Genomic DNA, 56,998 nt, shown 5'->3' on the forward strand with positions numbered 1-56,998 from the left:
ACGAAGGAGAAGTGCGACGACGGCAACACCGTGGACGGCGACGGGTGCAGCGCGGACTGTCTGTCCAATGAGCTGTGCGGCAACGGCGTCATGGACACGGCCGTGGGCGAGAAGTGCGACGACGGCAACAACGCCAGCGGCGACGGCTGCAGCGCGGACTGCCTGTCCACCGAGGTCTGCGGCAACAAGTACACCGACCCCACCAAGGAGGAGCGCTGCGACGACGGCAACACCGTCAGCGGCGACGGGTGCAGCGCGGACTGCCTCTCCCTGGAGAGCTGCGGCAACCGCTACGTGGACACCGCCAAGGGTGAGAAGTGCGACGACGGCAACAACGTCAACGGCGACGGGTGCAGCTCCGACTGCAAGTCCGACGAGTCGTGCGGCAACAACGTCGTCGACACCATCAAGGGTGAAATCTGCGACGACGGCAACAACGTCAGCGAGGACGGCTGCAGCGCGGACTGCCGCTCCGCGGAAGGCTGCGGCAACGGCGTCCGCGACGGTGAGGAGCAGTGCGACGACAAGGGCGAGTCCGCGACCTGCAACAGCACCTGCACCGTGCGCGTCTGCGGCGACGGCATCATCAACCGGACCGCGGGCGAGCAGTGCGACGACAAGGGCGAGTCCGCCTACTGCAACGCCAACTGCACGCTGCGCAAGTGTGGCGACGGCGTGGTGAACACGTCGGCGGGCGAGCAGTGCGACAATCCCGGCCCCGCCAACAGCCCCACCTGCGACCTGGACTGCACCATCGCCTTCTGCGGCGACGGCTTCGCCAACATCACGAGCAACGAGCTGTGCGACACGGCGGGCAACTCCCGCACCTGCAACGCGGACTGCACGCCCGCGGCCTGTGGCGACCGGATCCTCAACACCGCGGCGAACGAACTGTGTGACGACGGCCCGAACTCGGCCTTCTGTGACAACGACTGCACCCCCACCGCCTGCGGCGACGGCCTCACCAACACGGCGGCGAAGGAGCAGTGTGACGACGGCAACACGCTCGACGACGACGACTGCCTGGGCACCTGCAAGCCGAACGTCTGCGGCGACAACGTGGTCAACGTCAACGGGCCGGAGCGCCCGGAGGCCTGTGACGACGGCAACACGAAGACGGAGACCGTGTGCGCCTACGGTACCGCCACCTGCCAGGCGTGCCGCGGCGACTGCCAGTTGCCGCTCGAGCTGAAGGGCAACGTCTGCGGCGACAAGGTGAAGGACGCCACGAACGAGGCCTGTGACGACGGCAACACCGACACGGAGGAGGCCTGCCCCTACGGCACCGCCAACTGCTCCGTGTGCCGCTTCGACTGCAAGGAGAGCCTGCCGCGCAAGGGCAACACCTGCGGCGACGGCGTGAGGGACCTGGACAACGAAGTCTGCGACGACGGCAACACCACCTCGGAGAGCACCTGCCCCTACGGCGAGGCGAGCTGTCAGCGGTGCAGCAACGACTGCAAGCGGGTCCTCACGCTCGAAGGCAACATCTGCGGGGACAACGTGCAGGACCTCAGCACCGCGAACGAGGTCTGTGACGACGGCAACACCGAGACGGAGGACGCCTGCCCGTACGGCACCCGCAACTGCAACGTGTGCCGCTTCGACTGCAAGGCGAAGGTGTCGCGCACGGGCAACGTTTGCGGCGACAACGTAAAGGACTCCAACAACGCGAACGAGGTCTGCGACGACGGCAACACCACCTCGGAGACCGCCTGCCCCTACGGCACGGCGAGCTGCGAGAAGTGCAGCGACACCTGCAAGGCGGTCCTCACGCTCGACGGCAACGTCTGCGGCGACGGCGTGAAGGACTCCAACAACGCGAACGAGGTCTGCGACGACGGCAACACCCTGGTCTGCGGCTCCTGCAGCGCCAACTGCAAGGCGAAGACGCTCCAGGTGGCGACCGGCACCATCACGGCTTCCAGCAGCACGGACATGAAGGACGGCGAGACGTTCACCATCAGCGACGGCATCAACGAGCCGGTCAAGTTCGAGATCGACCGCAACGGCGTTCTCAGCAACAGCGCCAACCAGCGGGTCATCGTGGAGAACAACACACCCGCGGCGCAGATCGCCCTGCTCATCACGGACGCCATCAACTCCGTGCCGGAGCCGTTCGAAATCGAGGCCACCGTCGCCCCCAACTCCGTCACCGTGAACCTCACCCACAAGCTCCAGGGCTCCATCGGCAACCAGGCGATGACCGAGCGCATCACCAACAACACCTTCAAGGTGAACGGGATGAGCGGCGGCAGCGGCTACGACTGCACCGAGGGCACGAAGTGCGTGGGCAACGAGGACTGCGCCCGCGACCTGGTCTGTGGGGCCAACAAGACCTGCGTCCCGGCGCCTTGACGCGCCGGGTCATGTCCAGCGTTGTACGGGGGCGCGCGGAGGGGCGCGGGTGGGGGGACGTGCGGTTGACTTGACCGCCGTGGGGGTGGTGAACCGTTCGGGCCCCGGGCAGTCGCGGGCCCGGTGGCCTTGCAGCGGTCGTGAACCTCGCTTGCCGCGTCTGGAGCCACATCCATGATGACCCCTCCCCGTCGTCACCGCCGGAGCCCCTGGCTCACGCGGTGGCATCCTCTCGTCGCCGCGGGCTTCGCCTCGGCGCTGGTCTCCTGCGCCGCCTCCGAAACGCCTGACACAGCCCCCGTTCCTTCCGCGCCCGCCGTGGAGGACACCGCGCAGCGCGAGCAGGAGCTGCTCACCTGGACGCTGGGCGCGAAGTACGACGCCACGCAGGCCAACATCCACTTCAACGTGTACTCGTCGCGCGCCACGCGCATCGAGCTGTGGATCTACAAGACGGCCCAGGGCGCGGCGCCCGCCGTGACGTACGTGATGACGAAGAACGCGACGACCAACGTCTGGTCGAAGACCGCCTCCGTCTCCACGCTGAAGAACAGCTACGGCGTCACCGGCACCGTCTATTACGGCTACCGCGCGTGGGGCCCCAACTGGACGTACGTCTCCACCTGGAACACGTCGACCAACAGCGCGCACGGCTTCGTCGCGGACGTGGACTCGGCGGGCAACCGCTTCAACCCGAACAAGCTGCTGTGGGACCCGTACGCGCTGGAGCTGTCGCACGACCCGGTGAACCCCGCCAACGCGGACGCCACGGTGTTCGCGTCCGGCCCGCTGCACCGCTACAAGGACTCAGGCCCGTTCGCGCCCAAGGGCATCGTGCTGGCGCCGGACACCACGGCCACCGGCACCAAGCCCACGCGCGCCTTCAAGGACGACATCGTCTATGAGGTGCACCTGCGCGGCCTGACGAAGCAGGACACCGGCTCCGGGCTGGATGCCGCCTGTCTGGGCACCTACAAGACGGCGGGACAGAAGGCCGCGCAGCTGGCGGCGCTGGGCGTGACGGCGGTGGAGTTCCTGCCGCTGCATGAGACGGACAACGGCAACAACGACAAGGTGGCGAGCACGGCCGGCGACAACTACTGGGGTTACATGAACCTCAGCTACTTCGCGCCGGACCGCCGCTACGCGTGCGACCAGACGCCGGGCGGCCCCACGCGCGAGTTCAAGGCCATGGTGAAGGCCTTCCACGACGCCGGCATCAAGGTGCTGGTGGACGTGGTCTACAACCACACCGGCGAGGGCGGCGCGTGGATCAGCGGCGACCCCAGCACGTACAACGTCATGTCGTACCGGGGCCTGGACAACCCCACGTACTACAGCCTCACGAAGGACATGAAGTTCAACTGGGACAACACGGGCGTGGGCGGCAACTTCAACACGTTCAACCCCACGGCCCGCAACGTCATCCTGCATTCGCTGTCGTACTGGAAGGACACGCTGGGCGTGGACGGCTTCCGGTTCGACCTGGCGTCCGTGCTGGGCAACATCTACGAGCACGAGACGGCCACGCACTCGGGCTTCGAGTACAACCGCGACAACCCGAACACGGCGCTCAACCAAATCACCACGCAGCTGGATCCGCGTCCGGAGGCGGGCGGCGCGGGCACGGACTTCATCGCGGAGCCGTGGGCCATTGGCGGCAACTCCTACCAGGTGGGCAACTTCCCGGCGAAGTGGCGCGAGTGGAACGGCGCGTTCCGCGACACCCTCCGCAAGGACCAGAACCAGATGGGCGTGGAGAACATCACGCCGGGGCAGCTGGCCACGCGCTTCGCGGGCTCGTCGGACCTGTACTTCGATGACGGCCGCAAGCCGGCCGCGTCCGTGAACTTCATGGTGGCCCACGACGGCCTCACCCTGAAGGACCTGTACTCGTGCAACAGCAAGAACAACAGCCAGCCGTGGCCCTACGGCCCGTCCGACGGCGGCGAGGACAACAACCACAGCTGGGACCAGGGCGGCAGCGCGGTGCTCCAGCGGCAGGCGGCGCGCAACGGCCTGGCGTTCCTGATGCTCAGCGCGGGCGTGCCGATGATTACCGGCGGTGACGAGTTCCTGCGCACGCAGTACTGCAACAACAACGTGTACAACCTGGACTCGAACAAGAACTGGCTGGACTACGCGTGGAGCGCGGACCAGTCCAACTTCCGCCTGTTCGCCAAGAACCTCATCGCGTTCCGCAAGGCGCACCCCGCCCTGCGCCCGGCCGCCTTCTACAGCGCGGTGGACAACAACGGGAACGTGATGGAGCAGCACCGCTGGTTCAAGCCGGACGGCTTCGTTCCGGACGCGACGTACTTCAACAGCTCGGGCAACCACGCGCTGGCCTACCGCATCGACGCGTCGGAGTTCTCCGGTGAGACGGTGAGCGCCATCTACGTCGCGTACAACGGCTGGTCCGCCGCGGTGAACTTCTCGCTGCCCTGGCCGGGCAACGGGAAGCAGTGGTACCGCGTGACGGACACCTGCTCGTGGATCGAGAGCCGGGGCGCGGATCAGGTGCTGCTCAACCCGGGCGCCGCGGACCTGATTGGCGGCGAGGCCGCGACCTACGGCCTGTGCGGCCGGGGCGTGCTGGTGCTGGTGGCCAAGTAGCGTGAAGACGGTGGAGGACCCGGTGCGCTCTCACGGCCACCGGGTCCTTCGCTCCGGTATAACGCCGGGCATGGCCCAGGACGACAGCGCGGTGGTGAAGCGGCTCCAGCAGGAGGACTCCTTCGAGAACGAGACCTTCGAGGGACTGGACCTCCAGCGCGTCGACCTGGGTGACAAGGAGTTCTACCGGTGCACCTTCCTGAACTGTGAGTTGCAGGAGAGCCGGTGGAAGGAGGCGCTGCTGGAGGTGTGCGTGTTCCAGGGCTGCAACCTGACGCGCGCGAACTTCAACGCCATCCGGCTGCGGGACGTGCGCTTCGAGGGCTCGAAGCTGATGGGCATTGACTGGACGGGCGTGGCGGCGAACCCGGAGGTGAACTTCGAGGAGTGCGCCATGCCCTACAGCTCGTTCGTGGGGCTGGGCCTGCGCCAGACGTCCTTCGTGCGCTGCGTGGCGCGCGAGGCGAACTTCTTCGACATGGACCTGACGGACGCGGACTTCACCGGCGCGGACCTCACCGGCAGCAACTTCCGCGGCTGCACGCTCACCCGGACGGACTTCTCCGGCGCCACGGGCCTGGTGCTGGACCCGGCGCGGAACAAGCTGAAGGAGACGCGCATCCCGCAGGACACGGCGATGTCCGTGGTGCATGAGCTGGGCATGCGCGTGGAGGGCTACCACGCGAAGACGGCGGGGCGTGGCGCTGCGAAGAAGGCAGGAGCGAAGCGGTGAGGGACGGCACGCCGTTCGACATGGTCGCCGTCGTGCGGATCGGCGTGATGGTGGAGATGGGGCTCGTCGGGCTGAAGCAGCTCATCGCCTGGGCGGACGCATGGGTGATGAAGCTGGACGACTCACCCCTCTGGCTGCTGGAGCTGTGCACGGCACCGGACGCCGACACGGCGCTGGGGTTGATCCGCAACATCCCGATGCTTCCGTCTCCAGCCACTCCCGAGGAAGACCGCGCGGCGGATGCGGACCACCTGGCGAGCCTGTTCCTCCGCTACCGCAACGGGTCGCTCTCCTGGGGAGACTTCCTCTTTCAGGGAGGCCAGTACCTGGATCGCGCGGGCGGCCCCTGGCCGTGTGAGACGTTCTTCATGCAGCTGAACCTGCTGGAGCGCATGGGGTTTCCGGAAGACTTGATGCAGTCCCAGCGCGAGGACATCGAGCGCGAGCTCCGGGAAGCGCTGGAGCGGATGGAAGCCGCGCACCGGCGCTTCGAAGCCGAAGCGCGCGGGGACTAATCCACGACCACGCGTCTTCGTGGGGCGACGTTCCAGAGGGCTGGCAGGTCCGCGTCGCAGAAGGTGCAGACGAACCACTGTTCCTTCACCAGGTTGAGCTCGCCGCATCGGGTGCACCGCCTGAAGGTGATGGCGGAGGTGAAGCCCGGAGGACCGCGAAGGCCGGCCCTGGTCAATGCGAGCGCGAGCGCGTCCCAGCAGTCCGTGTCCGGGCAGTAGCCCGTCGATTGATTCGAGGCTCCCGCGACGTCCCACCCCGTCGCTGTTCGCTGGAAGTGGAGTTCGCCCGCCGCCAGCACCTCCTCGCCTCCCGCGCACGCGACGTGTTCCGACCGGCGGGGCGCCAACCGCAGGCAGCCGGTGAGGTCCACGACCCAGGTCGCGCCCTCCTCGCTGGCTTCCGGATGTTCCTGGAGCCAGCGGTCGAGGTCCTTCCGGGCGCGGATGGGAGCGCCGGCCGGATGCGCCTTCACGGCGCGGCGGATCTCCTCGGGCCCGACATAGGTGTAGGCGTACAGCTCCATCACGGTCTCTCCTGCAAGGGACGACCGTGAGACGTCAGGTCACGCCCCCACCGGACATCGCGGGTGAAGCCGTGCGCGACATGACCAGGCGGCGGCAGGCGGAGGACTTCACCGCGAGGTACACGCGCAGGCCCGGTGCGATGTGGAGCTCGCGCACGGCGGCATGCGTGAGGCGGACCACCCAGTGCACGCCCGCCACGTCCACGTGGGTCGCGCACTCCCCTGCTCCCGCGTCCTCCAGCTTCGTCACCGTGCCTTCGAGCACATTGCGCGCGGAGATGCCGGTGAGGGGGCCGGTGGAGAGGAGGATGTCCTCGGCGGGCACGGCGTAGGCGGCGCGGGTGCCGTGGGGCAGCTCCGGCGCGTCCGGTACCCAGAGCGACAGGCCCTCCGTGACGCGCAGCCGCGTGCCTCCGGAGCCGGGATGTTCCAGGGTGCCTTCAAGGATGTTCTCCTCGGGCTCGCCGGTGAGCAGGCCACGCGCCACCGTGCCCAGCACCCTGTCCGCGGGGCCCACGGCCTTCACGGCGCCGCCGTCCAGCAGCAGGGCCTCGCGGGCCAGGGCTCGGGCTTCGCCGAGTTGGTGGGTCACGTAGAGCAGCGGCACATGGGCTTCGTCGCGCACGCGCAAGAGGTAGGGCAGCACGCGCTCCTTCAACGCGACATCCAGCGCGGCCAGGGGTTCGTCCAACAGCAGCAGCGCGGGGTCGGTGGCGAGCGCACGCGCCAGGGCGACCCGCTGCTTCTCGCCTCCGGACAGCGTCACCGGGTAGCGGTGCAGCAGGGGCTCCAGTTCCAGCAGGTGCACGGCTTCGTCCACGCGCGAAGGCCGTCCGGCGCGCACGCCGAAGCGCACGTTCTGTCCGGCGGTGAGGTGCGGAAAGAGCAATGCGTCCTGAGGCACGTAGCCCATGCGGCGCGCTTCGGGAGGCACGTCCACACCGGCGGCGGTGTCGAGGAGCACGCGGCCATCGACCACGATGCGGCCTGTCGCGCCTCGGCGCAGGCCCGCGAGCACTTCCAGCAGCGACGTCTTCCCGGAGCCGGAGCGGCCCAGCACCGTCACCGACGCGGACGTGAAGCGTGCCTCGACCTCCAGCGTGAAGCGCGCCAGGGGCAGCCGCAGCGACAGCTCCATCACGCGAGCCCCCGGGCCCCGCGCCGCCGCGTCACCACTTCCGTCACGTACATGGCCCCGAACGCGAGCACCACCGCCACGCCCGCGAGCCTCAGCGCCTCCGCGTCCTGCCCCAGCTGCGTGCGCTGGAAGATGGCCAGCGACAGCGTCTGCGTGTGTCCCGGGATGTTGCCCGCCACCAGCACTGTCGCGCCGAACTCGCCCAGCGCCCGTGAGAACGCGAGCAGCGCGCCCGTGAGCACCCCGCGCCACGCCAGCGGCAACGTCACCCGGAAGAAGGCCCCCGTGCGCGTGTCTCCCAGCGTGCGCGCCACCGCCACCAGCCGGGGATCCACCTCCTCGAAGCCCGCGCGCGCGGAGCGCACCAGCAGGGGGAACGCCATCACCGCGCTCGCCAGCACCACCGCCTTCGGCGTGAACACCACCTCCACGCCCATCGCATCCAGCAGCCGCCCCAACACCGAGTCCCGCGCGAGCAACTCCAGCAGCACCAGGCCCACCGCCGTCGGGGGCAACACCAGCGGCAGGGCCAGCACCGTCTCCACCACGCCGCGCCCCGGTCCCTTCCAGCGCGCGAGCGCGTACGCCGCCGCCACGCCGGGCACCAGGATGAGCGCCGTGGACAGGGCCGCCACCGCCACCGTGAACAGCACCAGCCCTGTCAGTCCCTCATCCATCACGGCGATGGGTGCTCCCTGCCCGCGTCTGGCGTCCCACCGCGAGCTCCGGACGGCACGGCCTTCGCCGCACTCACGTCCAGGAAGCCCCACCGGCGGAACTCCTTCCGCGCGGCTTCCGTCTGGAGGAAGCGCACGAACGCGAGCCCCGCTTCCGGTGCCTTGCCCCGCGTCAGCGCCGCCACCGGATACACGATGCGCGGCGCGTCCGCCTCCGGCACCGTGAACGCCACCCGCACCTTCTTCGAGTTCACCGCGTCCGTCGCGTACACCACGCCCGCGTCCGCCCTCCCCGCCTCCACCGCCGCCAGCGCGGCCCGCACGTCCAACGCCGGCACCACGCGCGGCGCCACGTCCGCCCACACGCCCGCCTTCGTCAGCCACGCCTTCGCGTACACGCCCGCCGGCACCGCCGCCGGCTCCGCCAGCATCACCCGCTTGAGCCCCTTCAGGTCCGCCGGCCCGGTGACCTTCACCGCGGACCCCACCGGCACCACCACCACCAGCCGGTTGGACAGCAGGTCCACCCGCGAGCCCGCCTGCACGAGCCCCGCCCGGTCGACCAGGTCCAGCTTCGCCTCGTCGGCGGAGAGGAAGGCATCCGCGGGAGCCCCGGCCACCACCTGACGTGCCAGGTCACTCGACGCACCGAACGCGAACCGCACCCGGTGCCCCGACGCCTGCTGGAACGCGGGCGCGAGCGCCTGGAGCGCGTCCGTCGTGCTCGCCGCCGCGAACACCAGCACCTCCTCCGCCCGCGCCGACGACACCGACAGCCACGCCAGCAACAGCCCCCACCATGCACGTCGCATCGCCTGGACCTCCAGATGTTCTGGCAGCCTACAAGTTGACCCGCACGCACCTCGCCGCTAATGAATACTCTGTGTCACGGAATATCCATAAAGAGGATGAAGCGCTCTCGAAGGACGTCGACCGCATGCAGGAGTTGATGTTCTCGCTGGGGCGTCGCCGTTCGCTCCGTGACCCCATCGCCAGCACCTGCGAGCAGCTCCAGTTCACGCCGCCCCAGGTGCACGCCCTGCTGTGGCTGGGCCTGGATGGCTCGCTCACCATGGGCGAGCTGGCCAAGCGACTGGGCGTCACCGAGAAGACCGTCACCGGCGTCGTGGACCGTCTGGAACGCGAAGGCCACCTGCAGCGCGAACGCGGAGAGACCGACCGGCGCGTCGTGCGCTGCCGGCTCACCGACAAGGGCAAGCAGACCTTCGCCAAGCTCGACCGCTCCATGCACCGCGCGATGGGCGTGGTCATGGGCATGCTCGACTCCGAGGACCGCCAGGCCCTCTTCCGCGTCCTGGAGAAGGTGCTCCTGAAGCTGGACACGCCGGACGCCCCCGCGTCCGGGACCTGAAGCGCCTCCCACGCGGCCTCAGCGCCCGCCGGGTGCCCTCGCCAGCAGGAGGCGCGGGTGCAGGAGCAGCGCGAACGCCTCGCGCACCGTCCAGTACGCCCGGTCCCGCGCGCGCATCCGCCCGGCGATGGGCGCCGGACTCGTGGCCACCTCCAGCCCCTCGCGCCGAAAGCACTGCCGCGCGCGCAGCAGGTGATACGGGTCGGAGACCACCACCACGCGCCGTGCCCCACGCTCCCGCAGCAGCCGCGCGCTGAACCGCGCGTTGCCTTCCGTGGAGTGGCTGTCCTCCTCCAGCACGCACGCGGACGCGGGCACGCCCGCCGCCACCGCCAGCCCGAGCATCACGCGCGCCTCGGACGGCGGATGGGCGCCCGCGCCGCCGGACAGCAGCAGCCACGGCGCCACGCCCCGCTGGTACAGCGCCACGGCGTGCTCCACGCGCGCCACCAGCGCGCCGGACGGCACACCGCCCGGCAACACCCGCGCGCCCAGCACCACCAGCGCGTCCGCTGCGCCCACGTGCTCGCGCTGGCCGAAGCGGGCCACCCACCACGCGAGCCCGAACACACCGCCCGTGAGCACGCCCGCGCACAGGAGCAGCGTCCGGCGCGCACGTCCGGGTCTGGGAAGGAGGGCAAGGGGCAGCACCGCCGGGACCCTAGTCCTGCACCGGACATCCCGCGGCCCCGGATACACCTTCAGTGAAGCAGTGTGTCCGCGATAACAGGTTTCGCCGTCCTGGACCGACGGACGACCCGGTGAATTGTCACGATGCGTATCGCCCAGCGGGTGGTCTCGGAGACACAATGCGAAATACGCACGGCCGGGGTCCGCGGCGAACCCGGAGCGGCCGGTGGGAGGCATACGGATGGATGTCAAAGGCGTCGCATTCCTGGCTCGGCAGACCATGATGGTGCAGGCCTTCGGCGAACCGGCCTGGAAGGCCTTCGTCGCGGAGCAGGCGAAGCGGGACCCCATCTTCGGACAGCTCATCATGCCCGTGTCGCGCATCCCGGCGGATGCCTTCCTGCGCTTCAACGAGGCCATGACCCAGCGCTTCTACGGCGGCGACACCAAGGCCTACTGGCAATACGGCGTCAAATCCGCCGAGTACGCGCTGAGCCAGGGCCAGCTCAAGACGATGTTCGGCAAGGACGACTTCCGCCGCTTCGCCCTCTTCACCCCCGGCATCTGGAAGGGCTACTTCACCGAGGGCGAGCTGACCGCGCAGCTGCAGGGCGACACCGTGGACCTGCGCATCACCGGCGTGCCCCGGCCGCACGTCTACTTCGAGCTCGCCGTGATGGGCTTCGCCGCCGGCGGCCTCGCGTACCTGAGCGGCCGCAAGGAGATCCACCACGAGGTCCTCAAGGGCTTCAGCAAGGGGGACCTGGAGGTCCTCTACCGCTTCACCCTGCCCACCGCCGCCCCGTAGGACCTGGGAGACTTCAGGGCGCCGCGGCGGCCGTGGCGGCGCCAGCGGGAGCCGCGCCGGCCGGGGCCACGACGGGCGCGGCGGCGGGCTGGAGCCGCAGGTCCGCCACCACCGGGTAATGGTCGGACACGCCCACGCGCAGCACGCGCGTGGACACCGGCGTGAACGCGCCACACGCCATCACGTAGTCGATGCGCAGGGACGGCAGGAACAGCGGCATCGGGTAGGTGCCCGTCCCGTCGGAGCGCGTGACGCGCGCCACGTCCTGGAGCTGGCGGCGCAGCAGGCGCACCGGGCGCGAGTCCGGGTCGTCGTTCAGGTCGCCCATCAGCAGCCGGGGCCGGTCGTCCTTCGCCAGCAGCTGGGAGATGAAGACGCTCTGGCGCACGCGCGCCGCGCCGTTGAAGGGCCGGCGGATGAGGTGCGTGGCGTAGACGCTCACCTCGCGCCCGTCCACGTCCAGCACGGCGTGCGCCAGCGTGCGCGGCTCCGCCCCCCGGGGCGTGGGCAGCGGGTACTGCGCCAGCGACGCCAGCGGGTAGCGCGACAGGAGCGCGATGCCGTACGCGCCGCCGTACAGCCGCGTGGTGCCGAAGTGCGCGCGGTACTTCAGGCCGGTGAGCGCCGACAGCCGCTCCACCTGGTCCTCGCCGTGCGCGCGCGTGGAGCCCACGTCCACCTCCTGCAGCGCGACGACGTCCGGGGACTCCTGGCGGATGACGTCCGCCACCCGCTCCAGGCCCTTGAGGCCGGACTGGATGTTGAAGGTCATCACCCGCAGGGCGCCCGCGTCACGCGCGGCCCTGGGGGCCGCGGCGACGGGCGTGACGCCCGAGGACAGGGTGGGACGCACCGCGGGACCGGAGGCACAGGCCAGCGATCCCGCGACGAACAGCGCGGTCAGGAGGGGGCTTGTTCGCATCAAGGGGGGCGATGGTAGGCCGCCCGCCCTCGCGCTGTCGTCCCGCCCCCCGGGGCACGGCTGGAGGGCAGCCGGGCTTCAGCCCTGCGTGTCACGGCGGCGGCGGCGCGCGGCCAGCGCCGCGAACACGGCGATGAGCACCGCCGGCGCGCCGCTGGTGGCCGCGGAGCAGCCGCCCTCGTCATCCTTCGGGGGGACGGGGTCGGTGCCGCCGGTGACGACGACGTCCAGCGTGGCGTTGGCGTGCGAGTCACCCGTGGCGTCGCTGTTGCCGTTCACGGAGTTGCCCGCGGCGTAGACCTTGTAGGTGCCGTTGGTGGCCGGGGCCACCAGCGAGAAGTCGAAGCGCGCCGAGCCGCTGGTGAAGCCCTTGGGCAGGGTGTGCGTCAGCTCGCCGTTCAGCACCTTCGTGCCCGAGCCCGCGGTCAGCGTCGCGCCGTCCGTGGCCACGTTCATGCCCGCCTTCGAGCCAGGGCCGCCGCTGATGACCAGCGAGTACTGGCCCGTCTCGCCCGCCTTCAGCGCCGTGGGGCCCTCCAGCGTCACGGTGGGGTTGCTCGTCCCGCCGCCGTGGCAGCCGGACGCGGTGCAGGACACGCCGTTCTGCTTGCCGCTGCGCCCGCTGATGCCGGTGGAGTTGGCGAACGCGGAGCCCGCGACAAGGCACACCGCGACCGCGCCCACGGACGAAAGAATGGACCGCATGGATGGAACCTCCTGGGGGGAAATCAGGAAAGACAAGGGGGCTCCCTTCTAGCGCAGCGCGGCGAGGAGTGCAGCAGGCGACACTCCTCTATGACGCGGGGGCTGGGCGTACCGCGCCCTACAGCCAGGTGAAGGCGTCGTGGAGCGCCTTGTGGCCGCCGTGCTCCAGCACCTGGCCGTGGCAGACGACGACGCGCTCCACGTCCCACCTCAGCGCACGCTGAAGCGCGGCGCGCGCGGCCTCCCGGTCCTTCGTGACGAGGCGCAGGAAGCGCGGGGCCGCGAACTTCCCCAGGACGCCGTCCAGCAGCAGGTACGCGCGCTGCCGCAGGCCTTCCGCGCGCGGATAGTGGAAGGCCAGGTCGGTGACGAGGAGCGTGCGGCTGGGGCGGTGGAAGAAGAGGAACTCGTTGAGCTGGGGCATGCCGCGCACGTGCATCTGGTCCAGCACGGGGGCCCAGGCGGGGTCGGGCGTGTCGTCCAGCTCCTGGTCGATTCGGAGCGCCGGCTGCTTCACGCGCAGCCCCGCGGGCGCCACCACGCGGGCGTCGGGGAAGGCCGCGGCCCAGTCCGGCAGGTGCACGTGGTGCATGAGGTTGGGGGCGACGAGGAAGCGCACCTTCCCCAGGGCCTCCACGGCGGCCCTCCGCTCCGGCGTGAAGGCGACGGGCGAGTGCACCCACAGCCCGCCGTCCGGCAGGCGGAGGACCGTCATCCGGCCTCCCACGGGGACGCCGTAGAAGGAGAAGGGGGCTTCGAACACGTGGACGTCGTCGGCGAGCCCGCGGGGCGCGGTGTCAGGGGGCGTAGGCATGGCGGGTCCTTCTCCAAGCACGGACGGCGTTCGGGGGACGAGTCCGGCCTCGGTCCGGCGTTGATTTCCGGAACATCCCATCGTAGGCAACCCCCCTCTTTCCATCCCCAAGCAAGGTGCCCAGCACATGGCCGAGAAGCTCACGCCCCGCGAGAAGGGCTTTTCCGAGTGGTACGTCGACCTGGTCCAGAAGGCGAAGCTCGCCGACTACTCGGACGTGAAGGGCTGCATGGTCATCCGCCCCAACGGCTACGCGCTGTGGGAGAACATCCAGCGGACGATGGACAAGATGTTCAAGGACACGGGCGTGAAGAACGCCTACTTCCCGCTGCTCATCCCGGAGTCCTTCCTCAAGAAGGAAGCCGAGCACGTGGAGGGCTTCAACCCGCAGCTGGCGGTCGTCACGCACGCGGGCGGCCAGAAGCTGGAGGAGCCGTACGTCATCCGGCCCACGTCCGAGACCATCATCAACCGCAGCTTCTCCAAGTGGATCCAGAGCTACCGGGACCTGCCCCTCCTGGTGAACCAGTGGGCCAACGTGATGCGCTGGGAGATGCGCACGCGCCTGTTCCTGCGCACCACGGAGTTCCTCTGGCAGGAGGGCCACACCTGCCATGAGACGGAGGCGGACGCGGAGGAGCGCACGCTGCAGATGCTGGAGGTCTACCGCACGTTCGCGGAGGACTACATGGCCATGCCCGTGCTGCCGGGGCGCAAGTCGGAGTCGGAGAAGTTCGCCGGCGCGCTGCGCACGTACAGCATCGAGGCCATGATGCAGGACAAGAAGGCGCTCCAGGCGGGCACCAGCCACAACCTGGGCCAGAACTTCGCCAAGGCCTTCGACACCACGTTCCAGGGCCGCGACGGCAAGGTGCACCACGTGTGGCAGACGTCGTGGGGCTCCTCCACGCGCCTCATCGGCGGGCTCATCCTCACGCACTCGGATGACGCGGGCCTCGTGGTGCCGCCGCGCATCGCCGCCACGCACGTGGTCATCATCCCCATCGCGGGCAAGGCGACGGACGCGGAGAAGACGCAGGTGATGGAGAAGTCGCACGCGCTGGCCGCGGACCTGCGCAAGGCGGGCCTGGGCGTGGTGGTGGACGACGACGAAACGAAGGGCCCGGGCTTCAAGTACAACGAGCACGAGCTCATCGGCACGTGTCTGCGCATCGAGCTGGGGCCCAAGGACCTGGCCAAGGGCTCGTGCGTGATGGTGCGCCGCGACCTGCGCCAGAAGGAGTTCGTGTCCCTGGACGAGGCCGTCGCCAAGGCCCAGGCGATGCTGGACCAGATGCAGAAGGACCTGTTCCAGAAGGCGAAGGCCTTCCGCGACGCGAACACCTTCGAGGTCAACTCCTACGAGGAGCTGAAGGCGCGCGCGGAGGACGGCTTCCTCCTGGCGCACTGGGATGGCGACCCGAAGACGGAGGCGCGCATCAAGGAGGAGACGGGCCTCACCACCCGCTGCCGCCCGTTCAGCCTCAAGCAGGAGCCGGGCAAGTGCGTGATGACCGGCAACCCGTCGCCCGGCCGCATCGTGTTCTCCAAGGCGTACTGACCCGGGCTTCGCGTCCGTGTCATCCGCGGGGCTGGGAGGCGACTCCCGGCCCCGTTGTCATTTCAGCGCGTCAGCTGGCGGCGAGCAGGGGCCGCTTCCGGGGCAGGAAGGTGGCCACGGGCTCCGGCTTGCCCGCGACGGGCAGCGGCGCGGCGGCCTCGAAGTCGAAGGCGTCCAGGCAGCGCTCGCGCGTGGCGTGGGAGACGAGCACCGGGGCGCCGACCTTCTTCGTCAGGCCCTCGATGCGGCTGGCCAGGTTCACCGCGTCGCCGATGACGGTGTACTCGCGGCGCTGCTCGCTGCCCACCGCGCCCACCACCACGCGGCCGGTGTGCACGCCCACGCCGATGCTGAGCGGGGAATCGCCCCGGGCGGCGCGCTCCTGGTTGAGCGTGTCCAGCGCCTCCAGCATGGCCAGCGCGCACGCCACGGCGGCGGCCGGGTGGCCCGGCTGCTCCAGGGGCGCGCCGAAGTACGCGAGGATGCCGTCGCCCATGAACTTGTCGAGCGTGCCGCCGTGGCGGAACACCACCTCCACCATGCGCGACAGGTACTCGTTGAGCAGCGCCACCACCTGGGGGCTCTCCATCCGGTCCGACAGCGACGTGAAGCCGCGGATGTCGGAGACGAGCAGCGTCACCTCGCGGTGCTCGCCCGCCTCGCCGTCGGGGCCCTTCTGCGAGATGCGCCGCGCGACCTCCGGGGAGAAGAAGCGGCCCAGCCGCTCGCGCTGCATCTCCTCGCGCACCACGTCCGTGACCAGCCCCATCACCGTGCGGCTGATGAAGAAGGCCACCGACGACGCGAGCACCATCACCAGCACCAGGCCGGGCAGGAACTGGGGGGCGGGCAGCCCCGCGCCCAGCGTCAGCATGGCCACCGTGACGATGCCCAGCACCGTGGCCGCCGCGACGATGAGCCGCGACAGCGTCACCATGGACACGATGACCACCAGCACCAGGTACACGCCCATGGTGAGCAGCGCGGTGGTGGCGCCGGTGGCGGAGCCCTGGATGGAGCGCTCCTGCAGGAAGTAGATGAGCGGCATGTCCAGGAGCGCCACGCCCAGCGCCGGCCGCCGCAGCAGCGCGGGCACCCGGCGCGCGCCCGCCCACAGCAGCACGGCCAGCGCGATGTAGCCCCCCAGCACGCCGCGCGGCACGCGCCAGTCATCCAGCACGGCCAGCCCCAGCCACGCCGCCGTGGTCACCATGCGCGTCACGTTGAGCCAGGACCCCACGTCCGCGCGCCACTCGTCCAGGCGGCGCTGCAAGGTGGACTCGACCTGGGCTCGGGAGAACAGGGACCGCATGGGCCTGGAACGCTACCCCACGCGTGGGCCCCTCTCCAGGCGAGCCCCCCGCTGCGTTAGGGTCCCGCGCATGGCGAGCATCGGGCACGTGGCCGTGGGCATGGCACTGGGGCGTTATGAGACGGGGGCGGGCGCGCCCTGGCGCCGGCGGCTGGCGGTGATGGGGTTCCTGTCGCTGATGGCCCTCCTGCCGGACGCGGACGTGGTGGCGTTCGCGCTGCGCATCCCCTACGCGGCGACGTGGGGCCACCGCGGTGCGTCGCACTCGTTCGTCTTCGCGGCGGCGGTGGCGCTCGCGGTGGCGGCGCTGGCCCGGTGGAAGGGGGAGTCCGGCACGCGCTGGGGGCTCTTGACGCTGGCGGCGGTGGCCAGCCACGGCATCCTGGACACGCTCACGGACGGCGGGCTGGGCGCGGCCCTCTTCTGGCCCTTCTCCGACGCGCGCGTCTTCGCCCCGGTGCGGCCGCTGCCGGTGGCGCCCATCGGCGCGGGCATGCTGTCCGCGCGAGGGCTGTACGTGAGCGGCGTGGAGCTCCTCGTGTTCCTGCCCGCCTGGCTTTATGCCCTCTGGCCGAGGAAGGCGCGCGCGGCCGGGAGCGTCCAGGTTCCCTGAGGCCGGTTCTCGCTGGTTCTCAACGAGGAGCAACGCGATGCGCCTGTTCACCGCCGTGACGCTGGGAGACGCCCTCACCGCTGAAACCGGGCGGGGCATCGAGCGCCTGCGCGCCCTCGCGCCGGACGCGAAGTGGGTGCGGTCGGAGGGCGTGCACCTGACGCTGCTGTTCCTGGGGGACGTGGACGAGGGCCGCCTGCCGGAGCTGCGCGACGCGCTGGAGCCGGTGGGGCTGTACCACGCGCCCTTCGTGCTGTCGGTGGCGGGGGGCGGGACGTTCGGTTCGCCCTCCCACCCGCGCGTGCTCTGGGCGGACGTGCGAGGGGACGTCGCCGCGCTGAAGGCGCTCCAGGCGGACGTGGCCCGCGCGCTGGAGCCGCTGGGCTTCAGGTCCGACCACGCCGAGTACACCGCCCACCTGACGCTGGCCCGCGCCCGGCCACCGCGCGGGGACCCGGCCCTGGCGGCGTGCGCGCGCGAGCTCCAGGGCGCGGCGTGGGGCGAGGGGCGCGTGGACCGGCTGGTGCTGTTCGAGAGCACGCGCGGCCACTACGTGCCCCGGCTGGAGGTGCCGCTGGAGCGCGGCGGCTGAGCCGCCTCTAGCAGGCGCGCAGGGACTCCGCCACGGACACGGCCGCCGGCAGCGTGACGGTGAGCAGCGTGCCCCGGCCCTCGCGGCTCTCCGCGCGCAGCGTGCCGCCCAGCCCGGTGACGATGGTGTGGCTCACGGACAGGCCCAGGCCGGTGCTGTTGGGGCGCGCGGTGGCGAAGGGCTCGAAGATGTGCGCGAGCGCGTCCGGGGACAGGCCCTTGCCGGAGTCCTGCACCTCCACCACCACCTCGCCGTCCTCGCTGGTGTAGGCCGCCACGCGCAGCACGTTGTGCGCGGCGTCCTGGGTGTCCATCTGCTGCAGGGCGTTGAGCAGCAGGTTGAGGAAGAGCTGGGTGAGGCGCGCCTCGTCCGCGTCCACCGTGGGCAGGTCGTGGAAGTCGCGCTCCAGCCGCGCGCGGTGCTGCAGCTCGCCGCGCAGGAGCTTGAGCGCGTTCTCCAGCACCGGCTGCACGGCCACGCGGGCGCGGTGCTCCGGCGGCTTGCGCGACAGCGTGCGCAGGTCCTGCACGATGTGCTTGAGGCGGGTGGCGCCCTCCACCGTCTCGCCCAGCGCGGACAGCAGGTCCTCCAGGTCCGCGCGCGGCACCTTCTCGCCCTCGAGCAGCGGCTGCTTCAGCCGGTCCATCTCCTCGCGGATGTACGAGAGGTTCGCCAGCACGAAGGCCAGCGGGTTGTTCATCTCATGGCCCACCGCCGCCGCGAGCGACCCCAGCGCGGACAGCCGGTCCGCCTGGAACAGCCGCGCCTCCATCTGCTTGCGCAGCGTCACGTCGCGCGCGAACACGCGCAGGCCCGGCGGGTCCCACAGCTGCGCGACGGTGAGCTCCCAGTAGCGGCCATCCAGGTGCACCGTGGGCGCGGGCTCTCCCGGGGGCGCGCCCCGCCACGCCCAGGTGAGCGCCGCGTGCACCAGCGGGTGCTCGGCGCCCTTCTCCACCAGGTCCTGGAAGGCCGCGTGGGTGGCGGGGTTCGCGTACCGCAGCTCCCCGTCCATGCCCAATTCCAGCAGCGGCTCCGGGTGCAACAGCGGGAACGACGCCAGCCGGTACAGCGGGTCCTCCAGCGCGCGCAGGCCGCTCACGTCGCGCACCAGCAGGCCCAGCCGCGCGCCCGTGTCCTCCGGCGAGGGCTCGCAGGGCGTGATCTCCGCCGCGTAGACGCGCTCGTCGCCGTTCACGTTGAGCCGGTACTCCAGCCGCCCGTCGGAGCCGCCCCGCAGGACGGCCTGGAGCAGGGACATGAGCGGCTTGCTCGCCGCCAGGCCCAGGGTCTCCTCCAGCTTGCGCCCCTCCGCGCCGCGCACGTCCAGGCCGAAGGCCCGGCCGGACGGGGACCACAGCCGCAGGCAGCGCCCTTCCGCGTCCAGCTCGCCCGCCAGGTACTCCGCGCCGGACGCGGGGCGCGGGCTGGACACGGGCGCCCCCGGCCCGGGCGAGCGCACGAAGCCCTCCACCCGGAAGGGGCCCATGAGCATCTCCAGGCCCGCGCCGTCGGTGTTCATCCGGGTGAGGACGGAGATGAGCGCCTGCGCGTCCGCTTCCGGCAGCCGCCTGGTGAGGATGAGGCCGTCCGCGAGCGTGGAGATGGTGAAGAGGAACGGCATGAGCCGCGGTGCGTCCGCGCCCAGGTACGACGTCAGTGTGGCGCGCATGGCGTGCGCGTCCGAGTGGTTGCTGAAGAGCGCGCACACGTCCGAGTCGCCCCGCAGCACCGCTTCCAGCGCCTTGCGGTAGGTGCCCAGGAAGCGCTGCTCGGAGAAGAGCGTGTCGGGGCGCAGGCCCAGCGACTCCAGGTGGCGCACGGGCAGCAGGTGCCCGCCGGTGGAGCGCGGCGCCACCCACGCCACGCGCTTGCCCTGCAGCGTCTCCAGCGTCAGCGGCGCGTCCGCGCGGCAGATGAACGCGGAGTGGTAGTGCCAGCTGCCCGAACGCACCGCGCGCAGCACCGCGCGCGCCTGCGGCTCGAAGGCGTTGCACTGCTCGGCGGTGCCCCAGGCCATCTCCACGCGGCCGGACGCGAGCTCCGCCTCCAGGAACTCGTAGGTGGGCGCCATGGACATCACCACCGGGCGGCCCATCCGCTCCGACAGCGCCCGCGCGAACAGCTCCACGCGCACGTGCTCTCGTATCTCGCCCAGGGACGGATAGAGCAGGCAACGGATGGGCGAGTTCGATGCGGTCACGACGAATTCCTCCGATGAACCCCCCTCTGCCGCGAGCCCGAAGAGCCGGATCGCGGGTGCTCCCTACCTAACTTAAAATTTACGACAATGCCACACTATTCTTGAATCACTGCAATAAGTAGGTTCCCCAGGTTTACCACGCTCGGACCCAGGGTCGGAGGGGACCAGGGCGCACGGTGTGTGAAATGTGGCTCGGGGGCGGCTGGCACCGGGGCTGCACTGGGGGTGGGTGGACGGATGCAACCCCTGGAAGGGACGTGCGCATGGCGAGGATCGTGAGGGGGCTGTGGCTGCTGGCCCTCGTGTTGGTGGGAGCGACGTGGTTGGTGGCCCGCGGTTCGGAGGCGGCGCCGCGCGCGGTGGAGGGCGTGGCGGCGAAGGTGCGGACGGGGGACGTGGTGTTCCAGACGTCGGGCTCACGCCAGTCGAAGCCCATCCAGGTGGCCACGCACAGCCCGCTGTCGCACGTGGGGCTGGTGGAGGTGACGCCGAAGGGGGTGTTCGTGGTGGAGGCCGTGCAGCCGGTGAAGCGCACGCCCTTTCAGCAGTGGAAGGCGCGCGGCGTGAAGGGGCGGCTGCTGGTGATGCGGCCGCAGGGGGTGGACGACGCGGCGAAGGCGCGGGCGGTGGCGGAGGCGAAGCGGCACCTGGGCAAGCCGTACGACGCGCTCTTCGGGTGGGGGGACGAGGCGATGTACTGCTCGGAGCTGGTGCGCAAGGCGTACGCGGCGGGGGCGGGGGTGGAGTACGGCAGGATGGAGCGGTTGGGGGACCTGGACGTGGCGGGCCTGAAGCGGGAGATTTCCGAGCGCTACCGGGGTCCGGTGCCGCTGGACCTGGAGCTGGTGACGCCGGCGAGCCTGGCGGCGGATGCCCGCCTGGCGGTGGTGTATTCGGATTTCCCCGAGGCGGGCCAGGGCCGCGCCAATCCCTGAGGATTCAAGAGGGGGTCAGGGACTCACACGCGGGGAGAAGGGCCGGTAGAATGCGCGCCCATGAAACGCCTTCTGCTGATGTTGCCGCTGTGGGCCCTCGCGGGCTGTAAGGACCCCAAGGACGGGGTGAAGGTCGTGGTCGCGTACACCCAGTTCGTTCCGGGCTGCGTGCGGGTGACGGCCACGGACGACGCCAGTGGGGAGACGCTCGCGACGGACGTCGCGGTCCGCGAGAAGAACGCCAACCCCGACGGCGAGATCGTGGTGGGCGTCCTGCTGCCGGAGAAGTGGGGCACCACCATCTCCGTGACGGCGGATGCCTTCGAAGCGCTGCCCACGAACGGGCAATGCGGCGGGAACGCCGTGCGCAACAACAAGCAGGGCATCACCGTCCCGAAGGGCAGCGGGAAGGAAGGCAAGACCCCGGAGCTGCGCCTCACGGTCGCGGCTCCTGACATGGACATGGATGGTTACGTCCCCCAAGGGGAAGCAGGGGGCTCTGACTGCAACGACTCCCCGACCCCAACAGGCAAGTCCATCAATCCGGGCGCCACGGAGCTGTGCAACGACGTCGACAATAATTGCAATGGGGTATCGGGCGCGACGGAACTGAAGATCGGGCAAAACTGCGCGGGAGAGAAGAACTGCACCGGGAAGAACGTCTGCAACCCGGACCTGACCGTCAGTTGCGTACTCCCGGACACGTACCGCTACTGGAGGGACCAGGATGGCGATGGCCGTGGAGCGACGGGGGTCGATGCCACCATCTTCTGTCCCGAGTCGGCGCCAGTTCCTGATGCAGGCTACGTCCAGGCCACTGATAACAACCGGGATGACTGCAAGGACGACGACAAGACCGTAAACCCCCAGGCCACGGAGATTTGCAACGGGAAGGATGACAACTGCGTCAATGGCACGGATGAAGGCTTCGACGTAGGCAAGAACTGCACGGATCCGACCTACCTGTGCACCAACGGCACTTGGAAATGTGATTCCGCCAATGTCGACAGGCTCTGCGAGCCTCCCCCCACTTCCACGATTCCCACATGGTACGTGGATAGCGATGGAGACAAGCACGGCAGCAACACGGGAAACGTGACGTCGTGTGTAGATCCCAGCACCGGCACCGTGACCTATGTCGCCGATGCCGGTGGGGACTGCAACGATGGCAATCCCTTCACCTATCCCTCCGCGACTGAACTCTGTGATGGAGAGGACAACAATTGCGATACTGCCGTGGACGATGGCGCATGCCCCAATGGGACCACTTGGGACGAAAAGTCCATCAACGCCGGGGGTGCAGCGCTGCGCAGCATCGCGCTCTATGGTGATGGAGGCGTATGGGTTGTGGGCCATGACTCGACCCGAGCCGTCAAGCGACCCGACTCTCCCACCTTTACAGTTCTCCCGGGCACGTGCACTGGAGGAGGCTCGGAGCGAGTGCTTTACAGCGTGTGGGCGGACTCACGCACTGAAACCGCATACATTGGCGGCGACACCGACATCCTATCCATTCAAAAGCCAGACAGCGGAAGTTGCAATCCGGTCAAGCCCCCACAGGCCTCCGGTACCACCACAGGTTTGATTGGTTTGCCTACGGACGGCGGCGTCCAGCTCGTTGGTGTCGCGAGCACCTCCAATGGCTCCGAGGGCGGGACCATCGAGTGGGACGGAGGCGTCAATACGGCCGTCTTCACGGACCAGCCCGGGATGCCCCTCTTTGACGTTTCAGGAGCGTTGACTGACCGGCTCTTCGCGGTAGGCGGCGTCAATACCCCTACAAACAAGGGTTACATCCTTGAGCGCGTCGCAGGAGATTCGAGCTGGAAAACGTCTGAGGTTCCCCTCAACACTCCCTGGTTGAAGGGAGTGCACGTCGTCTCACCGCGCTTGGCTTATGCAGTGGGATACTCAGGGACGTTGCTTAAGTGGACCGGCGGTAACGCCTGGGCGCAGCAGGCTGGCCCTCCGGACACTGCCGGGGAGACGTTCTCGAGCGTGCTAGCTTTTGGTGAAAGGTCCATCTACATCACCACGGAGACTGGAAATATTTATTACTGGAATGGCACAACTTGGCAGACAGCAAAAGCCACGGGCGTGAGTCTGTATGACATTGCCGGAAACAATCCCGGTGACATCTGGGCTGTTGGCAATTTCGGCAACGTCTTCCACCTGATGCCCGCGCCCCCTCCGTGACGAACCGGCTCACGGTGGGGCACCCCGCCCCACCGTGACGCCGTTCATCAGCGCTTCACCCGCAGGACCTGGAACCCCTTTCCTCCGGTTCCGAAGCCCATCAGGTTCTCCGCGCGCACCACCAGGTCTCCGTTGGGCAGCACGCCCCAGACCTCCGCCCGGGCCAGGGATGTGCTCCCGGCCCGCTCGTATCTCCGGGCCTCCAGCCACGTCACGCCGTCCGTGCTCGTGAACAACCGCGCGTAGACGTCCGACGCGGGCTGCACGTCCCCTACGTCCGCCCTCGCCGTTCCCAGGACGAAGCCGCCTCCCGTCAGCGCGTCCAGCGAGTACGCCGGCCCCGGCAACGTCATTAGCGCGTCCACCCTTCCGCTCGCGTACACGCGCAAGAGCTTCGGGTGCTCCGGCTCGTAGAGCGTGGACTGCCCCAGCAGCAGCTCCCCTCCCGACAACACCGTCCCTGTCACCGCGTTGGCCGCGTAGCCGCCCATCACCTTCGTCCAGGTGCGGCCCCCGTCCGTGGAGCGCACCACCGCCGCCTGCGTGCTGCTGCTGCCGAACGTGGCCCACAACGCGCTCCGCGTCGGGTCCGAGTGCAGCGCCGTGCCGTGCCGGTGGTCCTGGAACGTGGCCCGCACCGCCCATGTCGCACCGCCGTCCGTGCTCGCCCACAGCCGCAGCGGCGTGCTCGCCGACGTGAACGTCTGGTACTCCAGGAAGAACACCGTGCCGCCCAGCTCCGCGAAGCTCGCGGGCGACATCGCGCGGTAGCTCCCCAGCGCCGCCACGTCCGCCCACGTCGCCCCGCCGTCCGTGGAGCGCTCCAGGTGGTAGCTGCCGCTGCGGCTCATCTGCGCCAGCAGCGTCCCGTCCTTCAGCACCGCCATCACCCAGAACGACGCCCCGCCCACCCCCTGCCCTCTCGCGCTGAAGGTGCGCCCGCCATCCGTGCTCGCCCACAGCTTCGAGCGCCCCCCGTCCAGCGCCAGCGCGTACACCGTGCCCGCGCCGTCCACCGCCAGCACCTCGTGCGTCGTGTTCGTGAACACCGGCTCCAGCGTCACCGGCCCCTGCACCCCGCCATCCACCGGCGGCGTCCCCGCGTCCACGCCCCCATCCGAGCCCGCGCCGCCATCCGGCGTCCCCGCGTCCACGCCGCCATCCGTGCCCGCATCCGGAACGCCACCGCCATCCGGAACGCCACCGCCATCCGGCGTCCCCGCGTCCACGCCGCCATCCGGAGTCCCCGCGCCGCCGCCATCCGGCGTCCCGCCGTCCTGCCCGGAGCCGCCGCCCCCTTCCGGCTGGCGCGGCAGGGCCACGCGCATCACCCGGCCGCTGGAGTTCGCGTCCGCCGCGTCCCCGTAGAAACACGGCACCTCCGTGACGCTGTCCGGCAGCACGTCCAGCGTGCTCAGGTAGCCCTTGAAGCTTGTGCGGGAATCCAGCGTCACCGGGGCGCTGAACACGCCATCGCGCAGCACCCGCACCCGGATTTCGTAATCCGTCGCCGTCTGGAAGTGATTGTAGAAGACATACAGCGCATCCCCGATGCGCGTGACCGCGGGCTGCAGCGCCCAGTCCGGCGTCCCCTCCACCAGGATGCGCGAGCCGAACGACGTCCCGTCAAAGCGCCGGTAGTACAGCCGCTCCGTCTCGTCCTTGTAGACCAGGTGGATGCCGCCCCGGCCGTCCTCCACCGCGCTCAGCGCCGCGCCGTGGTAGATGCCGTCGGAGAAGGCGTCCCGCTGCGGCCCCCACGAGTCCAGCGGATCCGCCACGTCACGCACCCGCATCCGCGTGGGCTCGAAGCCGTCGTGCATGGCCCAGAAGAAGACGAGCTTCGACCCCACGCTCAGCAGCCGCCCTCCGCCCCGCTTCCGCGTCCGCCCCAGGTCCGGCTGTTTCTGGAAGCTGGCGCCACCGTCCGTGGACACCGCCACCACCGCCGTGGCGCCGCCGTCCGCCTCCAGCCGGAACGCCTGCACCCACAGCCGCCCCTTCGAGTCCCGCGCCAGCAGGGCCCGCGAGTACGCCTGGGCACTGTCCGCGTTGAACACCCGCACCGCCGGCTCCGGCGCCCAGGTGTCCTGCGCCTCGTCGTAGCGCCACCACTGGAAGTACACGTCGTGCCGCGACGACGCCGCCAGTGAAGGCCCCTCGTACGCGTAGACCATCGCCACGTCCCGCCCCACCGCGACCAGCTCCGCGCGGTCGTGGTGCGACGCATCCGGCTGGATGGCGGCCAGCTTCGTGAAGCTCCCGAAGCCGTCCTCGGAGCGGAACAGGTTCAGCCCCTGCCCTTCCGCCCCCTGCTGCTGGATGGCCAGAAGCCACGTGGGCGCATGCCCGTTGCCTGTCTCAACCCGCACCGCATGCCGATGCGCCGGCAGCGTCAGGGCATTGCCCCCGCCGGCCGGCACCATGGGCACCCCACCCGCCGCCACCACCGTGGTCAGCAGGGCTCCCACCCAGGACATCATGTGATTGCGCCCCCTGTCGTATCCCCGCGCGAAAGGTAGGGACGGGAGACCCGGGAGCAATCCGGTGGGCGGACTCCGGCGGAGGCGGACCCGGAGGGCCCGACACTCTCCACGCGGACAGGTGAACACACCCACACCGCGCGACGCCCCCGGGACTTGTGGGAGCGTCGCGTCAGCGCCTTGCGACTACTTCGCCTTGCGACGGCGCGGGGCGGTGGTGCCCGCGTCGGTGGTGCCCGCGTCCATGCCCTCGAGCGTGCCCGCGTCCATGGACGTGCCGGCGTCCGGCGTGGCCGTGGTGAGGGCCGGGGGCGGGTTCACCAGCTTCAGCGAGGTGAGGAACGTGTCCGCCGTGGTGTTGGGGTGGTTGGGGTTGTAGATGACCAGCAGCGTGTACAGGCGCGGGCCCACCAGGAAGTTGCGCGCCTTCAGCTCCCCCACCACCGGCGAGCTGACCGTGTAGGCCTTGCCGGGGTAGCCATCCAGGGTGACGTCCGACTCTTCCTTGATGGTGCCCTGGACCTGCTTCACCAGGCCGTCCTTGCCCTCGTTCAGCAGGGCCTCCGGAGGCCGGCTCGCCACCAGCTTCTCCGGGTAGTCCGCGGTGCTGATGGAGTAGATGGTGCCGTCCTCGGTGCGCGAGGAGAACGCGGCGGTGTTCACGGTGTTGGCGCCCAGCGGGACCTGCTTGCGCTCAACCTGGGGCTCCGTGGGCATGCCGATGGTGAAGCCTTCCGTGGCCTCGTAGGGCTTGAAGGTCGGAGCGGCGGCCGCCGTGGCGGTGCCGTCCGCGCCCGCGGCGCCGTCGTTGGGCACGTCCTCGATGGTGGAGGTCGCCTGGGGACCGCCCGACGAGGAACCGTCGGTCTTCTGCTGGTTGGCGCATGCGCCGGCGATGAGCGCGAGGGTAGTGAGCGAGGCAAGGAGGAGGCGGGACAACGGACGCATGGGCACGCTTCCTGAGAGGGAAGAGGAATGAGACAAGGAGTCCTGTCAGACGCTAGACGAAGTGCTCCGCCGCTGACTACCCGAGTTTCGACGCGGCGCGAGCAACTTGCCCCCGCGCCGCCCCCGGAAGCGTCCGGGGGCGGACAACGTGCAACGGGGCCGGAAAGTCGGCGCGGGAGGCTATTCGCCCAGGTACGCGCGCCGAATCTCGGCGCTGTCCAGCAGCGCCTTGCCCGGGCCGGCCATCACCACCTCGCCCGTCTCCAGCACGTAGCCGTAGTGGGCGGCGTTGAGGGCCAGGTGCGCGTTCTGCTCCACCAGGAGCACGCTGACGCCGGTGGCGTTCACCTCGCGCAGCGTGCGGAAGATGGTCTCCGTCACCTGCGGCGCCAGGCCCAGGGACGGCTCGTCCAGGAGCAGCAGCTGCGGCTTGCTCAAGAGCGCCCGGGCAATGGCCAGCATCTGCTGCTCGCCGCCGGACAGCGTGCCCGCCAGCTGCCGCTGGCGCTCGCGCAGCACCGGGAAGAGGCTGAAGCCCTTGTCCATGTCCTGGCGCACCTGGGCGGTGTCCTTGCGCAGGTACGCGCCCAGTTCCAGGTTCTCGAACACGGTGAGGTTGGGGAAGATGCCCCGCCCCTCCGGCGCGTGCGCCATGCCGCGCGGCACCAGCTGGTGCGCCTTGAGGCCCGTGATGTCCTGCCCCGCGAGCGTGATGCGGCCCGCGGACGGCTTGAGCATGCCGCTCACCGCGCGCAGGGTGCTCGTCTTGCCCGCGCCGTTCGCGCCGATGAGGGCCACCATCTCGCCCTTGCCCACCGTCAGGGACACGCCCCGCAGCGCCTGGATGGCGCCATAGCGGACCTGGATGCCGTCCACCTTCAACAGCGGGTCGAACGCGCGCCGCTCGCCCAGCACCTTCACCGGCTCGCTCACGCCGCGCCTCCGTGGGACTCCAGGTAGCTGTCGCCCAGGTATGCCTCGATGACCTTGCGGTCGCTCCGCACTTCCGCCGGAGCGCCGCGGGCGATGGTCTCTCCGTGGTCCAGCACGGTGATGCGCTCGCAGATGCCCATCACCAGCTTCATGTCGTGCTCGATGACCAGCACCCCCAGCGAGAACTCGTCGCGCAGCCGGCGGATGAGCACCATCAGGTCCGCCTTCTCGCGCGTGTTCATGCCCGCCGCGGGCTCGTCCAAGAGCAGCACCTTGGGGCGCGTGCCCAGCGCGCGGGCAATCTCCAGCCGGCGCTGCTCGCCGTAGGGGAGGTTCTTCGCCTCCTCGTCGCGGCGGTGCGACAGGCCCATGACCTCCAGCAGGTGCTCCGCCTGGCGCGTCAGCTCGCGCTCCTCGGCCTGGAAGCCGGGGGTGAGCAGGAGCGCGCGCCACCAGTCGCGGTAGTTGCGCAGCGCCGTGCCCGCCTTCGCCATGGGGCCCAGGCGCACCGGGTGCAGCCCGCCCTGCGCGCGGCAGGCCACCTTCACGTTGTCCAGCGCCGTCAGGGCGCGGAACAGGCGGATGTTCTGGAACGTGCGCGCGAGGCCCAGGTGGTTGATTTGATGCGGCACCCAGCCATTCACGCGCTGGCCGGCCACGCGCACCTCGCCCTCGGTGGGCTGGTACACGCCGGTGAGCACGTTGAACGCGGTGGACTTGCCCGCGCCGTTGGGACCGATGAGGCCCAGCAGGTCCCCCTGGCGCACGGTGAGGTTGAAGTCCGTGAGGGCCTTGAGGCCCCCGAAGCGGATGCTCACGCCAGACGCCTGGAGCAGCGCATCGCCAGAGCTCGAGGGCACGGGAGCGGCGGCAACGGTGCTCATGTCAGCCCCTTCTTCTTCCGGGGAAGCCACCGGGGCAGCACGTCCCAGAGCTCCTTCGTGCCGAACAGGCCCTGCGGCCGCGCCAGCATCAGCACCACCAGCAGGACGCCGTACACGGGCATGCGGATCTGATCCACCTTCTGCGCCAGGCTGCCCTCCGCGCCCAGCGCGCCGAACAGCGAGCGCAGGCCTTCGGGCAGGAGCGTGAGGAAGATGGCCGCGACGATGGCGCCCGTGGTGGAGCCCAGGCCGCCCAGCACCACCATGACGACGACCTCCATGGACTTCACGAAGGTGAACGAGCCCGGGTTGATGATGGGCACGAAGTGGGCGAACAGGCCGCCCGCGATGCCCGCGAAGAACGACGAGATGACAAACGCGCGGACCTTGTAGCCGGTGGTGTCCACGCCCATGGCCTCCGCGGCCACTTCGTCCTCGCGGATGGCCCACAGGCTGCGGCCGTGGCTGGAGCCCGCGATTCTCCGGGCCACCAGCACCACCAGGAAGACCCAGAAGTACACCATGGCCACGCTGGAGTACTGCGGGATGCCGGACAGGCCCAGCGCGCGGCCGAAGGCCTCCGTGTTCTGCACCACCACGCGGATGATTTCACCAAAGCCCAGCGTCACGATGGCCAGGTAGTCCCCGCGAAGCCGCAGCGACGGCAGGCCCACGAGGAAGCCGCACAGCGCCGCGCAGGTGCCGCCCGCGAGCAGCGCCACGGTGAAGAGCACCTGGTCGCTGGCGGCCACCGGCAGGAACGACAGCGCCACCTCCTTGAGCTCCAGCGACGTGACGCCCGCGATGTACGCGCCCACGGCCATGAAGCCCGCGTGGCCAATGGAGAACTGGCCCGTCATGCCGTTCACGATGTTGAGGCTCACCGCGAGGATGATGTTCACCCCCACCACGGACAGCAGGTACGTGGCGAAGGGCGAGGAGCCCAGCAGCACCTCCGCCAGCGCCAGCACCGGCACCGCGATGAGCACGGGCAAGAGGCCGCGCAGCGCCGGGGGCACGCGGCCCGCGGTCTCGTCGGTCAGCGTCGTCAAACCTCCAGACTGGGCCGCCATCAGACCTTCTCCGCCGCGACGCGGCCGAAGAGGCCACCCGGCTTCACCAGCAGCACCAGGATGAGGAAGCCGAAGGCCACCGCGTCACGCCAGGTGCTGGCCGCGTAGCCCACGACGAACTCCTCCACCAGGCCCAGCAGGAGCGCGCCCACCACGGCGCCCGGCACGTTGCCGATGCCGCCGATGACCGCCGCCACGAACGCCTTCAAGCCCACGTACAGGCCCATGAGCGGACTCACCGACGTGTCCTTGATGGCGTAGAGCAGGCCCGCGCCCGCCGCCAGCGCGCTGGAGAGCATGAACGTCAGCGCGATGATGCGGTCGGTGGGAATGCCCATCAGCGCCGCGGTGCGGTGGTCGAAGGACACCGCGCGCATCGCCTTGCCGAAGCGCGTGCGGTACACGAGGAACTGGAGCGCGGCCATCAGCCCCACGGCGATGAGGAAGCTGATGACCTGCCAGTTCCAGATGACCACGTCCCGGTCGCCCACGATGAACCACTCCGTGGGGGCGATGATCTCCGGGAAGGCCCGGGGGGACGCGCCCGGCAGCAGCGTGAGCTGGTCGAAGTGGACGTGGGTCGGGCTCCCCCGGCGGCCCCCGAAGGCGAAGTCGATGGGCCCGTTGAAGGACAGGTCCAGCTGGAAGCCGTACGACAGCGCGAACGAGATGCCGATGGCGGTGATGAGCGCGGTGAGGCGCGGCTTCTCACGCAGGGGCCGGTAGGCGAAGCGCTCGATGAGGAAGCCGAGCAGCGCGCAGCCCGCCATGGCCACCGCGAAGATGAGGACCACGCCCCACAGGGAACGCTGCGCCTGGCGCCCGAGGGCGAAGGCCGTGGCGTAGCCCATGTAGACGCCGACCATCATCACGTCGCCGTGGGCGAAGTTGATGAGCTTGAGGACGCCGTACACCATCGTGTAGCCCAGCGCGACCAGGGCGTAGATGGTGCCGGCGGCCAGACCGTTGATGAGGTGCTGGAGGAGCTGCGACATGTGCCGGGGGTGGCCCTGGACTACGGAGAGATGGTGGTGACGTAGGTGGACTTGCCGTCCGCGACCTTCAGCACCACGGCGGACTTCACCGCGTTGCGCTTCTCATCCAGCGTGATGTTGCCCGCCACGCCGGGGAAGTCCTTCGTCTTCGCGATGGCCGCGCGCAGGGCCGGGCCGCTGGTGTCCGGGGCGTTCTTGAGCGCCTCGATGGCGACGCGCGCGGCGTCATACGCCAGCGCCGCGAGCGCGTCCGGCACCGCGCCGTTGTTGTCCGCCTTGTAGTCCGCGATGAACTTCTTCACGCGCGGATCCGGGTTGTCCGGCGAGTAGTGGTTGGAGAAGTAGCTGCCGTCGATGGCGCTGCCGCCCAGCTCGAAGAGCTTCTCCGAGTCCCAGCCGTCGCCGCCCATCAGCGGCACCTTCAGGCCCAGCTCGCGCGCCTGGCGGGCGATGACGCCCACCTCGCTGTAGTAGCCGGGCACGTAGATGCCCTCCGGCTGCGTCTTCTTGATGGCGGTCAGCTGCGCGCGGTAGTCCGTGTCACCCTGGCTGTAGCTCTCCGTGACCGTAATCTTGCCGCCCATCTCCGCGAACTTCTGGCGGAACACCTCCGTGAGGCCAATGGAGTAGGCGCTCTTGTTGTCCTGGAGCACCGCGACCTTGTTGAGCTTGAGGTTCTCCCGCGCGAACTTCGCCATCACGAAGCCCTGGAACGGGTCGATGAAGCAGACGCGGAAGATGTTGTCGCCCTTCTCCGTCACGGAGGGGTTGGTGGACGACGGGGTGATCATGGGCACGCCGGCCGCCTGCGCCTTCTCCGCCATGGCCAGGGAGCTGGAGGACGCCACCTCGCCCAGGATGAGCACCACCTTGTCCTGGGTGATGAGGCGGGTGACGGCCTGCGCCGCCTCCTCGGGCTTGCTCTGGTCGTCGTACACGCGCACGACCAGCTTCTTGCCCTTCACGCCGCCCGCGGCGTTGGCCTCCTTCAGCGCCAGCGCGATGCCGTTGCGGCTGGAGATGCCGAACGTCGCCTGGCCGCCCGTCAGCGCGCCTACCTCACCGAGCACGATGACGTCATCACCGGCCGGGGGCGTGCCGCCGCCCTGCGCGGTGGCCGGGGCCTGCGCCGCGGGCTGGCCTCCCGCCTCTCCCGTGGGCTGCGTCTTCTTCTCGCAGGCGGCCGCCAGGACGGCGAGCGCGGCGAGGAGCATCGGGGCAAGTCGTCGCATGCGGGGAATTCCTCCGGGGGAGATGACGGGCAAAGCCCCGGTTTTCTAGGGGAGCCCTCCCCATGGGTCAAGCGCACAGCTTGGCTCCGGGGTCCCGCCAACACCCCGGAACATCGCTGTCGCGACCTCATGCCCCACGGCGGGTGCGCCCCCGCCCCCGCGTCAGGGCTCCAGCCAGAAGTGCTCCCGGCCTGACGGCCCCCGGCGGATCCTCGGCGGGCTCCCGGGCGCCGGGACTCCGGCCCCGTCCGCCCAGGGCGCCGCGTCCTCCTGCGTCAGATTCCAACGCGAGGTGGAAGGCGCTTCATCGTCCGGCGGCCAGGCGGGCGGTACCTCCAGCGCGGCGGGCGCCCGGGGGTCGGGCTCCGGGAAGGGCGCTGTCGCGGAGCTGGGCTCCGGAAGGGACGCGCCCGTGCGGCGGCGCCACAGCCTGCCCGCCACCAGCAGCCCCACCGCGCCGGCCATCCACCCGAGTCCCCGGCCTGGCCTCGTGGCTCGCATCGCAGGCTCCTTCCCGGCGGGCCGGGACGTCCAGGCTCGCGCCCCCACACAGTGGGGCGTGGGCACGCGCGCGGCCAGCGTCGGGTCCGGCGGCTCCGCCCTGCATGCTCGGTGTCCGGACAGAAGGCAGGAGGGCGGTCGGTGTGGCGTCGTGACCGGCGTGCGGCGCGCCGAGCCCCCCGAAGCATCCAGCGTCAGGGGTTTCCCTGGGCGCAGGTGCACCCACCTTCCTCGTGATGGCCGTGGCGGGCACCTCGCGTCCCTTCCCCCAAGGAAGCCGACATCAGCACGACGGATGACCCAGGCGCTCCGCTTCCGACCACACCCGACCCGACGTGAAGGCACAAGGAGCCATTCAATGATGATCAAGCGCAACGACATCAAGGAAGGGATGACGGTCCGTAGCAGCGACGGCGAGAAGCTGGGCAAGGTGTTCGCCGTGAGCGACGCCGAGTTCCACATCGAGAAGGGGATGTTCTTCCCGAAGGACTACCTGGTCCGCTACTCGGAGGTGAGCGACATCCGCAACGGGGAGATCATCCTCAACCATGGCCGCGAGGCGCTGAGCAGCCTGTCGGACTCCGGCGTCATGGCGGGCCGGGGCGGTGGCGCGGGCGTGGGCCCCGGGGCCGTGGGTGCGACGGCGGCGACGGCCACCGGCAGCAACGTGGGAGGAATTGGCGCGGGAGTAGGCACCGGCGCGCGGACGGCCGGCATCCAGGACCGCGACCTGCGCACCGACATGCGCGCGGACGACATGCGGGGCACGGAGCGAATCGCGAGCGACGACGTCACGCTGCGCACGCACCATGAGGAGCTGGGCGTCACCAAGCACCAGCGCGCCGCGGGCGAGGCCCAGGTGCGCAAGGTCGTCGTGGAGGAGATGAAGACGGTGGAGGTCCCGCTGCGCCACGAAGAGGTGGAGGTCGTGCGCCGCGTGGCGAAGGACCCTGTCCCCGGCGACATGGCGGCGTTCCGCGAGGAGACCATCCGCATCCCGCTGAGCGCGGAGGAGGCGGAGCTGACCAAGCGCACCTACACGGACGAGGAGATCAGCATCCACAAGCGCGACATCGAGGAGCAGGAGAGGATGCAGGGCAGCGTCCGTCGCGAGGAGGTGGAGGGCGTGACGGTGGTGCGCACCGAGGGCGACGTGGACGAGGAGACGCGCCGCACCGGCTACAACGCGAACCCGGACATCGATCCACTCAAGCGCTCGTAGCGCCACGGGACGGAAGAGACAGACCTTGTGCTCCGCCCCGCATGCCGCGCCTTCACGCGCGCGGTGTGCGGGGGTGGCGCATCGGTCGCGCTTGCTCAGCGCGGGGCGCGCGTGGGCGGCGTGGCGCGGGTGGGCATCTCCCGCGCGCGGTCCACGGCGGTCTCCAGCCGCTGCGAGTCGCGCAGCCGCTCCGGGAAGAGCCGGCCCGCGAGCGCCGCCAGCGCCGTGTCGCGCGCGGGGGGACACGCGGACACCAGCCGGTCCGCCATGGCGTGGGCGGAGTCGAAGCGGGCCTCCGGGGCCTTGGACAGCGCCACCGACAGCACGTTCCACAGGGCCGCCGGCACCTCCGGGGGTTTGGTCAGCTTCTCCTGGCAGATGGCCTTCATGGTGGCCAGCTCGTCGTCGCGGTCGAAGGCGCGCCGGCCCGTGAGGGCCTGGTAGAGGATGAGCCCCATGGCGAACAGGTCGCTGCGCGCGTCCAGCTTCTGGCCCAGCGCCTGCTCCGGCGACATGTAGAGCGGCTTGCCCTTCACGATGCCCGGCAGCGTCACCGTGCGCTGCGCGCGCACCTTGGCCACGCCGAAGTCCAGCACCTTCACCTGGCCGTCGAAGCCCACCATCAGGTTGTGCGGTGACAGGTCGCGGTGCACCAGCTCCAACGACGCGCCGTCCTCGCCCCTGAGCCCGTGCGCGGCGTGCAGCCCCAGGAGCGCCTGCGACACGATGGCGGACGCCACCGCCGGCTCCATGGGGCCCTTGTTGGCGCGCAGGAGCCGGTCCAGGTCGATGCCGTTCACCAGCTCCATGGCGATGTAGTACGCGCCCTGCGCCTCGCCGAAGTCGTAGACGTGCACGAGGTTGGGGTGCGACAGCCGCAGGCCGATGCGCGCCTCGTCCAGGAACTGCTGCACCATCTCCGGCTGGGCCGTCAGGTGGGGCAGGATGCGCTTGAGCGCCACCAGCCGCCCCAGCCCCTCCGGCCCGCGCGTGCGCGCGATGAGCACCTGCGCCATGCCGCCCGTGCCCAGGGGCCTCACGATTTCATAGCGGCCGATGCGCCCGCGGTTGACGGGCGTGCCGTCCACGTCCAGCTCGTCCAGCCGCTCCAGGGGGCCCCGGCCGTCCGTGAGCGCCAGGAAGGACAGCACCGCCGAGTCCAGCTGTTCGCCAATCGCCTCCACCAGCCCCATCACCCGCTTGCCGCCGTCCTCGAAGTTCCCCTCCACCACCAGCCCCAGCCCGCCCAGGTTCAGCCGCCCCAGGTTGAGCTGCTGGCAGAAGAGCATCCGGCCCTCGCGCAGCTTCCGGGCGCCGCTCCAGTGGGCCGCCTCGAAGACGTCCACGCCCAGCTCGCCCAGCACGCGCGTCAGCACCGGCCCCCGCGTGCCCCGGAGGGACACGAAGCCCGCCTGCGCGTGCACCATCCGGGCGCACTGCGTGAGGAACACGTCCAGGCCGGTGTCGAGGTCCAGCCCCCGCTCCAGGCAGTCCTCGATGATGTCGTCGGCCATCCGGTTCACGGCCATCAGGCCGCGCAGGAAGGCCAGCTCTTCTTCCGGGGATTGGAACGCCACGCATCCATCAATACCCGAAAACCCGGCGGGGATGGAGCGCCCTCCGGGTGGGACGTCAGACGCGCTCGCGCTCCACGCGCACCACCGGGGACAGGTGCTCCGGCAGCTCCCTCGGCTCCGGGGTCCCCCGGGTGACGGGGTGCTCCAGCATGCCGTGCCGGTCCAGCATGTGCTCCAGGTGCGCCACGCGCGCGCGCAGCCCCTCCAGCTCCCCGGCGGCCACCTGACCCCGGGCCTGGACCTCGCGCACGCGCAGCCACGTGTCCACCACCGGCTTGAGGGCGAAGCGCAGCGTGAGACCGAAGAGGGGCACGCCGAGCGTCATGCCCACGACGAGGATGGTCACGATGGCGTCTTCGGTCTGCATGGCGGAGGCTCCGGAGGCTGGGAAGCGAGGGACTCCGGGCCTACGAACGGAGGGACCGGGCGATTGCACCGCCCGGCCCGCGCCCCGGGGTGAGGCGTCAGCCGGACTTCGCCTGGTCGGTGTAGATGGCGTCCGCGATGCGGTACGCGCTGCCCTCCAGGCGCTGGAAGGCTTCCTTCAGGGCGCCCGCGTCGGAGGTGTTGAGCACGGAGCGCAGGCGCTCCAGGTCCGCCTGGATTTCGCCGCGGTCCTTCTCCGACAGGAGGTTGGCGTACTCCTCCAGGCTCTTCTCCGTGGTGTAGATGAGCCCGTCCGCGTTGTTGCGCAGCTCCGCCAGCTCCTTCTTCTTCTTGTCGTCCGCGGAGTGCGACTGGGCGTCGTTGATCATCGCCTGGATTTCGGCCTCGGACAGGCCGGAGTTGCCCACCACGCGCACCTGCTGCTGCTTGCCGGTGCCCAGGTCGCGCGCGCTCACGTGCACGATGCCGTTCGCGTCGATGTCGAAGGACACTTCAATCTGCGGCACGCCGCGCGGCGCGGGCGGGATGCCCACCAGTTCGAAGCGCGCCAGCGTCTTGTTGTCCGCCGCCATCTCGCGCTCGCCCTGGAGGACGTGCACGGACACGAGCGGCTGGTTGTCCACCGCGGTGGAGAACACCTGGCCCTTCTTGCAGGGGATGGTGGTGTTCTTGTCGATGATCTTCGTGAAGACGCCGCCCGCGGTCTCCACGCCCAGCGACAGCGGGGTGACGTCCAGCAGGAGGACGTCCTTCACCTCGCCCTTGAGCACGCCGCCCTGGATGGCGGCGCCCACGGCCACCACTTCATCCGGGTTGATGCCCTTGTGGGGCTCCTTGCCGAAGAACTCCTTCACCTTCTGCTGCACGCGCGGCATGCGCGTCATGCCGCCCACCAGGAGGACCTGGTTGATGGCCTGCGCGGTGACGCCCGCGTCCTTGAGCGCGATGCGGCACGGCTCGATGGAGCGGTCGATGAGGTCCGCGACCAGGGCCTCGAAGGTGGACCGGTCCACGGTCTCCGTGAGGTGCTTGGGGCCGGACGCGTCCGCGGTGATGAACGGGAGGTTGACCTCCGTCTCCGGGGCGCTGGACAGCTCGTGCTTGGCGCGCTCGGCGGCTTCCTTCAGGCGCTGGAGCGCCATGCGGTCCTTGCGCAGGTCCAGGCCGTTGTTCTGCTCCGCGAAGCGCTTGGCCAGGTAGTCGATGAGGCGCTGGTCGAAGTCCTCGCCGCCCAGGAACGTGTCGCCGTTGGTGCTCTTGACCTCGAACACGCCGGCGGTGAGCTCCAGGATGGAGATATCGAACGTGCCGCCGCCCAGGTCGTAGACGGCGACGCGCTCCGTGGTCGCGTCCTTCACCTTGTCCAGGCCGTACGCGAGCGCCGCGGCCGTGGGCTCGTTGATGATGCGCAGCACGTTGAGGCCCGCGATGCGGCCCGCGTCCTTCGTCGCCTGGCGCTGGCTGTCGTTGAAGTACGCGGGGACGGTGATGACGGCCTCGGTGACGGGCTCACCCAGGTAGTCCTCCGCCGTCTGCTTCATCTTCATCAGCACGATGGCGCTGACTTCCGGCGGGCTGTAGCCCTTGCCCCGGATTTCGACCCACGCGTCGCCGTTGGGGCTGGGCGCCACCTTGAAGGAGGAGACGCCAATGGCCTTCCTCGCCTCCGGCGAGTCGTACTTGCGGCCGATGAGGCGCTTGGCCGCGAAGACCGTGTTCTCCGGGTTGGTGATGGCCTGCCGCTTGGCAATCTGGCCCACCAGGCGTTCACCGGAGTCGGTGAAGCCCACCATGGAGGGCGTGGTGCGGCTGCCTTCGCTGTTGGGGATGACCACCGGCTCGCCGCCTTCCATCACGGCGACGCAGGAGTTGGTGGTGCCCAGGTCGATTCCAATCACCTTCGCCATGACTACTGACTCCCCCCCGAGGAACTGTCATCGGACTGCGCGGGCGCCTGGGGCGCCGTGGTGCTGCCTTCTTCAGAGGCCTTGGGCGCTTCCGTGCTGGCGGCCGGCTCCGGCGCCGCGGCGGCGACTTCGGGCGCGCGGGCGACGACGACCATGGCCGGACGCGCCAGGCGGTCGTTGAGGTAGAAGCCGCGCGTCACCTCATAGACGACGTGGCCCGCCGGGACCTCGGCGGTCTCCACCTGCTGGATGGCTTCGTGCAGGCGCGGGTCGAAGGGCTGGCCCTTGGCGGAGAAGCCCTTCACGCCGTGGCGCGCGAGCGAGTCCTCGAAGGACTTGCGCGTCATGGCCACGCCCTTCTGGAAGCTGTCGAAGTCGGGGGACTTGCCGGCGGCGTCGAGCGCGCGGTCCAGGTTGTCCACCACGGGGAGCAGGTCCTTGAGGAGCTTCTCCACGCCGAACTTCTGGACGTCCTCCTTCTCCTTCTGCGCGCGCTTGCGGTAGTTCTCCAGGTCCGCGGCGGAGCGGATGGCCCGGTCCTGGAAGTCCTTGGCGCGCTCGTGCGCTTCCTTCAAGCGCTCCAGCGTCTCGCGGGCCTTGGTCTGGCTGAAGTCCAGCTGCGCGCGCAGCGACTCCACCTCCTGACGGAGCGCGGCCGCGTCCTCGGTGGGGGGAGCGACTTCGGGGGAGGAGGCGTCCGCTTCGGCGGCAGGGGCGGAGACGTCCAGCTCCACCTCCGTGCCCGCGCTGTCGGCGTCTTCGTCCATCCGACGCTCGACGCTGCGAACCGCCTCGTCGATCACGTCCTGCCCGATGTCCGTCTGGATGCTGCCCTTGTCATTGTCCTGGGTACCCGACACGGCGCGCACTATCTCACGCGCCGGGGAGCGATCCAACAGGACCGGAGAAGGCCGCGCGCGCCCGGAGTGCGGGCAGGCGCGACTTCATGGGGAGCGGAACTTCACGCCCCGGGCGCGGGTTTCTTGCGGCCCAACGTTTTCTTGGAAGCCGATTTCTTCGCGGCCCGGGCGCCCTTGGGGGCGGCGGGAGCGCCCGCGGTCTTCTTGCGACCGATGGACTTGTCGGCGGCCTTCGGCTTGTCGGCGGTCTTCGCGCGGGCCGGGCGGCTGGGGGCGGCCTCCTGCGCCGGGGCGGCCCTGGGGGCCCTGGCGGCGTCGCCGGGCGGAGGGGGGGGGGAGGCGGTTTGGGCGCCGGAGCCGGGCTTGAAGGCCTCCTCGACGGAGGTCTCCACGCGGCGCACGGCGGTTTCAATCTTCTCCGCGGCCGTCTTGGTGGTGGCGGCGGCCCAGGTGCGCAGCTGCACCAGGCCTTCCTTCACCTTGGCCTGCTTCTCCGGGTCCTTCACTTCCTTGAGGAGGCGCTCGGCCTCGCCGCGGAGGTCGTCCGTGGTGCGCTTGAGGTCCTCGCCGGTGCGCTTGAGGAAGTCCATCAACTGCCTGTCCCACTTCTCGGCCATGACGCATCTCCTCCGTCTGCTCGAACCCATCCAACTGCACGCGCGGACCGGGCGCAAAGCCTTCCGCGCTGTCCGTGTAGGACGGCGGACCGCGCCATCGATTGCCATGTGGCAGTGCGTCAGGCGCTCCGCCGGGGTGCAAGCGGGGGGGCTGGCGACAGTCGGATGGCAGACACGTTAAGGTGCGTGCCCTCTTCCGGGATGGCCGCGTTGGGGCGGGCCCGGTGCTGGAGCGTTCCCTTATGTCGTCCCGGTCCCTTCGAGCGTTCGCGTCGCTCGTCCTCGTCACGTCCGTCGTCGCGCTGTCCGCCTGTGGTTCCGAGGAGCCGGGGTCGGCGGGGCCGGTGATGCCCCAGGTGGAGCTGCCGGCGGCCACGGTGGGCGCCGCCTTCGAGAAGGTGCTGACGGCGTCAGGCGGCACGGCGCCGCTGACGTATTCGGTGGACCAGCTGCCGCCGGGCTTCTCCTTCTATGGAGACACCGGGCGGCTGGTGGGGCCCGCGACGACGGCCGGCGAGTGGACGCTGAAGGTGGGCGTGCGCGACGCGAAGGGCGCCCAGCACACGCGGGGCTATGCGTTGCGCGTGTGGCCGGCGCCGGTCATCGCCACGGTGTCGCCGCTGCCGGCCGCGACCGAGGGCAGCGCCTACACCTTCACCTTCACCTCCACGGGCGGGACGCCGCCCCTGACCTGGTCGCAGGTGGGCGGGGCGATTCCGGACGGCCTGACGCTGACGGAGGACGGGCTGCTGACGGGCACGCCGTGGGTTTCGGCGCTGTTCGAGTTCACGGTGCGGGTGGAGGACGCCAACGGCGCCCACGCGGAGGCGGTCATCCGGGTGCCCGTGCGCACGTCGTCCGGGCAGCTGCCCGACGGCGGTCCGGTGACGGACGGCGGGACGAAGACGGACGGAGGCACGCAGCCGACGGACGGCGGGACGCAGCCGACGGTGGGCTTGAAGGTGGGCAACTGGAACATCGAGTGGTTCGGCGACACGACGCCGGGCAACGGCCCGGGCGACGAGGCGCTGCAGCTGTCGAACGCGACGGCCATCATCGCGGACGCGGGGCCGGACGTGCTGGGCGTGGCGGAGATCGTCGGCGTGGACGCGTTCAACTCGCTGAAGGCGGGGCTCTCCGGCTACAGCGGCCTGCTCGCCAGCGGCTACTACTACGGCTCCGCGGACCAGAAGGTGGGCCTGCTCTACAAGACGGACGCGGTGGAGCTGGTGAGCTCGGGCGTCGTGCTGACGGAGTGCGCGCAGGACTTCGCCTACCGGCCGCCCTTCCGCGCGGACCTGAAGGTGATCCGCGGTGGCGCGAAGGTGGACCTGACGGTGATGGTGCTGCACATGAAGGCGTTCGCGGACTCGGATTCGTACCTGCGGCGCCAGGGCGCGGCGGCGTGCCTCAAGAACTACCTGGACACGACCCTGCCGACGCAGAACGTGATGGTGCTGGGTGACTGGAACGACGACGTGGACGCGTCCATCTACACGCCGTACGCGTCGCCCTACGCGGACCTGGTGAACGACCCCACGCGGTACAAGTTCCTCACCCAGCCGCTGTCGGAGTCCGGTGAGCGCTCGACGGTGAGCAACAGCCAGTTCATCGACCACCAGCTGGTGACGAACGAGCTGGCGGCCTACTACGTGGCGAACTCCACGAAGGTGCTCAGGCCGAGCATCGTCAGCTACAGGAGCACCACGTCGGACCACTACCCCATCTTCAGCCAGTTCAACTTCGGCGTGGCCTCGCAGGCGGGCAGCGTGAAGGTCACGGCGCCCAACGGCGGTGAGACGCTGCAGGCGGGCAGTACGTTCAGCATCACCTGGACGTCGAGCAACGTGGCGCAGGTGACCATCACGTACACGCTGGACGGGACGGTGTGGCGCACGGTGGCGTCGAACGTGGCGGCGTCCAGCGGGCGCTACACGTGGACGGTGCCGAGCGAGTCCTCCTCGTCCGCGCGGGTGCGGGTGGCGGACTCGGCGCGCGCGGACGTGGCGGACGTGAGCGACGGGGCGTTCACGCTGACGCGGCCGACGCAGACGGTGTTCATCAACGAGTACCTGCCGCAGCCCTATCCGCCGGCCAGCGGCGGGACGACGCCGGACTACGACCAGCAGTTCGTGGAGATCTACAACGCGGGGGCGACGGCGGTGGACCTGAGCGGCTGGAAGATCCACGACGCGAAGTCGTACTCGGGCGTGGAGGCGGCGCGGCACACGTTCGTGCCGGGCACGGTGCTGCCGTCGGGCAAGGCCTACGTGGTGTACTCGGGCGCGTCCGCGGTGCCGGTGGGGGCGCAGTACGCGACGTACGCGAACAACAACGGCTACGGGCTGCGGTTCGACCGGGGCCTCAACCAGAACGGCGCGGGCGACGCGGTGTACCTGGTGCGCGCGGACGGCACGCTGCAGGACAGCCACTCGTACCTGACGTCCGACGTCCCCGTGTACCAGGGCTATTCGTTCAACCGTTCGCCGGACACGAGCGCCACGGGGACCTGGGGCCTCTGCTACGAAGTGGGCGGCTACCTCTACACGTCGACCCCGGGCTCCCGCGCGAACGGCAACGCGTTCTGAGCGGACCGCGGTGACATGACTTCCACCCGGGGTTCTGCTTGGGTGGACGGATGCATGTCTGGCGTCAGGTGGGACGGGGCGTCACGGCCGTGGCGTTGTGTGTGTGGCTCGCGGCCCACTGTCGAGCGACTTCCGTCACATCACGAAGCGGCCCGGGCTTGGGGGCAAGGAGGAGTATTGCACCCGCCGCTGCACCCAGCCCTACCTGGATTGCATCGCACTCGAAAAGCTCCAGCCCCAGGAGCTTTCATCCCTGGATGCGGTCTCTGAATGGGCCCGGCGCAACCAACGGGCCATCCTGGTGGGCAGCGTGGTGGTCATCGCAGGGGTCGCGTTTGTCGTCGTCTCAGCGGGCGCGGGGCTCATCGTGCTCGCGCCCGCGCTGCTTCTCACGACGTCATCCGTGGCCCCAGCACAACACCTGGTGGAGAGCGCACCATGATGCACTTCTTCGACAAGTTGGAGGTGCTGGGACGGCACTCCTCGGAGAGCACCTCCGAGGAAGAGCAGCAGGCCTACCTCTTCGCAATGGATGCCATCTACTTCATCCTGGGCACCGGCCAGGGCACCGAGTTTGAAGCATATGTCCGAAGCCAGGCTGCCTCCGCGCCTCCGCTGGTCATCGCCCGGTTCAAGACCCAAGAGGAGGCGGAAGTCGGCATGAACGCGCGGACGCCCCCAGTTGATTCGGCGCGCGTGCTGATTGGAGACGACTACTACTCCGCCATGTTCGTTCCAGCCACGGGGCGAACCCAGCTGGTCTTCATGCCCCCCATCCTGGAGCAGTACCTCCAGGAGATGGCGAACGAGCGGCGCCCGCCTTCGGGCCTGTCCTTCGCCACGAAGGAGGAGGCGGAGGCGTGGATGAACCAGCAGCCCGCGCCGCCCCAACAGGTGGTCATCGACATCGCAGGGGCGCCGTATCTGGCCGCCTATCACCACCGCATCGACTACCGCGTCCTCTATCCCCTGCCCGCCCCCACGCCTCCTTCGCCCAAGACGTGAGGGCCACGGCGGTGTGGACTACAGCCGGAACTGCACGCGCACGCCCGGCTGGATCCAGACGTGGATCTGCTTCTCGTCGTCGGTGAGGTCGCGGTCAGCCCGGAGGTCTCCCAGGCTCGCGGAGAACTTCGTGTACTGCCCCACGGACGCGGAGATGTAGGGGCCCACGGCGATGGAGCGGGTGAGCTGGAGGTCCACGCCGAAGTGGGCGTGCCCCAGGTCATAGCCCTCCAGCTTCCCCCAGATGCGCGTCGCCCCTTCGCCCGTCTCCGCCGTCCCGATTTCGTAGCCCACGCCCACGCCCACCCAGGGCGAGACGAAGCCGTCCGGCCGGAAGTGGTAGTCCAGGTCGATGCCGAACCGCATCACCTTGCTCTTGCACTTCACGCCGTCCACGCAGTCGTCATTGGGCCCGGACGCGAAGCCGTACTGGAAGTAGCCGCCGAGCGAGAGCTGCCGGGTGAAGAAGTACGTGAGGTCCACCTGCGGCGCCACGGTGCTGCCGAAGGTGTTGTCCATGGAGGTGTCGGTCATGGAGTCGCCGACCGGAATGCCGAAGGCGCCGCGCACGCCCAGCGCGAGCCCGGAGTCCGAGGACTCCTGGGCCACGGCCGGCAGGGCGCCCAGGCAGGAGGTCAGCGCCAGCGATGCGATGAAGTGTCGAGCAGTCATGTCGTCCAGGGAGAAGGGCCGTCATGCGACGGCGGTGGGAGTTGACCGCGCCACGCACTGCAAGCCCGCGGCCAGGGTTCCCTGATGCGGGCGCCCCGGCTTCGAGGGGCGTGGCGCGTGGGAATGGCCCGGAAGCGCGACAGGAATGTCAGTCTTTCGATGCGGGCCATGGCAGGGCACGCCATGCGAGAGTGCCGGCCCAAGCCATGTCCTCCCTGCTGACCGAAGACTCCGAAGCCGTCCGCTGGCTGCGTGCCGAGCTCCAGGCCCGTGGGCTGACCCGCATCGAGCTGTCCGCGTCCTTGAAGCACCAGGGAACGCTTCATGACGACACGCTGATCTTCACGGCGCCGGATGGAGCGCTGAGCTTCGGTTCCCTGCCGGAGGCCCCTCGTGCCCAGGTCCAGGGACTGATGAAGCGGTATCACGCGTCAGCGCCCGGGCGGGGGGACGTCGCGCTGTCCATCGTCTGCGAGGCAGCGGGTCCAGCGCGCATCCGGTGGATGGATGAAGCCCAGCGACAGCACGACGCACGGGAGCAGGCCCGGGCGGAGGCCCACTTCGATTCACGGCGCTACGGACGCGCGCTGGCGCAGCGGGTGGCGGAGATGCTGGACGCGGGAGCGGACCTGTCCCTCACCGTGGATCCTCGCGAAGGCGTGTCCCGCGCGCTGTGGCGGTCCGGGGAGGGCACGTACGCGCGGGGCCTCCGGTACATCCAGGGGGACTCCCAGGCGCAGCAGACCTTCGCCTCGCGGGATGAGTTCATCCGCTGGCTGGGGGAGCAGAGCGACGAGTCCCTGGCGAAGCTGGAGCATCCGGACGACCCGCGCATGTGGGGACTCGGGACGTTCAACCGCGAGTACTTCGCCCGGAAGACGGGCCGGCGCTCGTAGCACCAGCGGCGCATCGCACGAACCTGTCCGACAGTCGGACAGGTTGGGATTGCGTCGGGCGGGACCACCGCAGAGTAGGGCTTTGCCTGCCGACTCCCATGCGTGTCACCCCTATCTGTTAGGTTTGAAGGATGGAGGTGACCCATGATGTCGCTGTCCACTTCGGTCATTCCCCTGGTGCTGACGGTCCTGATGGGCACCACGGCGGTCGCGCAGTCCCGGACTCTCGCGGTGAGGGAGCGCAAGGCCCGGCAGCTCACGCTGCGCGCGGAGGAGCCTCCGGTGCTGCTTCCGCTGCGTGTCGCCGCCCAGGAGGTGACCACCGTCACCTTCGATGCGCCCATCGTTCCGGAGTCCGTGGACCGGAGCGTGCTCGCGCCCTTCTTCTCGCGCGTGGCGGTGCATGAGGACGTTCTCGTGCTCAAGGCATCCATGGACATCCCCGCCGGGAAGGAGCCCGTGCTCACCGTGCGCTTCGCGGGGCCGGGCGCTCCGGCGCGGGTGGGGTTCGTGCTCACGACCGTGGAGGCGGAGGTGGATTCACAGGTGGAGGTGTTCCGGCAGGGGCGCACCGCGCAGGACCTGGGGAAGGAGCTCGCGGACCTGCGGGCCCGGTGCGCAGTCACCGAAGCGGGGCTCGCGACGCTGCGTGCGCAGTGCGCACACAGTGGACTGGGCGGCGCGGTGTTGATGGGGGTGATCACCCGTGAAGGTGTCGCGGTGGACTACCTGCCGGAACTTCCCTTGAGCATGGACATGACCGCCAAAGGCCCCCACGTGCTCTACAGGACGGCGAGCACCCGAGCCCTGTCGACCTCACTGCTCAACTCCGCGGGGGCAGCCCCCTGGATCCCGGGCTTCGCCCGGATGACACCGAACGGGCCCAACGCGCGCGGAATGCCGGTCCGTGAGTTCCCCCTGCTCATGCAGGTGAAGCAACTGGCGCCCGGAGAGCGAGCCACCGTGGTGGTGGAATGGCATGTGCCTCCGGACCTGCCCGCGGGCACGGACTTCACGTTGGAGCTGCTGGACGCGAAGGGCGAACGCGGCGTGCGCTGGGAGCAGGTGGCGCCATGAGTTCCCATGAGACAATGCCCGGCGAGCACGCGGGAAGGATGCGTCACGCCTCCACGAAGCCTGCCCAGAAGGCCTTCCGCCCTCCCCTTCCTTCCGTGCTGCTGATGGTGGTGGATGCGCTTCCTGCTGGCACGCCCATCGGAGACTGGCGGGTCATCCAACGAGTGGCGGCAGGCGGATACGGCACGGTCTACGTCGTGCACGCGAAGCGTCGTCCTCGCGGCAGGCGGTACGCCCTGAAGCTCGCTCGCCAACCCGACAGCCCCTGGTTCTCACGCGAAGCGGAAGTGCTGTCCCGCTTGCGGCATCCGGGAGTGCCTCGCTTCGTGGCCTCTGGCAACTGGCGGCCGGGCTCCGAGAACCATCCCTTCCTGGTCATGGAGCACGTGGAAGGCGAGTCGCTTGATGCGTGGGCCCGCGCTCGCAATCCCACGGCTCGCGAGGTGGGCGCACTGTTCATCCAGGCCGCGGAGGTCCTGACCTTCGCGCACCAGCACGGCGTCCTGCACCGTGACTTCAAGGGAGACAATCTCCGCGTCCAGCCCGGTGGACGGCTCACCCTCCTGGATTGGGGGGCGGGCTGGCATCCCGAGGCTGCGCCCCTCACCGGAACGGGCCAACTTCCTCCCGGAACAGCGCACTACTTCAGCCCGCAGCTTCACCGATGGCGGATGGAAGCGCCTTCAAGGCAGGCACAAAAGGCTCCTCGCTACGGCGTTGCGGATGAGCTGTACGCCGTGGGCGTCACCTTCCACCGACTGCTGACCGACGCCTATCCAGCGCTCCCGCTGGCTGGAGAGGGACCGGCACGCGCATGGCCCAACCCGCGCGTGCCGGAAGCGCTGGCATCGCTCGTCACGCGCCTGCTCGCGTTCTCGCCCGAAGCACGGCCTCCGAGCGCAGCCGCGCTGGCCTCCGAACTGCATCAGGTCCTGGCCCATGCGGATTCAACCTGGGACCTGCCCCTGTTCGACTGGGTCACACCGCCCTCTGCGTCCTCACGCACGACCCAAGAAGCGCCCGGAATGGCGGGGCCCGTGGCTCCAGGTCAGGAGGTGGCGCTCCAACACGCGCGCCTCCAGCGCCTGGACCGGCTCCAGCGCCTTCGCGATGCACGCGAGCTACGTCGGCGGGTCCCCGGCCATGTCGCCCGGATGGAAGCCCGGGCCATCCTCGCCGCGAGCCCGGTGCGCCGCCGCAGGATGCTGCGGGCCCTGGGGCGTCGGGGGGCAGCCTGGCTCGCCTACGCAATGGCCATGGTGTGGCTGGGCTGGAGCCTGGGAGTCTTCTCGAAGGCCGACGTCGCTGTGCCAGCACGTCCCGCCACGCCTCCCGTGGCGCGAGTACCTGAGCCCGACCAAGCTGCCGCGTCCGGAGCGGCCCCTCCCTTCCCCGCGCCGCTTCCGCTGGAGAAGGAAGCCATGAGCATTCCCTTGAAGCAGGACCGCCCGGTCCGCGGCCACTCGCTGGCGCGAGGCTGCACGTTGGCTGTCGGTGCGGCATCGACCCTCATCGCTTGCGCGGGTGCGCAGGTGGTGCCGAAGCCCCAACGCTGCCCCACCGAGGCCCTGGATGCGATGAAGGCACTGAAGCTGCGGCGGGATGGAAAGGCGGCCATCACGCTCGACATCCGCTACCCCTTCCGTCCGGATGCCGAGTTGGTCACCGTGGGCGAGGGAGACATCGTCAGCGTCCTGGAGGAAAAGCACGGCGGGCTTCCGGAAGGGACCCTGCTCTACGGACGGATGTGGACGGGGGGAGCGGAGGTGGTGGGTCGCTACACCCGGGCGGAGACGCCTGACGGCCGAACCTACCCGGTCTGCTTCGTCCTCGGGAACAGTGACGGCCGGTGGCCCAAGGCCCCGGGCTCCAAGCCCGGTGCAGCGCTCCTTCCCCGGAGCGTGGGCTACACCGTGGTGGACGCGTTCCCGTAGCGGGCCTCATGGCGGCAGGTCGCGCAGCAGGCGCGTCAGGGTGATGTAGAGCTCAAGCCCCTGGAAGTACCACAGCAGCAGGACCGCGCTCCCCAGCACGAGCCCCCCGAACGCCAGCACCGCACGGCCGACAGGGGGCTGTGCCTTCCGGTCCACGCGCCGGAGCGCCGACACGCCACAGAAGATGGCGAGCGGCGCGAACAGGGGCGTGATCAGCGCGGCCAGACCCAAGTGCAGCGCATGGTGCGCGAGGGGGTTGTCCCGCTGCCGTGCCCGATAGCGCTCCAGCACCGGACGAGGGACGTCCCGCTGGAAGAAGAGCTGGTTGCGCGCGCTGCGATGGGCGAAGAGCGCGCAGTCCGTGAAGAAGAGGAACGCCATCAACAGCACGGGCCTCGCGTCCTCGCCCCACTTCATCCAGCCGATGACCGTCAGCACCGCCGGGGTGATGAGCAGCGCCTGCCGGGCCCAGGGCCTGCCCAGGTAGTAGCCCGCGGCCACGCCCGTCACCGACAGAAGCACCGCCGAGAGCGGGACGATCCAGGCGTTGTCCGGCCTCGCCAGGGCACCCAGGATCCCTGACACCGCGATGACGTCCACGGCCGCGACGAGCAGCGCCACCGCCTCCGCCCACCCGTCGCGCTTTCCCAGGTGGGTGAGGCGGAACAGCTCCAGCGTGTCCGCCTCCGAAGACCGCACGCCGGAGCTGGAGGCCTGCTCCCGCACGACCAGGGACATGGTCCCAATGTCGCACGGAGGTGAGCAGGTGAAACGCTCAAGGCTTTCGCGCCGCTATTCCAGCAGGTCGAGGAGCGCCATGGGCTCCCTGGGCTCCAGCAGGTCCAGCCGATGCCGGGCCTTCACCGCCAGCTCGAGCGGCTGAACCCCATGACGGAACCAGGCATGCGCGATGCGGTCGATGCCAGCACCAATCAACGGCGCCGCCGTCCGCAGGCTGGCGCGGAGCGCGACCGCGTTCGTCTGCCCACCGTGCAGCACCAGGTTGCGCTGGCGATAGAGCCGGCGAAATGCCCGCACCGCATAGCCCTCCACGTCCTTCAGCTTCTTGCGAGGCTCCTTGAGCAGTCCATCCATGCGTGCGACCGCCGCCCGGTGGCTCCAGACAGGCTCTGCCCAGGAGAGCGGCTGACCTTGTCGGATGGCTGCTCCCATCAGGGCCGCACGTTCGTGACTGCTCACGCACCGCAGGAGCTGCGCCTGGAGGGGGCTGGCACTGCTCCGGCCCTGCAGGGACGCCAGCAATGTCAGCTCCGCCCTTGGGAACGAGCACGCCACCAGGGAAGCCAACCGGTCACCGGCAGGTGACTTCTGGCCATCCTCGGGCGCGACCAGCAACGCTTCGATGGCGGCCCAGCCCGCGGCCACTGCGACCACGGCGGGCGCGTCCAACTGCCCCAGCAGTTCGAAGGCCGCGTCGACCCGGCTGGGAGGCCCGGACGCGAAGAGCTGGTCCTGACGCTCCAGACTGCGGACCTCGACCCGCCGGTGTCGACGCAGCGGCAGCGGCTGCCGGATGCCTTCGACGTACGCGTGCTCTCCAGGCCGCATCTGCTGGCCTGTTCCGATGAGAAGCCGGGCGGTCAGCTTCTCCACCGTCTCCGAGGCCCGCTCCGCCGCGGAGAAGGCATCGCGGGCTTGAACCGTCAGCAGCCAGCCTCCGCCCTGCCGGACATGGGTGGCGTCGAAGCCATTCGTGATGAGCCACTTCGAAACCGTGGGCGCATCACACCATTCGCGCGGGGGAGCCCCCTGGAGGCCCAGCGCGTTGTGCACGGTCAGAAGGACCTGGAAGCGCGAGGGCTGTGTGCGGGCCAGGGCATGCGCCTCCTCCAGCAACTCCGACAGACGATAGGTCTGCGTGGAATGGACGAGCCGGTACGTCAGCCAACGATGGAGGAAGTCAGGGCTGAACCCCGCATCCAGCAGATGAGAAGCGACGGCGCGGGCCACCCGCTCCGGTTTCACCGGGATGCCCAGTGCGAGCTGTCCGGCCCAGCGGGACAGGTACGACGCCTCAATCTCCTCGGTGAGACGGTGCACCGCGGGCAGCTCCCCTGAGCGCGGCCTCAACGGCGAGCCGAGCAGCCGCTGCAGCAGGCTCCGGGACTGCGGTGCGATGCCTTCATCCGGGCCCAGGGCTCGGGACAACTCACTCGCCAGCCACTCGACCGCCTTGTCGGAGAGGACGCCCGCCGGGACAGCCTCCACCGCCTCCAGCAACTCGCGGAGGCTGAGCACCGTTCCCACTTCCCAGAGTCCCCGGAACCAGGCGGTCCAAGCCGCGAAGAACTCCAGCAGACGTGCCGCCACCAGCTGTGAGCTGTCCTTGCCTTCAAGCACCGAGCGTCCTATTTTTCGAGCAGGTCGCTTGACCGCCCTCTCTACGGAGGCCGTCCCCGCCCGGGAGCCGTTCATCCCTGTGGGTCTCGGCCTCCATTTTTTGTCCGCGAGCAGGGCCACAGGTCAGCCGCCCCTGCTTCCGCGAACGTCCCACCGCTCAATGCAGGATTCGAACCCGCGGCCCCTGGCCCCGGAGTCCGCCTCCCGGGTTCGCAACAACCCCAGGGCCCGGGCTCAATAAAACGCGCGCCGTGCGTGTGGCGACGACCCGATTTTCCAGGTCATTTCGTATCTCATTTCCAGAAGGGGCCCGGGAGGGCCGGGCACGGGGCCCGGCGGGGCCACCTACCCGGGACGGAGCCTTCCGCGTGCTGCCAGGAACCGAGCGGTCAGTCTTGGAGGCCTTCCGCCGGGGTGACACCGCGGTGCTCACCCAGGTCTACCGCACCTATTCACCCGAAGTGCTCCGCTACCTGTCCCGGCGCTTCTCCGTGCACTCGGAGACGGGCACGCGCTCCGTCGCGCTCACGCCCCTGGACCTGGACGCGGCGCACCAGGAGACGTTCGTCCGGGCCTTCCGCCCCCACATGCGCCAGGCCTACGACGGCGTGCGCCCCTACCTGGGCTTCCTGCTCACCGTCGCCCGCTCCACCGCCATTGACCTGATGCGCGCCTCCGGCCGCGTGGCCCGCGAGGCCATCCCGCTGGATGACGCGCCGGAGCTCGTGCACGCCCCCACCGAGGGCAAGAGCCCGGAGGAAGAGGCCCTGGGCGCCGAGGTCCGCTCCATCGTGCGCCGCTTCCTGGAGGCCCTGCCCGCGGAAGGGCGCGCCCTGGCGCAGCTGCGCTTCATGGACGGCCTGTCCCAGGAGTCCGCCGCCGACCAGCTGAAGCTCACCCGCGGCGAGGTGCGGGTGCGCGAGCGCCGCCTGCGGCTGCAGTTCACCGAACACCTGAAGGACTCGGGCTGGTTGGACAGTGACGTCGTCCCGGGACGCCTGCAGCTGGGCGCCCTGCTGGCCACCCTGGCCCTGCTGTGCGCCATCCCATTCGGGAGCCTCCCATGAAGTGGTACGAGCGACATGTGGACGCGGGACTGACGCGCTGGTCCCTGGGGGAGCTGTCCGCCCCCGAATCCTCGCGGCTCTTGCGCCACGCCCACGCCTGCGCCCGCTGCGGCACCCGCTACGACAAGTGGGCCCGCGCCCACCGCGTCTTCGAGTCCGGCCAGACGGACACGCCCACCTCCACGGAGCTGGAGACGCTCACCGCCGCGGGGCTGGAGGCCGCCCTCACCGCCGCCGCCCCCGCGGACACCGCCCCCGCGCGGTGGCCCACCCTGGCGGTGCTCGGCGCCACGCTCGCGGCCCTCTTCCTGGCGGTGGTGGTGACGCCCGAGTCCGTGGGCCCCACCGCCCCCACCGAACCCGCTGAACCCGAGTGGAGCCCGCGGGGGGCCGTGCATGACCCCACCCCGCCCCCCGCGCCGCTGGCCCAGCCCGTCCTGCGCGTCTTCTGCGCGGCGCCGGGCCAGTCCCTGCGCGAGCTGCGCACCGGCACGGCGTGCACCCCGGGCGCCACGCTCGCCTTCGCGGCGGGTGCCCGTCCTCCCTACACCCACGTCGCGGTGCGCGTCCGCGCCGGCGGCCACGAGGAGGTCAACGGCCCCTTCGCGCTCAGTGGAAAGGCGGGTGAGGAGCGCCCCCTGGAGCTGACGGTCGCGCTGCCCTCGGGCTCCGATATGGCGGAAATCACCGCGACGTTCTCCGAGCACCCGGACGCCACCCTGGCGGCCTTGCGCGGCGGGACGACGGAGGGGGTGGTGGTGCTCAGGCAGGAGGTCCGGGTAAAGGATTCTCCATGAAGAAGCTGGAAGTGCTCCTGGGAGCGGCCCTGCTGTTGGCGGCTCCGGAGGCATTCGCGGACACCGTTCGGCGCGCGCTCGTCATCGCCCACAACGGCAGTGACGACCCGGCGCTCGCCCCGCTGCGCTACGCGGACGACGACGGCGTGCTGTGGGCGGAGACGCTCAAGCGGCTGGGCGTGGAGACCACGCTGCTCGTGGATCCGGACGAACCCACGCGCAAGGGCGGCAGCCGGGTGCTGAAGTCCGCGCGGGCCCCCACGCGCGCCGCGGTGGAGCAGGCGGTGAAGCACCTGCAGGCCGCGGCGCTCGCGGACCACGCGGCGGGCCGCCAGACGGACGTGCTCATCGTCTACGTGGGCCACGGCAACACGGACGACGCGGGCCGCGCCTACTTCACGCTCGCCGACTCGCGCCTGGACCGGACCAGCCTCTACACGGAGGTCGTGGATCCGCTGGGCGCGGACTACGTGCACGTCATCGCGGACGCGTGCCGCGCCTCCGGCGTGGTGGGCAGCCGCGGCGGCACGCCGGACGCGGCGGTGCTGGCGGAGCTGCGCGGGGTGCTCGCGCGCGAGCAACTGGCGTCGCGCCCGCACGTGGGCGCCCTCTTCGCGGAGAGCGAGGACGGGGAGACGCACGAGTGGTCCCGCATCCGCGCGGGCGTCTTCAGCCACGTGGCGCGCTCCGGCATGCTGGGCGGCGCGGACATCAACGGCGACGGGCAGGTGGAGTACAGCGAGCTGGCCGCGTTCGTGGCCGCCTCGCTGCACGGCGTGAAGGGCATGCCCGCGCGCCTGTCCGTCAACGCCTTCGCGCCCACGGCCCAGCCCCGCCGCCCGCTGGTGGGCCCCGCGCCGGAGGGCCCTTCCGTCACCTTCCCCGCCGGCTTCGAGTACGCGCGCCTCTCCGTGGAGGACGCGGAGGGCCAGCGGCTGGTGGACGTGCGGCGCTCGCCGCAGCAGTGGACGCAGATCCTCCTGCCGCCGCGCGACGTGTACTGGGTGCGCACGCCGAACGCGGAGGCGCGCGTGACGCTGGCGCAGCTGTCCTCCGGCACGGTGGAGCTGCGCCCGCGTGAACTGCAGGAGCGAGGTCCCGCGGAGGAGGCGCTCCGCCGGGGCCTGTTCGCCGTGCCGCTGGACCGGTCCTTCTACGACGAGTACGTCGCCGCCGTGGGGCTGGTGCCGGTGGACTTCAGCAGCCCCTTCCAGCCGCCCGTCATCGGCGGGGCGCGCTCCCCAATGGCCACGATGGCGGCGCCGTCCGACTGGACGTCGAAGCTGGAGCTGGGCCTGGGCGCGGGGCGCTCGCCGCTGGGGCTGGCGAAGTTCGCCACCGGGCCCAGCCTGTCGTGGCGCACGCCGTCGTCCTCGCTGGACCTGCTCTATTACGGCGTGCGCGGGGCGTACGGCGTGACGCCGCTGGCGGCCCGCGACGGCATCCGGCTGCACCGCTTCACGGTGGAGGGCCTGCTGGGGTTGCAGGCCCCGGCGCGCACGCCGCTGTTCGCGGAGGTGGGGTTGGGGTGGGGGCTCCTGGGCCTCACGGCGCCGGGCTTCCGTCAGGCGGACCCCGCGCTGCTCACCGGCCACGTGGCCGCGGGCGTGATGGGGCGGCTTGGGGGCATGCCCCTGCGGCTGTCGGCCCAGGTGGGCGTGGACCGCGTCACGGCCAACGGCCAGACCGGCATGGATCCGCAGTACGGCCTGGAAATCTCACTGCGGCGCTAGCGGACGCGGGCCGTCGGGCCCGGCCGTGTCCGCGTGCGGGTGCGCTGGTGTCGCGCCCGCGAGCGCCAACCTCGAGCCCTGACGGTCCTCCCGTGTCCCGTTCATTCCTCGTGCACACCGCGCTGTCGAGCGCCGCCGTGGCCGCGGTCCTGCTGACCGGCTGCGACCCCATCTGCACGGATGGGGTTTCCCGCCCTGGGCAGGGCCAGGTGACCCGGAGCGCCGCCGGCACCTGCGTGCAGCTGGTGGTGACCCACCCCGACGCGGGCTCAGAAGGCCCCGACGGAGGCGAGCTCCCCGACGCGGGCTCGGACGGGGGCACGTGCGGCGCCGCACGGGGCTGGACGACGCGGGTGCTGGACGAGGGGATCGACAACATCACCACCGCGTTCGTCTTCGACGCGCAGGGCGTGGGTCACTACGCCTATTCGAAGGACGAGCGTCTCCACGTGGGCACCACCCGGCCGGGCGACGTGCCGGTGCGGGTGGAGAGCGTGACGCTGCCCTTTGACATGACCATGGCGCTGGCCGCGGACGGCACGCGGCACCTGGTGTTCCAGCAGGGCACGACCGTGGGCTACGCGCACGACACCGGCGGGGTCTGGCAGTCGCAGCTGCTGGTCACGGGCTGGTCCGCGGCGCTCGCCCTCGATGCCCAGGGCTCGCCGTACCTGCTCATCGGCCGGCCCTACCCCCAGGTGGGCTACCTGCTCGGCACCCGCTCCGCCACGGGGAGCTGGGAGCTGACGCCGCTGGAGATCGGCCCCCGGGGCGACCGCGAGCGGATGGTGGTGGATGCCGCGGGGCACCTCCACATCGCGCTGGTGCGCGCGTACGGCACGGAGAACCAGGTCGTGTACGCGAGCAACGCTTCGGGGACGTGGACCGAGGAGCGGCTGGACTGGTGGCTTCCCTTGAGCTCGCCGCGCTACCGGATCGCACTCGAGGTGGACGCGACCGGACAGCCCTCCCTGGTGGGCTCCAGCACGCAGGGGGCCTGGATGTGGACGAAGGAGGCCAGCGGCTGGAAGTCGTACGGGTTGGGGGCCTACCTGAGCCGGGGCCCCGCGGTGGTGCGAAGCACCCTCTTCCCGAACATCCGCCACTTCCTGCTGGATGACGCGGACGTGCACGCGTACGAAAACGGGAGCACCAGCCAGCTGGTCGTGCGGTCGATGTACGGCACGTCCGTCTACGGCGCGACGCCGCCGCTCGTCCTGGAGACGCGGGACGGTGGCAACGCGTTTCCCGGCCCCTCCGCGCTGCATGTGGATGACGCGGATGACCAGAACCGGGCGCAGGCGGGCTTCTCCTACGTGCACTACCACCGCCCACTGGACGGCGGCACGGAGACGACGCGCGGCATGCGCTACGCGCGCTACTGCCCGTGAGGCCCGTGCGGGAAGCGAGCGGTTGCGGGGCGCGGAAGCCGGCGCCTACAGTCGCCGCGCCTTGAGCGAGTCCGTCCCCTCCCTGAGTCCGCCGCTCCCCGCCGCCTCCTCCCACCGGGCCCTCGCCGTGGCGCGAGCGCTGGCGGTGCTCGGCGGACTGGGCTGGTTCCTGTGGCTGGGCGGCGGGCCGGTGCTGCCGCCCACGAACATCGACTGGATGATGCGCGAGGACTGGGCCGCGCACATCTTCGGCTGGCTCTTCTTCCGCAACGCGGACTGGACGCTGCCCCTGGGCTCGGCGCCCAACCACTTCTACCCGTATGGCTCGTCGGTGGCGCTCACGGACGGCAACCCGTGGCTGGCGCTGCTGTTCAAGCCCCTCGCGCCGCTGCTGCCCGTGGACTTCCAGTACACCGGGCCGTGGCTGGCCCTGTGCTACGCGCTGATGGGCTCCTTCGGCGCGCGGCTGGTGGAGACGGTGTCGCCACGTCCGGTGCCCATGGTGCTGGGCGGCACGCTGCTGGCGCTGTCGCCGGTGATGGCGGCGCGCTTCAGCCACCCCACGCTGTGCGCGCACTGGCTGCTGCTGGCCCTGCTGTGGCTCAACCTGCGCGACCTCCCGGACGCGCGCGCCGCGACGCGGAGCCTGGGCCTGGCGGCCCTCTTCAACGCCATCGCGTCCGGCACCCATCCGTACTGGGTGGCCATGCTGATGCCGCTGACGCTGACGCTCGGGGTGCGAATCGGCTGGAGCCGGAAACTCGGCCCCGCGCGCGTCGCGGCGGCGGTCGCGGGCATCGCGGCGCTGGACGTCGTGCTGTTCGCCCTCTTCGGCTACTTCGGCGGCAGCGGGCTGGGCGCGGAGGGCTTCGGGGAGTTCTCCGCGGACCTGGCCACGCTGGTGAACCCGATGGGCTGGTCGCGCGTCTTGTCGGACCTGCCCGCCGCGCCCCGGCAGGGCGAGGGCTTCGGCTACCTGGGCGCGGGAGCGCTGCTGCTCGTCGTGCTGGCCTGCGCCAGCCTGCTGGTGCGCCCGCGGGAAGCGCGCACGCTGGACTGGCGCCGGGTGCTGCCCGCGGCCGTGGTGGTCCTGCTCATGGCCGTGTACGCGCTGTCGTCGCGCGTGACGTGGCTGGGCCAGCCGGTGGCGGAGCTGGGCGCGCTGTACGCGCCGCTGGCGAAGATGACGAACGCGTTCCGCGCGTCCGGCCGCTTCGTCTGGCCGCTGCACCACCTGCTCGTCGTGGGCGCGGTGCTGCTCATGGTGCGCCTGTGGCGCGACGTGCCCGCCGTGGCCGTGGCCGCGCTGGCGGTGGCGCTGGCACTGCAGGCGTACGACGTGCGCGAGGAGAAGAGCGCCCTGTTCAAGCCCGTGCGCTTCCAGCGGCTGAAGTCCGCGGACTGGGACGCGCTGAAGGGCCCGTATCAACACCTGGCCCTCTTCCCGCCGCATGTGCAGTGGGTGTGCCGCTACGACGAGCCGCTGGTGAACGCGCTGGCGTATCAGGCGTACCGGCTGAAGCTCACGTTCAACAGCGGCTACGCGTCGCGCACGCCGGAGGCGCTGACGGCGGAGTGCCACTCGCCGCTGCCTCCGGGCGGCCTGGACGCGGGCACCGCGTACGTGGTGCTGCCGGAGCACCTGCGTCCCTTCCTCGACGCGGGCGCCCGCTGCGGCGCGGTGGAGGGCCTGCCGGTGTGCGTGGTCGCGGGCAACACGGATGCGTTCGCGCAGGGGCTCGCGCGTCAGCCCATTCGTTGACACAAAGCAGCACTGAAATTCCTTTCAGTCCCCCTCCCGCTCGCTGTTACCTTGCAGGTAGCCCCGGTCTGCCGCCGGGGCCGCTACTTGCGAGGGGAGCGACGATGCCTGCGATGACGAAGCACGCTGCGGGGACGGTGTCCTGGGTGGACCTGATGGCCTGGGACCTGACGAAGGCCCAGGACTTCTACGGGGCGCTGTTCGGCTGGACGTTCCAGGAGGGCTCGAAGGAGAACGGCCACTACACCATGGCCTTCAAGGGAGCCCACCCGGTGGCGGCGCTGATGCCGCGTCCCAGCGACGCGCCCTTCCCGCCCATCTGGAACACCTACTTCGCCGTGGAGAGCGTGGACCGCTCCGTCGCCCGCCTGAAGGAGCTGGGCGGCAACGTGGTGATGGAGCCCATGGACGTGATGGACGCGGGGCGCATGGCCTTCTGTGCGGACAACACCGGCGCGCCCTTCGGCTTCTGGCAGCCGAACCAGTTCGCCGGCTCGGGCTTGGTGAACGAGCCCGGCGCCATGACCTGGCACGAGGGGAAGACGCACGACGGCGCGAAGGCCGTGGCCTTCTACAAGGACCTCTTCGGCATGACGGCGGACAAGATGCCGGATGACCGGATGCAGTACTGGGTCCTGAAGAAGGACGGCCAGGAGACGGCCGGCGTGATGCAACTGGATGACAAGACGTCCGCCAACGTGCCGGCCCACTGGATGGTCACCTTCGCCGTGGCCAACACCGACCAGGCCGCGGCCACCGTCACCGCCAAGGGCGGCAAGGTCATCATGCCGCCGTTCGATTCCCCCTACGGCCGCATCGCCATCGTCGCCGACCCCGGCGGCGCGGCCTTCGGCGTCATCACCCTGGCACAA

The 56,998-nt window shown here is 70.3% G+C and carries 50 protein-coding genes and 1 pseudogene (2 of these 51 running past the window's edge); 25 read left to right on the top strand and 26 right to left on the bottom strand.

The features are described from left to right. The 4 genes from NR792_RS22910 to NR792_RS22925 form a co-directional block, all read left to right on the top strand. Positions 1-2,358: the 3' portion of a DUF4215 domain-containing protein gene (locus NR792_RS22910; protein WP_375754806.1), read on the top strand. The gene continues 312 nt to the left of window position 1, outside the view; the window shows 2,358 of its 2,670 coding nt (coding positions 313-2,670); its start codon lies off the left edge, out of view; it ends in the stop codon at positions 2,356-2,358. Between the two features lie 174 nt (positions 2,359-2,532). Beyond that, positions 2,533-4,974 (top strand): alpha-amylase family glycosyl hydrolase, encoded by a 2,442-nt coding sequence (locus NR792_RS22915; RefSeq protein WP_375754807.1) that lies wholly within the window; start codon positions 2,533-2,535, stop codon positions 4,972-4,974. 70 nt (positions 4,975-5,044) lie between these two features. Next, positions 5,045-5,707 (top strand): pentapeptide repeat-containing protein, encoded by a 663-nt coding sequence (locus NR792_RS22920; RefSeq protein WP_375754808.1) that lies wholly within the window; start codon positions 5,045-5,047, stop codon positions 5,705-5,707. Beyond that, positions 5,704-6,222 carry a hypothetical protein gene (locus NR792_RS22925; protein WP_375754809.1) on the top strand — a complete coding sequence of 173 codons (519 nt, stop codon included), beginning with the start codon at positions 5,704-5,706 and terminating at the stop codon, positions 6,220-6,222. The genes NR792_RS22920 and NR792_RS22925 overlap by 4 nt, the downstream gene beginning before the upstream one ends. Here the strand turns inward: NR792_RS22925 and NR792_RS22930 are convergent. Genes NR792_RS22930 through modA form a run of 4 tightly spaced genes read right to left on the bottom strand, consistent with a single transcriptional unit; the run spans position 6,219 to position 9,373 of the window. Next, positions 6,219-6,746, bottom strand: coding sequence for a hypothetical protein (locus NR792_RS22930; protein WP_375754810.1), 528 nt, complete (start codon positions 6,744-6,746; stop codon positions 6,219-6,221). The genes NR792_RS22925 and NR792_RS22930 overlap by 4 nt on opposite strands. A gap of 34 nt (positions 6,747-6,780) precedes the next feature. Continuing rightward, positions 6,781-7,884 carry a molybdenum ABC transporter ATP-binding protein gene (modC, locus tag NR792_RS22935; RefSeq protein WP_375761678.1) on the bottom strand — a complete coding sequence of 368 codons (1,104 nt, stop codon included), beginning with the start codon at positions 7,882-7,884 and terminating at the stop codon, positions 6,781-6,783. Beyond that, entirely contained in the window at positions 7,884-8,561 is a 678-nt protein-coding gene (gene modB / locus NR792_RS22940) for a molybdate ABC transporter permease subunit (protein ID WP_375761679.1), read from the bottom strand. The genes modC and modB overlap by 1 nt, the downstream gene beginning before the upstream one ends. Continuing rightward, positions 8,561-9,373 (bottom strand): molybdate ABC transporter substrate-binding protein, encoded by an 813-nt coding sequence (modA, locus tag NR792_RS22945; protein ID WP_375754811.1) that lies wholly within the window; start codon positions 9,371-9,373, stop codon positions 8,561-8,563. The genes modB and modA overlap by 1 nt, the downstream gene beginning before the upstream one ends. 125 nt (positions 9,374-9,498) lie before the next feature. On the opposite strand from modA, the gene NR792_RS22950 reads away from it, so the two are divergent. Beyond that, the gene (locus tag NR792_RS22950) at positions 9,499-9,933 is read left to right on the top strand and encodes a MarR family winged helix-turn-helix transcriptional regulator (protein ID WP_375761680.1); all 435 of its coding nucleotides are present in this window, start codon (positions 9,499-9,501) and stop codon (positions 9,931-9,933) included. Positions 9,934-9,951: 18 nt separating this feature from the next. Here NR792_RS22950 and NR792_RS22955 read toward each other — a convergent pair whose 3' ends face one another. Further along, positions 9,952-10,584 carry a YdcF family protein gene (locus NR792_RS22955; RefSeq protein ID WP_375754812.1) on the bottom strand — a complete coding sequence of 211 codons (633 nt, stop codon included), beginning with the start codon at positions 10,582-10,584 and terminating at the stop codon, positions 9,952-9,954. Positions 10,585-10,804: 220 nt separating this feature from the next. On the opposite strand from NR792_RS22955, the gene NR792_RS22960 reads away from it, so the two are divergent. Next, positions 10,805-11,371: a hypothetical protein gene (locus tag NR792_RS22960; RefSeq protein ID WP_375754813.1), complete on the top strand. Its 567-nt coding sequence runs from the start codon at positions 10,805-10,807 to the stop codon at positions 11,369-11,371. A gap of 13 nt (positions 11,372-11,384) precedes the next feature. Here NR792_RS22960 and NR792_RS22965 read toward each other — a convergent pair whose 3' ends face one another. From NR792_RS22965 to NR792_RS22975, 3 genes are all read right to left on the bottom strand, one after another. Continuing rightward, positions 11,385-12,293, bottom strand: a complete 909-nt coding sequence (locus NR792_RS22965; protein ID WP_375754814.1) for an endonuclease/exonuclease/phosphatase family protein — start codon at positions 12,291-12,293, stop codon at positions 11,385-11,387. Between the two features lie 78 nt (positions 12,294-12,371). Next, positions 12,372-12,998: an MXAN_6652 family MXYO-CTERM-anchored protein gene (locus NR792_RS22970; protein ID WP_375754815.1), complete on the bottom strand. Its 627-nt coding sequence runs from the start codon at positions 12,996-12,998 to the stop codon at positions 12,372-12,374. A 118-nt stretch (positions 12,999-13,116) separates the two neighbouring features. Continuing rightward, a complete protein-coding gene (locus tag NR792_RS22975) occupies positions 13,117-13,812 on the bottom strand; it encodes a DUF4336 domain-containing protein (RefSeq protein ID WP_375754816.1) in 696 nt (231 codons plus the stop codon). 127 nt (positions 13,813-13,939) lie between these two features. On the opposite strand from NR792_RS22975, the gene proS reads away from it, so the two are divergent. Further along, entirely contained in the window at positions 13,940-15,373 is a 1,434-nt protein-coding gene (gene proS, locus NR792_RS22980) for a proline--tRNA ligase (RefSeq protein ID WP_375754817.1), read from the top strand. Between the two features lie 70 nt (positions 15,374-15,443). On the opposite strand, the gene NR792_RS22985 is transcribed toward proS, so the two are convergent. Then, positions 15,444-16,685, bottom strand: coding sequence for an adenylate/guanylate cyclase domain-containing protein (locus tag NR792_RS22985; RefSeq protein ID WP_375754818.1), 1,242 nt, complete (start codon positions 16,683-16,685; stop codon positions 15,444-15,446). Between the two features lie 70 nt (positions 16,686-16,755). Between NR792_RS22985 and NR792_RS22990 the strand changes: the two genes are divergently transcribed. After that, positions 16,756-17,298 (top strand): metal-dependent hydrolase, encoded by a 543-nt coding sequence (locus NR792_RS22990; RefSeq protein WP_375754819.1) that lies wholly within the window; start codon positions 16,756-16,758, stop codon positions 17,296-17,298. 37 nt (positions 17,299-17,335) lie between these two features. Then, positions 17,336-17,890 carry an RNA 2',3'-cyclic phosphodiesterase gene (gene thpR / locus NR792_RS22995; protein ID WP_375754820.1) on the top strand — a complete coding sequence of 185 codons (555 nt, stop codon included), beginning with the start codon at positions 17,336-17,338 and terminating at the stop codon, positions 17,888-17,890. Positions 17,891-17,897: 7 nt separating this feature from the next. Here the strand turns inward: thpR and NR792_RS23000 are convergent, their stop codons facing one another. Beyond that, positions 17,898-20,093 carry a PhnD/SsuA/transferrin family substrate-binding protein gene (locus NR792_RS23000; RefSeq protein ID WP_375754821.1) on the bottom strand — a complete coding sequence of 732 codons (2,196 nt, stop codon included), beginning with the start codon at positions 20,091-20,093 and terminating at the stop codon, positions 17,898-17,900. A gap of 263 nt (positions 20,094-20,356) precedes the next feature. Between NR792_RS23000 and NR792_RS23005 the strand changes: the two genes are divergently transcribed. Together NR792_RS23005 and NR792_RS23010 are read left to right on the top strand one after the other, a co-directional pair. Further along, positions 20,357-21,028: a YiiX/YebB-like N1pC/P60 family cysteine hydrolase gene (locus tag NR792_RS23005; protein ID WP_375754822.1), complete on the top strand. Its 672-nt coding sequence runs from the start codon at positions 20,357-20,359 to the stop codon at positions 21,026-21,028. A gap of 60 nt (positions 21,029-21,088) precedes the next feature. Beyond that, the gene (locus tag NR792_RS23010; protein WP_375754823.1) at positions 21,089-23,224 is read left to right on the top strand and encodes a MopE-related protein; all 2,136 of its coding nucleotides are present in this window, start codon (positions 21,089-21,091) and stop codon (positions 23,222-23,224) included. 47 nt (positions 23,225-23,271) lie between these two features. On the opposite strand, the gene NR792_RS23015 is transcribed toward NR792_RS23010, so the two are convergent. The 8 genes from NR792_RS23015 to NR792_RS23050 all read right to left on the bottom strand — a co-directional run bounded on the left by NR792_RS23015 (position 23,272) and on the right by NR792_RS23050 (position 32,273). Continuing rightward, positions 23,272-25,707, bottom strand: a complete 2,436-nt coding sequence (locus NR792_RS23015; RefSeq protein WP_375754824.1) for a WD40/YVTN/BNR-like repeat-containing protein — start codon at positions 25,705-25,707, stop codon at positions 23,272-23,274. 186 nt (positions 25,708-25,893) lie between these two features. After that, positions 25,894-26,655 (bottom strand): hypothetical protein, encoded by a 762-nt coding sequence (locus tag NR792_RS23020; RefSeq protein WP_375754825.1) that lies wholly within the window; start codon positions 26,653-26,655, stop codon positions 25,894-25,896. Between the two features lie 180 nt (positions 26,656-26,835). Next, positions 26,836-27,588, bottom strand: a complete 753-nt coding sequence (locus NR792_RS23025; RefSeq protein ID WP_375754826.1) for an ABC transporter ATP-binding protein — start codon at positions 27,586-27,588, stop codon at positions 26,836-26,838. Continuing rightward, positions 27,585-28,472: an ABC transporter ATP-binding protein gene (locus NR792_RS23030; protein ID WP_375754827.1), complete on the bottom strand. Its 888-nt coding sequence runs from the start codon at positions 28,470-28,472 to the stop codon at positions 27,585-27,587. Before NR792_RS23030 ends, NR792_RS23025 begins: the two co-directional genes overlap by 4 nt. Beyond that, complete coding sequence (locus NR792_RS23035) at positions 28,469-29,545, bottom strand: branched-chain amino acid ABC transporter permease (RefSeq protein ID WP_375754828.1); 1,077 nt, start codon at positions 29,543-29,545, stop codon at positions 28,469-28,471. The genes NR792_RS23030 and NR792_RS23035 overlap by 4 nt, the downstream gene beginning before the upstream one ends. Next, the gene (locus tag NR792_RS23040) at positions 29,545-30,540 is read right to left on the bottom strand and encodes a branched-chain amino acid ABC transporter permease (protein WP_375754829.1); all 996 of its coding nucleotides are present in this window, start codon (positions 30,538-30,540) and stop codon (positions 29,545-29,547) included. The genes NR792_RS23035 and NR792_RS23040 overlap by 1 nt, the downstream gene beginning before the upstream one ends. 20 nt (positions 30,541-30,560) lie before the next feature. Beyond that, a complete protein-coding gene (locus NR792_RS23045; protein WP_375754830.1) occupies positions 30,561-31,772 on the bottom strand; it encodes an ABC transporter substrate-binding protein in 1,212 nt (403 codons plus the stop codon). A 162-nt stretch (positions 31,773-31,934) separates the two neighbouring features. Continuing rightward, positions 31,935-32,273 (bottom strand): hypothetical protein, encoded by a 339-nt coding sequence (locus NR792_RS23050; protein WP_375754831.1) that lies wholly within the window; start codon positions 32,271-32,273, stop codon positions 31,935-31,937. 358 nt (positions 32,274-32,631) lie between these two features. Here NR792_RS23050 and NR792_RS23055 point away from each other — a divergent pair, with 358 nt between their 5' ends. Continuing rightward, on the top strand, positions 32,632-33,495 hold the full coding sequence (locus tag NR792_RS23055) for a YsnF/AvaK domain-containing protein (RefSeq protein ID WP_375754832.1): 864 nt from the start codon (positions 32,632-32,634) through the stop codon (positions 33,493-33,495). A 95-nt stretch (positions 33,496-33,590) separates the two neighbouring features. On the opposite strand, the gene NR792_RS23060 is transcribed toward NR792_RS23055, so the two are convergent. From NR792_RS23060 to NR792_RS23080, 5 genes are all read right to left on the bottom strand, one after another. Next, positions 33,591-35,024, bottom strand: coding sequence for a serine/threonine-protein kinase (locus tag NR792_RS23060; protein ID WP_375761681.1), 1,434 nt, complete (start codon positions 35,022-35,024; stop codon positions 33,591-33,593). Between the two features lie 103 nt (positions 35,025-35,127). After that, positions 35,128-35,439 (bottom strand): hypothetical protein, encoded by a 312-nt coding sequence (locus tag NR792_RS23065; protein WP_375754833.1) that lies wholly within the window; start codon positions 35,437-35,439, stop codon positions 35,128-35,130. Positions 35,440-35,536: 97 nt separating this feature from the next. After that, positions 35,537-37,366 carry a molecular chaperone DnaK gene (gene dnaK, locus NR792_RS23070; RefSeq protein WP_375754834.1) on the bottom strand — a complete coding sequence of 610 codons (1,830 nt, stop codon included), beginning with the start codon at positions 37,364-37,366 and terminating at the stop codon, positions 35,537-35,539. Positions 37,367-37,368: 2 nt separating this feature from the next. Continuing rightward, positions 37,369-38,235, bottom strand: coding sequence for a nucleotide exchange factor GrpE (grpE, locus tag NR792_RS23075; RefSeq protein WP_375754835.1), 867 nt, complete (start codon positions 38,233-38,235; stop codon positions 37,369-37,371). 92 nt (positions 38,236-38,327) lie between these two features. Then, positions 38,328-38,843: a transcriptional regulator gene (locus NR792_RS23080; protein ID WP_375754836.1), complete on the bottom strand. Its 516-nt coding sequence runs from the start codon at positions 38,841-38,843 to the stop codon at positions 38,328-38,330. Between the two features lie 242 nt (positions 38,844-39,085). Between NR792_RS23080 and NR792_RS23085 the strand changes: the two genes are divergently transcribed. From NR792_RS23085 to NR792_RS23095, 3 genes are all read left to right on the top strand, one after another. After that, positions 39,086-41,431: a lamin tail domain-containing protein gene (locus tag NR792_RS23085; RefSeq protein ID WP_375754837.1), complete on the top strand. Its 2,346-nt coding sequence runs from the start codon at positions 39,086-39,088 to the stop codon at positions 41,429-41,431. A 103-nt stretch (positions 41,432-41,534) separates the two neighbouring features. Beyond that, positions 41,535-41,873, top strand: coding sequence for a hypothetical protein (locus tag NR792_RS23090; RefSeq protein WP_375754838.1), 339 nt, complete (start codon positions 41,535-41,537; stop codon positions 41,871-41,873). Further along, a complete protein-coding gene (locus NR792_RS23095) occupies positions 41,870-42,436 on the top strand; it encodes a head protein (RefSeq protein ID WP_375754839.1) in 567 nt (188 codons plus the stop codon). Before NR792_RS23090 ends, NR792_RS23095 begins: the two co-directional genes overlap by 4 nt. A gap of 18 nt (positions 42,437-42,454) precedes the next feature. Here the strand turns inward: NR792_RS23095 and NR792_RS23100 are convergent, their stop codons facing one another. Then, positions 42,455-43,108 carry a hypothetical protein gene (locus NR792_RS23100; RefSeq protein WP_375754840.1) on the bottom strand — a complete coding sequence of 218 codons (654 nt, stop codon included), beginning with the start codon at positions 43,106-43,108 and terminating at the stop codon, positions 42,455-42,457. 206 nt (positions 43,109-43,314) lie between these two features. Between NR792_RS23100 and NR792_RS23105 the strand changes: the two genes are divergently transcribed. The 4 genes and pseudogenes from NR792_RS23105 (at position 43,315) to NR792_RS23120 (ending at position 47,015) form a co-directional block, all read left to right on the top strand. Further along, the gene (locus NR792_RS23105; RefSeq protein ID WP_375754841.1) at positions 43,315-44,004 is read left to right on the top strand and encodes a hypothetical protein; all 690 of its coding nucleotides are present in this window, start codon (positions 43,315-43,317) and stop codon (positions 44,002-44,004) included. 144 nt (positions 44,005-44,148) lie between these two features. Continuing rightward, the gene (locus tag NR792_RS23110) at positions 44,149-45,081 is read left to right on the top strand and encodes a DUF2381 family protein (RefSeq protein WP_375754842.1); all 933 of its coding nucleotides are present in this window, start codon (positions 44,149-44,151) and stop codon (positions 45,079-45,081) included. 104 nt (positions 45,082-45,185) lie between these two features. Further along, positions 45,186-45,965, top strand: a pseudogene (locus tag NR792_RS23115) (serine/threonine-protein kinase); the annotation flags it as partial. A 537-nt stretch (positions 45,966-46,502) separates the two neighbouring features. Continuing rightward, positions 46,503-47,015: a hypothetical protein gene (locus tag NR792_RS23120; RefSeq protein WP_375761771.1), complete on the top strand. Its 513-nt coding sequence runs from the start codon at positions 46,503-46,505 to the stop codon at positions 47,013-47,015. Positions 47,016-47,021: 6 nt separating this feature from the next. Here NR792_RS23120 and NR792_RS23125 read toward each other — a convergent pair whose 3' ends face one another. Then, positions 47,022-47,753: a hypothetical protein gene (locus NR792_RS23125; protein WP_375754843.1), complete on the bottom strand. Its 732-nt coding sequence runs from the start codon at positions 47,751-47,753 to the stop codon at positions 47,022-47,024. A 54-nt stretch (positions 47,754-47,807) separates the two neighbouring features. Next, positions 47,808-49,376, bottom strand: coding sequence for a hypothetical protein (locus NR792_RS23130; protein WP_375754844.1), 1,569 nt, complete (start codon positions 49,374-49,376; stop codon positions 47,808-47,810). Positions 49,377-49,771: 395 nt separating this feature from the next. Here NR792_RS23130 and NR792_RS23135 point away from each other — a divergent pair, with 395 nt between their 5' ends. From NR792_RS23135 to NR792_RS23160, 6 genes are all read left to right on the top strand, one after another. Then, a complete protein-coding gene (locus tag NR792_RS23135; protein ID WP_375754845.1) occupies positions 49,772-50,443 on the top strand; it encodes an RNA polymerase sigma factor in 672 nt (223 codons plus the stop codon). Then, entirely contained in the window at positions 50,440-51,240 is an 801-nt protein-coding gene (locus NR792_RS23140) for a hypothetical protein (protein WP_375754846.1), read from the top strand. Before NR792_RS23135 ends, NR792_RS23140 begins: the two co-directional genes overlap by 4 nt. Then, complete coding sequence (locus tag NR792_RS23145; RefSeq protein WP_375754847.1) at positions 51,237-52,973, top strand: caspase family protein; 1,737 nt, start codon at positions 51,237-51,239, stop codon at positions 52,971-52,973. Before NR792_RS23140 ends, NR792_RS23145 begins: the two co-directional genes overlap by 4 nt. Positions 52,974-53,065: 92 nt before the next feature. Then, the gene (locus NR792_RS23150; protein WP_375754848.1) at positions 53,066-54,364 is read left to right on the top strand and encodes a hypothetical protein; all 1,299 of its coding nucleotides are present in this window, start codon (positions 53,066-53,068) and stop codon (positions 54,362-54,364) included. A gap of 61 nt (positions 54,365-54,425) precedes the next feature. Next, positions 54,426-56,126, top strand: a complete 1,701-nt coding sequence (locus NR792_RS23155; protein ID WP_375754849.1) for a DUF6311 domain-containing protein — start codon at positions 54,426-54,428, stop codon at positions 56,124-56,126. 113 nt (positions 56,127-56,239) lie between these two features. Then, positions 56,240-56,998 carry the 5' portion of a VOC family protein gene (locus NR792_RS23160; RefSeq protein ID WP_375754850.1) on the top strand. It continues 12 nt past the right edge of the window, so only the first 759 of its 771 coding nucleotides appear in the window; it begins with the start codon at positions 56,240-56,242; its stop codon lies off the right edge, out of view.

The sequence above is a fragment of the Corallococcus exercitus genome (assembly GCF_042231735.1).
GTDB lineage: Bacteria > Myxococcota > Myxococcia > Myxococcales > Myxococcaceae > Corallococcus > Corallococcus exercitus_B.

Coding starts and splice junctions, on each gene's coding strand:
- NR792_RS22915 (WP_375754807.1), top strand. CDS start 2,533: ATGATGACCCCTCCCCGTCGTCACCGCCGGAGCCCCTGGCTCACGCGG.
- NR792_RS22920 (WP_375754808.1), top strand. CDS start 5,045: ATGGCCCAGGACGACAGCGCGGTGGTGAAGCGGCTCCAGCAGGAGGAC.
- NR792_RS22930 (WP_375754810.1), bottom strand. CDS start 6,746: ATGGAGCTGTACGCCTACACCTATGTCGGGCCCGAGGAGATCCGCCGC.
- modC (WP_375761678.1), bottom strand. CDS start 7,884: ATGGAGCTGTCGCTGCGGCTGCCCCTGGCGCGCTTCACGCTGGAGGTC.
- modB (WP_375761679.1), bottom strand. CDS start 8,561: ATGGATGAGGGACTGACAGGGCTGGTGCTGTTCACGGTGGCGGTGGCG.
- modA (WP_375754811.1), bottom strand. CDS start 9,373: ATGCGACGTGCATGGTGGGGGCTGTTGCTGGCGTGGCTGTCGGTGTCG.
- NR792_RS22950 (WP_375761680.1), top strand. CDS start 9,499: ATGCAGGAGTTGATGTTCTCGCTGGGGCGTCGCCGTTCGCTCCGTGAC.
- NR792_RS22960 (WP_375754813.1), top strand. CDS start 10,805: ATGGATGTCAAAGGCGTCGCATTCCTGGCTCGGCAGACCATGATGGTG.
- NR792_RS22965 (WP_375754814.1), bottom strand. CDS start 12,293: ATGCGAACAAGCCCCCTCCTGACCGCGCTGTTCGTCGCGGGATCGCTG.
- NR792_RS22970 (WP_375754815.1), bottom strand. CDS start 12,998: ATGCGGTCCATTCTTTCGTCCGTGGGCGCGGTCGCGGTGTGCCTTGTC.
- NR792_RS22975 (WP_375754816.1), bottom strand. CDS start 13,812: ATGCCTACGCCCCCTGACACCGCGCCCCGCGGGCTCGCCGACGACGTC.
- proS (WP_375754817.1), top strand. CDS start 13,940: ATGGCCGAGAAGCTCACGCCCCGCGAGAAGGGCTTTTCCGAGTGGTAC.
- NR792_RS22985 (WP_375754818.1), bottom strand. CDS start 16,685: ATGCGGTCCCTGTTCTCCCGAGCCCAGGTCGAGTCCACCTTGCAGCGC.
- NR792_RS22990 (WP_375754819.1), top strand. CDS start 16,756: ATGGCGAGCATCGGGCACGTGGCCGTGGGCATGGCACTGGGGCGTTAT.
- thpR (WP_375754820.1), top strand. CDS start 17,336: ATGCGCCTGTTCACCGCCGTGACGCTGGGAGACGCCCTCACCGCTGAA.
- NR792_RS23005 (WP_375754822.1), top strand. CDS start 20,357: ATGGCGAGGATCGTGAGGGGGCTGTGGCTGCTGGCCCTCGTGTTGGTG.
- NR792_RS23010 (WP_375754823.1), top strand. CDS start 21,089: ATGAAACGCCTTCTGCTGATGTTGCCGCTGTGGGCCCTCGCGGGCTGT.
- NR792_RS23015 (WP_375754824.1), bottom strand. CDS start 25,707: ATGATGTCCTGGGTGGGAGCCCTGCTGACCACGGTGGTGGCGGCGGGT.
- NR792_RS23020 (WP_375754825.1), bottom strand. CDS start 26,655: ATGCGTCCGTTGTCCCGCCTCCTCCTTGCCTCGCTCACTACCCTCGCG.
- NR792_RS23030 (WP_375754827.1), bottom strand. CDS start 28,472: ATGAGCACCGTTGCCGCCGCTCCCGTGCCCTCGAGCTCTGGCGATGCG.
- NR792_RS23035 (WP_375754828.1), bottom strand. CDS start 29,545: ATGGCGGCCCAGTCTGGAGGTTTGACGACGCTGACCGACGAGACCGCG.
- NR792_RS23040 (WP_375754829.1), bottom strand. CDS start 30,540: ATGTCGCAGCTCCTCCAGCACCTCATCAACGGTCTGGCCGCCGGCACC.
- NR792_RS23045 (WP_375754830.1), bottom strand. CDS start 31,772: ATGCGACGACTTGCCCCGATGCTCCTCGCCGCGCTCGCCGTCCTGGCG.
- NR792_RS23050 (WP_375754831.1), bottom strand. CDS start 32,273: ATGCGAGCCACGAGGCCAGGCCGGGGACTCGGGTGGATGGCCGGCGCG.
- NR792_RS23055 (WP_375754832.1), top strand. CDS start 32,632: ATGATGATCAAGCGCAACGACATCAAGGAAGGGATGACGGTCCGTAGC.
- NR792_RS23060 (WP_375761681.1), bottom strand. CDS start 35,024: ATGGCCGTGAACCGGATGGCCGACGACATCATCGAGGACTGCCTGGAG.
- NR792_RS23065 (WP_375754833.1), bottom strand. CDS start 35,439: ATGCAGACCGAAGACGCCATCGTGACCATCCTCGTCGTGGGCATGACG.
- dnaK (WP_375754834.1), bottom strand. CDS start 37,366: ATGGCGAAGGTGATTGGAATCGACCTGGGCACCACCAACTCCTGCGTC.
- NR792_RS23080 (WP_375754836.1), bottom strand. CDS start 38,843: ATGGCCGAGAAGTGGGACAGGCAGTTGATGGACTTCCTCAAGCGCACC.
- NR792_RS23085 (WP_375754837.1), top strand. CDS start 39,086: ATGTCGTCCCGGTCCCTTCGAGCGTTCGCGTCGCTCGTCCTCGTCACG.
- NR792_RS23095 (WP_375754839.1), top strand. CDS start 41,870: ATGATGCACTTCTTCGACAAGTTGGAGGTGCTGGGACGGCACTCCTCG.
- NR792_RS23100 (WP_375754840.1), bottom strand. CDS start 43,108: ATGACTGCTCGACACTTCATCGCATCGCTGGCGCTGACCTCCTGCCTG.
- NR792_RS23105 (WP_375754841.1), top strand. CDS start 43,315: ATGTCCTCCCTGCTGACCGAAGACTCCGAAGCCGTCCGCTGGCTGCGT.
- NR792_RS23110 (WP_375754842.1), top strand. CDS start 44,149: ATGATGTCGCTGTCCACTTCGGTCATTCCCCTGGTGCTGACGGTCCTG.
- NR792_RS23120 (WP_375761771.1), top strand. CDS start 46,503: ATGAGCATTCCCTTGAAGCAGGACCGCCCGGTCCGCGGCCACTCGCTG.
- NR792_RS23125 (WP_375754843.1), bottom strand. CDS start 47,753: ATGTCCCTGGTCGTGCGGGAGCAGGCCTCCAGCTCCGGCGTGCGGTCT.
- NR792_RS23140 (WP_375754846.1), top strand. CDS start 50,440: ATGAAGTGGTACGAGCGACATGTGGACGCGGGACTGACGCGCTGGTCC.
- NR792_RS23145 (WP_375754847.1), top strand. CDS start 51,237: ATGAAGAAGCTGGAAGTGCTCCTGGGAGCGGCCCTGCTGTTGGCGGCT.